At 70.4% G+C, this 57671-nt stretch carries 46 protein-coding genes (2 of these 46 cut by a window edge); 19 read left to right on the top strand and 27 right to left on the bottom strand.

Translation table 11 applies throughout. The features are described 5' to 3' along the window. Both ACIBLA_RS04040 and ACIBLA_RS04035 read right to left on the bottom strand, forming a co-directional pair. A protein-coding gene (locus ACIBLA_RS04040; protein ID WP_363245559.1) for a DUF5107 domain-containing protein crosses the window boundary here: on the bottom strand, positions 1-663 show its beginning. 1320 nt of this gene lie to the left of the window's left edge; 663 of the gene's 1983 nt are visible here — the first part of the coding sequence; the start codon lies at positions 661-663; its stop codon lies beyond the left edge, outside the window. 108 nt (positions 664-771) lie between these two features. Beyond that, positions 772-1668 (bottom strand): arginase family protein, encoded by an 897-nt coding sequence (locus ACIBLA_RS04035; RefSeq protein WP_363245560.1) that lies wholly within the window; start codon positions 1666-1668, stop codon positions 772-774. 99 nt (positions 1669-1767) lie between these two features. Between ACIBLA_RS04035 and ACIBLA_RS04030 the strand changes: the two genes are divergently transcribed. After that, positions 1768-2118, top strand: a complete 351-nt coding sequence (locus ACIBLA_RS04030; RefSeq protein WP_363245561.1) for a DUF6204 family protein — start codon at positions 1768-1770, stop codon at positions 2116-2118. Here ACIBLA_RS04030 and ACIBLA_RS04025 read toward each other — a convergent pair. The 9 genes from ACIBLA_RS04025 to ACIBLA_RS03985 form a co-directional block, all read right to left on the bottom strand. Beyond that, positions 2099-2677 carry a GNAT family protein gene (locus ACIBLA_RS04025; RefSeq protein WP_363245562.1) on the bottom strand — a complete coding sequence of 193 codons (579 nt, stop codon included), beginning with the start codon at positions 2675-2677 and terminating at the stop codon, positions 2099-2101. The two genes, ACIBLA_RS04030 and ACIBLA_RS04025, sit on opposite strands and share 20 nt — an antisense overlap. Before the next feature lie 231 nt (positions 2678-2908). Continuing rightward, positions 2909-3847 (bottom strand): LD-carboxypeptidase, encoded by a 939-nt coding sequence (locus ACIBLA_RS04020; protein WP_363245586.1) that lies wholly within the window; start codon positions 3845-3847, stop codon positions 2909-2911. Between the two features lie 11 nt (positions 3848-3858). Then, positions 3859-5874: a prolyl oligopeptidase family serine peptidase gene (locus tag ACIBLA_RS04015; RefSeq protein ID WP_363245563.1), complete on the bottom strand. Its 2016-nt coding sequence runs from the start codon at positions 5872-5874 to the stop codon at positions 3859-3861. An 11-nt stretch (positions 5875-5885) separates the two neighbouring features. Further along, positions 5886-7271 carry a M20/M25/M40 family metallo-hydrolase gene (locus ACIBLA_RS04010; RefSeq protein WP_363245564.1) on the bottom strand — a complete coding sequence of 462 codons (1386 nt, stop codon included), beginning with the start codon at positions 7269-7271 and terminating at the stop codon, positions 5886-5888. Then, positions 7264-8097, bottom strand: a complete 834-nt coding sequence (locus tag ACIBLA_RS04005) for a M55 family metallopeptidase (RefSeq protein ID WP_399197687.1) — start codon at positions 8095-8097, stop codon at positions 7264-7266. The genes ACIBLA_RS04010 and ACIBLA_RS04005 overlap by 8 nt, the downstream gene beginning before the upstream one ends. Positions 8098-8155: 58 nt before the next feature. Next, a complete protein-coding gene (locus ACIBLA_RS04000; protein WP_399197686.1) occupies positions 8156-8875 on the bottom strand; it encodes a class I SAM-dependent methyltransferase in 720 nt (239 codons plus the stop codon). Positions 8876-8921: 46 nt separating this feature from the next. Further along, a complete protein-coding gene (locus tag ACIBLA_RS03995) occupies positions 8922-11390 on the bottom strand; it encodes a SpoIIE family protein phosphatase (RefSeq protein WP_399197685.1) in 2469 nt (822 codons plus the stop codon). Positions 11391-11537: 147 nt separating this feature from the next. Continuing rightward, positions 11538-13973: an MFS transporter gene (locus tag ACIBLA_RS03990; protein ID WP_399197684.1), complete on the bottom strand. Its 2436-nt coding sequence runs from the start codon at positions 13971-13973 to the stop codon at positions 11538-11540. A 318-nt stretch (positions 13974-14291) separates the two neighbouring features. Continuing rightward, the gene (locus tag ACIBLA_RS03985) at positions 14292-14750 is read right to left on the bottom strand and encodes an SRPBCC family protein (RefSeq protein ID WP_363245587.1); all 459 of its coding nucleotides are present in this window, start codon (positions 14748-14750) and stop codon (positions 14292-14294) included. A gap of 131 nt (positions 14751-14881) precedes the next feature. Here ACIBLA_RS03985 and ACIBLA_RS03980 point away from each other — a divergent pair, with 131 nt between their 5' ends. The 4 genes from ACIBLA_RS03980 (at position 14882) to ACIBLA_RS03965 (ending at position 17689) form a co-directional block, all read left to right on the top strand. After that, the gene (locus ACIBLA_RS03980; RefSeq protein ID WP_399197683.1) at positions 14882-15919 is read left to right on the top strand and encodes an Rv2578c family radical SAM protein; all 1038 of its coding nucleotides are present in this window, start codon (positions 14882-14884) and stop codon (positions 15917-15919) included. Between the two features lie 22 nt (positions 15920-15941). Then, positions 15942-16460, top strand: coding sequence for an O-acetyl-ADP-ribose deacetylase (locus ACIBLA_RS03975; protein ID WP_363245571.1), 519 nt, complete (start codon positions 15942-15944; stop codon positions 16458-16460). A gap of 278 nt (positions 16461-16738) precedes the next feature. After that, entirely contained in the window at positions 16739-17143 is a 405-nt protein-coding gene (locus ACIBLA_RS03970; protein WP_363245572.1) for a RidA family protein, read from the top strand. A 3-nt stretch (positions 17144-17146) separates the two neighbouring features. Next, on the top strand, positions 17147-17689 hold the full coding sequence (locus ACIBLA_RS03965; protein ID WP_399197682.1) for a GNAT family N-acetyltransferase: 543 nt from the start codon (positions 17147-17149) through the stop codon (positions 17687-17689). Here ACIBLA_RS03965 and ACIBLA_RS03960 read toward each other — a convergent pair. Beyond that, positions 17673-18305, bottom strand: a complete 633-nt coding sequence (locus ACIBLA_RS03960) for an adenylosuccinate lyase (protein WP_363245574.1) — start codon at positions 18303-18305, stop codon at positions 17673-17675. The genes ACIBLA_RS03965 and ACIBLA_RS03960 overlap by 17 nt on opposite strands. Before the next feature lie 379 nt (positions 18306-18684). Here ACIBLA_RS03960 and ACIBLA_RS03955 point away from each other — a divergent pair, with 379 nt between their 5' ends. Both ACIBLA_RS03955 and ACIBLA_RS03950 read left to right on the top strand, forming a co-directional pair. Beyond that, the gene (locus ACIBLA_RS03955) at positions 18685-20472 is read left to right on the top strand and encodes a 3-hydroxybutyryl-CoA dehydrogenase (RefSeq protein WP_363245575.1); all 1788 of its coding nucleotides are present in this window, start codon (positions 18685-18687) and stop codon (positions 20470-20472) included. 73 nt (positions 20473-20545) lie between these two features. Continuing rightward, positions 20546-21397 carry a TetR family transcriptional regulator gene (locus ACIBLA_RS03950; RefSeq protein ID WP_399197681.1) on the top strand — a complete coding sequence of 284 codons (852 nt, stop codon included), beginning with the start codon at positions 20546-20548 and terminating at the stop codon, positions 21395-21397. Here the strand turns inward: ACIBLA_RS03950 and ACIBLA_RS03945 are convergent. Next, positions 21384-21566, bottom strand: coding sequence for a hypothetical protein (locus tag ACIBLA_RS03945; RefSeq protein WP_399197680.1), 183 nt, complete (start codon positions 21564-21566; stop codon positions 21384-21386). The genes ACIBLA_RS03950 and ACIBLA_RS03945 overlap by 14 nt on opposite strands. A gap of 491 nt (positions 21567-22057) precedes the next feature. Here ACIBLA_RS03945 and ccrA point away from each other — a divergent pair, with 491 nt between their 5' ends. The 7 genes from ccrA to pssA all read left to right on the top strand — a co-directional run bounded on the left by ccrA (position 22058) and on the right by pssA (position 29850). After that, on the top strand, positions 22058-23395 hold the full coding sequence (ccrA, locus tag ACIBLA_RS03940; protein ID WP_363245578.1) for a crotonyl-CoA carboxylase/reductase: 1338 nt from the start codon (positions 22058-22060) through the stop codon (positions 23393-23395). A 1-nt stretch (position 23396) separates the two neighbouring features. Next, positions 23397-25442 carry a protein meaA gene (locus ACIBLA_RS03935; protein ID WP_363245579.1) on the top strand — a complete coding sequence of 682 codons (2046 nt, stop codon included), beginning with the start codon at positions 23397-23399 and terminating at the stop codon, positions 25440-25442. Next, the gene (locus ACIBLA_RS03930) at positions 25439-26431 is read left to right on the top strand and encodes a CoA ester lyase (protein ID WP_363245580.1); all 993 of its coding nucleotides are present in this window, start codon (positions 25439-25441) and stop codon (positions 26429-26431) included. Before ACIBLA_RS03935 ends, ACIBLA_RS03930 begins: the two co-directional genes overlap by 4 nt. 3 nt (positions 26432-26434) lie before the next feature. Beyond that, a complete protein-coding gene (locus tag ACIBLA_RS03925; RefSeq protein WP_363245581.1) occupies positions 26435-26968 on the top strand; it encodes a MaoC family dehydratase in 534 nt (177 codons plus the stop codon). 5 nt (positions 26969-26973) lie between these two features. Continuing rightward, a complete protein-coding gene (locus ACIBLA_RS03920) occupies positions 26974-28179 on the top strand; it encodes an acyl-CoA dehydrogenase family protein (protein WP_399197679.1) in 1206 nt (401 codons plus the stop codon). Positions 28180-28349: 170 nt separating this feature from the next. Continuing rightward, a complete protein-coding gene (locus tag ACIBLA_RS03915) occupies positions 28350-29006 on the top strand; it encodes a phosphatidylserine decarboxylase (RefSeq protein ID WP_363245583.1) in 657 nt (218 codons plus the stop codon). Then, positions 28993-29850 (top strand): CDP-diacylglycerol--serine O-phosphatidyltransferase, encoded by an 858-nt coding sequence (gene pssA / locus ACIBLA_RS03910; RefSeq protein WP_363245584.1) that lies wholly within the window; start codon positions 28993-28995, stop codon positions 29848-29850. Before ACIBLA_RS03915 ends, pssA begins: the two co-directional genes overlap by 14 nt. A gap of 77 nt (positions 29851-29927) precedes the next feature. On the opposite strand, the gene ACIBLA_RS03905 is transcribed toward pssA, so the two are convergent. From ACIBLA_RS03905 to ACIBLA_RS03885, 5 genes are read right to left on the bottom strand one after another with little or no spacing between them, the layout of a single operon-like run. Next, entirely contained in the window at positions 29928-31211 is a 1284-nt protein-coding gene (locus tag ACIBLA_RS03905) for an ABC transporter substrate-binding protein (RefSeq protein WP_363242812.1), read from the bottom strand. Continuing rightward, positions 31208-32290, bottom strand: a complete 1083-nt coding sequence (locus ACIBLA_RS03900) for a branched-chain amino acid ABC transporter permease (protein ID WP_363242813.1) — start codon at positions 32288-32290, stop codon at positions 31208-31210. Before ACIBLA_RS03900 ends, ACIBLA_RS03905 begins: the two co-directional genes overlap by 4 nt. Then, a complete protein-coding gene (locus tag ACIBLA_RS03895; protein WP_363242814.1) occupies positions 32283-33173 on the bottom strand; it encodes a branched-chain amino acid ABC transporter permease in 891 nt (296 codons plus the stop codon). The genes ACIBLA_RS03900 and ACIBLA_RS03895 overlap by 8 nt, the downstream gene beginning before the upstream one ends. Then, entirely contained in the window at positions 33170-34048 is an 879-nt protein-coding gene (locus ACIBLA_RS03890) for an ABC transporter ATP-binding protein (protein WP_399197678.1), read from the bottom strand. The genes ACIBLA_RS03895 and ACIBLA_RS03890 overlap by 4 nt, the downstream gene beginning before the upstream one ends. Beyond that, a complete protein-coding gene (locus tag ACIBLA_RS03885) occupies positions 34045-34848 on the bottom strand; it encodes an ABC transporter ATP-binding protein (RefSeq protein ID WP_399197677.1) in 804 nt (267 codons plus the stop codon). The genes ACIBLA_RS03890 and ACIBLA_RS03885 overlap by 4 nt, the downstream gene beginning before the upstream one ends. Before the next feature lie 180 nt (positions 34849-35028). Between ACIBLA_RS03885 and ACIBLA_RS03880 the strand changes: the two genes are divergently transcribed. Then, positions 35029-36231, top strand: coding sequence for a helix-turn-helix domain-containing protein (locus ACIBLA_RS03880; RefSeq protein WP_363242817.1), 1203 nt, complete (start codon positions 35029-35031; stop codon positions 36229-36231). Between the two features lie 340 nt (positions 36232-36571). On the opposite strand, the gene ACIBLA_RS03875 is transcribed toward ACIBLA_RS03880, so the two are convergent. Further along, positions 36572-37726, bottom strand: coding sequence for a glycerate kinase (locus ACIBLA_RS03875; protein WP_399197676.1), 1155 nt, complete (start codon positions 37724-37726; stop codon positions 36572-36574). Positions 37727-37903: 177 nt separating this feature from the next. On the opposite strand from ACIBLA_RS03875, the gene ACIBLA_RS03870 reads away from it, so the two are divergent. The 3 genes from ACIBLA_RS03870 (at position 37904) to ACIBLA_RS03860 (ending at position 40675) form a co-directional block, all read left to right on the top strand. Continuing rightward, positions 37904-38419: an NUDIX hydrolase gene (locus tag ACIBLA_RS03870; protein ID WP_363242819.1), complete on the top strand. Its 516-nt coding sequence runs from the start codon at positions 37904-37906 to the stop codon at positions 38417-38419. A gap of 129 nt (positions 38420-38548) precedes the next feature. Beyond that, positions 38549-39889 carry a hypothetical protein gene (locus tag ACIBLA_RS03865; protein WP_399197675.1) on the top strand — a complete coding sequence of 447 codons (1341 nt, stop codon included), beginning with the start codon at positions 38549-38551 and terminating at the stop codon, positions 39887-39889. 60 nt (positions 39890-39949) lie between these two features. After that, positions 39950-40675, top strand: coding sequence for an SIR2 family NAD-dependent protein deacylase (locus tag ACIBLA_RS03860; protein ID WP_399197674.1), 726 nt, complete (start codon positions 39950-39952; stop codon positions 40673-40675). Positions 40676-40690: 15 nt separating this feature from the next. Here the strand turns inward: ACIBLA_RS03860 and ACIBLA_RS03855 are convergent, their stop codons facing one another. The 8 genes from ACIBLA_RS03855 to ACIBLA_RS03820 form a co-directional block, all read right to left on the bottom strand. Further along, positions 40691-41203: a methylated-DNA--[protein]-cysteine S-methyltransferase gene (locus ACIBLA_RS03855; RefSeq protein WP_363242822.1), complete on the bottom strand. Its 513-nt coding sequence runs from the start codon at positions 41201-41203 to the stop codon at positions 40691-40693. A 13-nt stretch (positions 41204-41216) separates the two neighbouring features. Beyond that, positions 41217-42701 carry an AlkA N-terminal domain-containing protein gene (locus tag ACIBLA_RS03850; protein WP_363242823.1) on the bottom strand — a complete coding sequence of 495 codons (1485 nt, stop codon included), beginning with the start codon at positions 42699-42701 and terminating at the stop codon, positions 41217-41219. Positions 42702-42784: 83 nt separating this feature from the next. Further along, positions 42785-43606: an alpha/beta hydrolase gene (locus tag ACIBLA_RS03845; RefSeq protein WP_363242824.1), complete on the bottom strand. Its 822-nt coding sequence runs from the start codon at positions 43604-43606 to the stop codon at positions 42785-42787. 175 nt (positions 43607-43781) lie between these two features. Then, the gene (locus ACIBLA_RS03840; protein ID WP_363242825.1) at positions 43782-45200 is read right to left on the bottom strand and encodes an NAD(P)/FAD-dependent oxidoreductase; all 1419 of its coding nucleotides are present in this window, start codon (positions 45198-45200) and stop codon (positions 43782-43784) included. Between the two features lie 97 nt (positions 45201-45297). After that, positions 45298-46164 (bottom strand): inositol monophosphatase family protein, encoded by an 867-nt coding sequence (locus ACIBLA_RS03835; protein ID WP_363242826.1) that lies wholly within the window; start codon positions 46162-46164, stop codon positions 45298-45300. 134 nt (positions 46165-46298) lie between these two features. Beyond that, on the bottom strand, positions 46299-48110 hold the full coding sequence (locus ACIBLA_RS03830) for a gamma-glutamyltransferase (RefSeq protein ID WP_363242827.1): 1812 nt from the start codon (positions 48108-48110) through the stop codon (positions 46299-46301). Positions 48111-49151: 1041 nt separating this feature from the next. Next, a complete protein-coding gene (locus tag ACIBLA_RS03825) occupies positions 49152-49583 on the bottom strand; it encodes a hypothetical protein (protein WP_363242828.1) in 432 nt (143 codons plus the stop codon). A gap of 89 nt (positions 49584-49672) precedes the next feature. After that, complete coding sequence (locus tag ACIBLA_RS03820) at positions 49673-50191, bottom strand: hypothetical protein (RefSeq protein WP_363242829.1); 519 nt, start codon at positions 50189-50191, stop codon at positions 49673-49675. Positions 50192-51533: 1342 nt separating this feature from the next. On the opposite strand from ACIBLA_RS03820, the gene ACIBLA_RS03815 reads away from it, so the two are divergent. Further along, positions 51534-57671, top strand: the 5' portion of a protein-coding gene (locus tag ACIBLA_RS03815) for a DNRLRE domain-containing protein (RefSeq protein ID WP_363242916.1). 1470 nt of this gene lie beyond the right edge of the window; the window shows 6138 of its 7608 coding nt (coding positions 1-6138); its start codon is at positions 51534-51536; the stop codon falls past the right edge of the window.

The raw sequence follows: 57671 nt of genomic DNA, 5'->3' as shown, positions 1-57671 counted from the left end.
GGTGTGCTCGTCCTCGGGAACGGCGATGTTGGACCACCAGTAGACGGGCGCGGGCCCCTGGTGCGGATTGCGTATCCGGACGCCGACATGGAGGAAGTCGGAGCCGTCCGGCAGCCAGAGGTCGACCTGGAACGGCAGGCCGCGCAGCGGCTCCCACTCCCAGAGCCGCACCATCTCGCCGCCGTCGGGCGCGGGGACGAGGGCGGCGTTCAGCGGCGCGCAGGAGAGCGTGGTGTGGCCGGTGGCGCCGATGTTCCACTCGATGCCGCCGGAGAACCAGGCGCCGTTGAGCGCGAAGTCGGCGGGCTGGAACACCGGGTTGCGGTACAGCAGTTCACGGCCGGTGGGCTTGTGGTGCAGGGAGTGGACGCGCCCGCCGAGGCCGGGCAGGACGGTGGCCCGCAGCCGGTCGTTCTCGATGACGATCGCGTCGAAGTCGGTGGCCACGCGGTCGCGTCCGTAGCCGTCCAGGATCCGGACGGGCAGCAGGGTGCGCAGGGGTTCGTACCCGATCTGCCGCGCCATGTCTCGGGGCAGGTCCCGCTTGGCGCGTTCGTCGATCGAGTGCGTCTCGTCGAGCGGCCGGAGCGCGGGCAGGGGGTTCTCCGGCCCCAACGGGGCGGCAGGCAGGGTCAGTACGGCACGACGCACGCTCGTGGCCACAGGCAAACCTCGCTTCGCTCGCGGGGGCCGCCGACGGCTCGGTTGGCCGGCGCGCACCCGATGACCATGGAACACGGTCGCGTGCGCGCCGAACAGAGCACCTTGAGATCAGTCTTGGGTGAAGGCCGCCACAACGATGTCCGCGAGCAGCGCCCCGGCGGTGCCGTCGGGGTCGAGATCGGGGTCGTAGATGGTCAGGTTGAGACCGACGCAGCGGTCCGAGCGCACCAGGACCCGCAGCAGCGCCTCCAGCTCGTCGGGGAGCAGTCCTCCGGCGTCCGGCGCGTCGACGGCCGGCATCACCTCGGGGTCGAGGACGTCCGCGTCGAGATGCACCCAGAAGCCGTCGGTGACGGGCGCCTCCAGAGTCTGGAGTACGGCGCCGGCGAGGTCGGCGGCGCCCCGTTCGCGGAACTCGCCGACGGTCACGGTGGGAATCCGCAGCCCGGCCAGCTCCTCGCGGTCCTCGTCGTAGTCGCGGATGCCGAACAGCCGTACGTCCTCGTCGCGGATGTACGGGCGCAGCCCCTCGATGTCGCTGAGGTCGCTCTGCCCGCGCCCGGTGGCGATGGCCAGTTCCTCGCCGCCCGCGGCGCCGACGGACGGGGAGTTCCCGAGGTGCCGGAAGTCGGCGGAGCCGTCGATCGCGGCGATGCCGTACCGCCCGAGCCGCCGCAGCGCGAGCGAGGCGCCGAGCTGGATGGAGCAGTCGCCGCCGAGGACGAGCGGGAATTCACCGGCTCGCACATGCCGCTCGATCCGGTCGGCGAGCCGGGGGGTGTACGCGGCGATGGCGGCGGCGTTGAACACGCCGTCGCCTTCCTTCCAGTCGCCCCGGTCGTAACGGGGCGGGACGACGACGCCGCCCTCGAACGCGCCGAGCCGCCGCACGATCCCCTGCTCGCGCATGGCGCCGGCGAGCTTGTAGCAGCCGGGCACGGTGCCGGGGGCGGGCGGGCGCAGGCCGAGGTTGGAGGGGGCGTCGATCACCACGATATTCCGCATGCGATCCATCCTCGGCGTCGTACGCTCGTTCTTCAATCAGGATCTTCGGGACTTCGGAACCTCGGGGCCTCGGGACTTCGGGAAGAAGGCGGCACGACCATGACCACGCAGCACACGTACCGGGTGATCGTGCGCGGGACCTTCTCGGAGCAGACGGACGCGGCGCGTGCGTGGCTGCTGGCCGAGGTCGACGAACACGGGCTGAGCCAGATGCGGTTCACGCCGGAGGGCTCGCTCACCTACGACCGGGTGCTCAAGCACTTCTCGTACCGCTTCGTGGTCGTGTCCGACGCGGCGGACGGGGAGGAGATGGCCGCGGCGCTGGCCGAGGACCGGGCGGAGGCGTCACTCAAGGCGCTCGGCGGGGAGGGTGTCGCTGTCGGTTTCGGGGAGCTTCGGTCGACCGTGACGGACATGGACACGATGAAGATCAACCGGAAGGGCCGCTGAGCCCTCCCGGCCGGGTGTCGCGGATCATGTCCGCGGTGATCGCCCAGCGTTCGTGGTCGCGCCAGGCCCCGTCGATGCGCAGGAAGTCCGGCGAGAAGCCCTCGTGGCGGAAGCCCGCGCGGCGGACGAGGGCGAGGGAGGCGGTGTTCGCGGGCTGGACGTTGGCCTCCAGCCGGTGCAGTCCGAGCGGGCCGAACGCGTGGCGCAGGACATGGCCGAGCCCTTCGCCCATCAGGCCCCGGCCGGCGGCGTGGGCGAACGCGCCGTATCCGACGGCTCCGCTGAGGAAGCCGCCGCGGACGATGTTGTTGATGTTGATGAACCCCGCGATCCGGCCGTCGGCCAGGTCGCAGACGAGGAAGCCGGCCCTGGTGGGGTCCTCGATGACGCCGGTGGCGTAGGCGGTGTACTCGTCGGGGGTCTGGGGTGGGAAAAGCCAGGGCCGGTGCAGTTCCCTGCTGTCGCGGGCGAGCGAGGCGAACTCGTTGGCGTCCTCGTACCGGTAGGGGCGTACGCGCGTGCGTGGCCCCTCGCCCACGGGGTCGGTGCTGTCGTGCATCGGGCCAGCGTAATCCGCCGAAAAGCCCTGGGGGGTGTCCGCGAAGTGGCGTCGTCCGCCCCGTAGGGCGGGGCGGACGCCGGCCGCGGAGCGGCTGATGGCACGTTGATACGTGCGATCGCAAGGCGGAGGACCGGCGTTGTCGATGGCCGGCCGTACTCGGGTGACCGGACAACGCAGCCGACGTGCGTGCCGGACGCCGTGAGCCGGACGGGACTCTGCGGACACGCCCTAGCTCAGGGCCGGTACCTCCGGCGTGAGTGTCGCCGTGTCGGCCGTCGCCTCCAGGATCGCCGGGACGCCCAGTGGGACCGTCAGGTTCGTCGGGCCGTGGCCGAAGCCCAGTTCCTCCACGATCGGGACGCCCAGACCGCCGAGGCGGTCGAGCATCAGGGCGCGCACCGTCTCGTACGGGACGCAGCCCTCCCAGGAGCCGAGCACGACCCCGGCGACCCCGTCCAGCCAGCCGGAGCGCAGGAGTTGGGTGAGGATCCGGTCCAGGCGGTACGGCTCCTCATCGATGTCCTCGATCAGCAGCAGCCCGCCCGCGGCGGACGGGCGGGTGTGCGGGGTGGCGAGGTCGGCGGCGAGCAGGCTGACGCAGCCGCCGAGCGTGATGCCGTGGGCCCGGCCGGGGACCAGGGTGCGTGCCGTGTCCAGGCCGATGGCCTGGACCGTCTCGGGTTCGAGGAGCGTCGCGCGCAGTGACTCCTGGGTGGCGGGGTCCTTGAGGAAGGTCAGGGCGGCGACCATGGGGCCGTGCAGCGTGGCGACGCCCGCGCGTACGGCGAACGCCTCGTGCAGCGCGGTGATGTCGCTGTAGCCGACGAAGGCCTTGGGGGCCGCCGCGCGCACGGCGTCCCAGTCGACGAGGTCGACCATGCGCTGGACGCCATAGCCGCCGCGTGCGCACAGGACGGCGGAGACCGTCGGGTCGCACCAGGCGTCCTGGAGGTCGCGGGCCCGCGCCTCGTCCGACCCCGCGAGATAGTCGAACTCCCGGTGCCTGTCCAGGACATGGGGCGCCACGACAGGGTCGAGGCCCCAGCCCCGCAGGATCTCCAGGCCCGCTTCAAGACGTTCGGCGGGCACCGGTCCGCTGGGGGCGACGACGGCGACCTTGGCGCCGGGGCGGAGCCGGGGCGGCCTGTGAAGGGGTACGAGGGGCACAGGGGTCACGGTCACGGCGTCAGCTCCAGCGGCGGGACGTCGGGGCGGCTGATCCCGAACGTCTGGGAGTAGAGGGACAGTTCGGCCTCCAGCGCGCGGACCATCGTGTCGGCCCTGCGGAAGCCGTGGCCCTCGCCCTCGAAGGTGATGTACGCGTGCGGGACGCCGCGCCCGGCCAGCCGGTCGAGGAAGCGTTCGCACTGGACGGGCGGGCAGATCACGTCGTCCAGGCCCTGGAGCAGCAGGAACGGCGCGGTGATCTTGTCGACGTGGTTGATCGGGGAGCGTTCGCGGTAGCGGTCCGGTACATCGGCGAAGGGGCCGACCAGCGACTCCAGATACCGCGATTCGAAGTCGTGCGTCCCGTCGGTGGCCCAGGTCGACAGGTCCAGGATCGGGTAGCTGACGGTGCCGCACGCGTAGACGTCGGTGCCGGTGAGCGAGGCGGCGCTGGTCCAGCCGCCCGCGCTGCCGCCCCGGATCGCGAGCCGCGCGGGGTCGGCGATGCCGTCGTCGGCGAGGGCGCGGGCGACGGCCGCGCAGTCCTCGACGTCGACAACTCCCCATTGTTCACACAGCCGTTCGCGGTAGGCGCGTCCGTAGCCGGTGGAGCCGCCGTAGTTGACGTCGGCCACGCCGATGCCGCGTGAGGTGAAGTAGGCGATCTCCAGGTCGAGTACGAGCGGGGAGCGGCTGGTGGGCCCGCCGTGGGCCCACACGACGTACGGCGGCAGTTCGCCCTCGGGCGCGCTGTGGCCGGGGTGGTGCGGCGGGTAGATGTGGGCGTGGATCTCGCGGCCGTCCGGGCCGGTGAACGTGAGCGCCCGCGGCTCGGGGTAGTACACGGGATCGACCGGGTCGTGGTGCGCCGAGCCGACGACGCGGGCCCGTCCCGTCGCCGTGTCCAGTTCCACGACCTCGTACGCGCTGCGCGGGCTCGCGCCGACGCCGATCACGCGGGTGCCCCGTACGGCGAGGGTGGCGGCCCATTCGGTCCATGGCCCCGCCACGTCGGCGAGTTGGCCGGTCTCGGGGTCGAGTACGCCGAGCGCGGTGGCACCCTTTCCGTGGATGACGGCGACCGTGCCGTCGGCCATGGGCAGGAACCACTGGAGGCCGGTCTTCCACAGCGGCCCGCCGAACTCCTCCTCGACGGCGGGGCTCAGCCGGGTGGGCGCTCCGACACCGGCCGGCGCCGACGCGTCGAGCCGCAGCCGGTGCAGCTGCCACCAGTCGCCGGGGTCGGAGACGTACAGGAGGGAGCCGTCGAACGCCCAGTCGGCCTGGGCGACGGCTTCACGCGGGCCCCCGGCGATCGCGCGGATCTGTGCGAAGGTGCCCGTCTCCGTCACGTCGGCGAGCAGCAACTGCGTGCCGTCCCAGGGCATTCGGGGATGGTCCCAGGCGATCCACGCGGCGTGCCGGCCGTCGGGCGACACTCGGGGTCCGGTGACGAAGTGGTGCCGGTCGTCGGAGAGTTCCCGCACGGCCTTACGGTCGTCGGCGGCAGAGCCGTCCAGCGGTACGGCGGCGACGACGCGGCGTACGTCGGTGGGTGACTCGCCGGTGAACTCCTCCAGGACGCACCAGACTTCGCCGCGGTCGAGGCGCAGCTGGGGGTCGGCCCAGCGCAGGGCGCCGGTCTGCCGGCCGGCCGGGGCGGGAGCCGGGGTGAGCGCGCGCGGGGGCCCGTCGCCGTCCGGTTCGTACGCGTAGAGCCGCTGGTCCGGGAAGTGCGCGAAGACGACGAGGGTGGAGCCGTCGGCCCGTACCGCCCCGTCCCAGGGCCTGCCGCCGTACTCGATGACCCGGCTGCGGACGTTCCACGGGGCGGGCAGGACCGACTCCTCGCGGCCGTCCGGCCGGGCGCGTACGAGTGCCCGCCGGCCGCCCTCGGCGGGGCGCGGCTCCGTCCACCACACCTCGTCGCCGACGGTGGTGACGTACTCCGGCCGCCCGTCGTGCGAGGCGGCGAGCGCGGCGTCGACCGGTGACGGCCACGAGCCGTACGGGGCGATCTGCTCCATGCCCAACTCCCCTACGCGGACTGCAGATAGTGGTCGAGTACGCGGACGCCGAAGTGCAGGGCGTCGACCGGGACCCGCTCGTCCACCCCGTGGAAGAGGGCCTGGTAGTCGAAGCCGACGGGCAGCTTGAGCGGCGAGAAGCCGTAGCCGGTGATGCCGAGGCGGGAGAACTGCTTGGCGTCGGTGCCGCCCGACATGCAGTACGGCACGACGTGCCCGTCCGGGTCGAACCGCTCGACGGCCGCGCGGAGTTTGGCGTACGTCGGGGAGTCGACCGGTGCCTGGAGCGCCACTTCGCGGTGGTGGAACTCCCAGTCGACGTCGGGTCCGGTCAACTGGTCCAGGGTGGCCAGGAATTCGTCCTCGGTGCCCGGCAGCATCCGCCCGTCGACCAGGGCGGTGGCGTGACCGGGGATCACATTGACCTTGTAACCGGCGTCCAGGACCGTCGGGTTGGTGCTGTTGCGTACGGTCGCCTCGACCAGCGCGGCGGCGGGGCCGAGCTTGGCGAGCAGGACGTCGGCGTCGAAGTCCGCCGCCTCGACGTCGGCGTCGAGGCCGTGCAGCGCCGCCAGTTCCCTGAGCGCGGCGCGGACGGTCGGGGTGAGCCTGAGCGGCCACGTGTGGTCGCCGATACGGGCGACGGCCGCGGCCAGCCTGCTGACCGCGTTGGCGTGGTTGACCTTGGAGCCGTGGCCGGCCCTGCCGTGCGCGGTGAGCTTGAGCCAGCCGGTGCCGCGCTCGCCCGCCCCGATGGGGTAGAGCGCCATGCCGGGCCCGGCGTGGAAGGTGTAGGCGCCGGATTCGCTGATGCCCTCCGTACAGCCCTCGAACAGCTCCGGGTGGTGGTCGGCGAGGAAGCCGGAGCCGTCGATCGCGCTGGCCTCCTCGTCGGCCGTGTAGGCGAGCACGATGTCGCGGCGCGGCCGGACTCCGGACCGGGCCCAGGCCCGGACGACGGCGAGGACCATCGCGTCCATGTTCTTCATGTCGACGGCCCCGCGGCCCCATACGACGCCGTCCTCGACCTCGCCGGAGAAGGGGTGCACGGACCAGTCGGCGGGCTCGGCGGGCACCACGTCCAGATGGCCGTGGACCAGGAGCGCTTCGGCCGTCGGGTCGGTGCCGGGAATGCGCGCGACGACGTTGGTCCGGCCGGGGGTCCGTTCGAGGAGCGTGGGCTCCAGTCCGGCCGCCGCCAGCCGCTCGGCGACGTACTCGGCGGCGGGGCGTTCCTCGCAGTCGCCGTTGCCGCGGTTGGTCGTGTCGATGCGGATCAGCTCCGAGGTGAACGTCACCACCTCGTCCAGCGCCACGGTGTCGATGACGTCCGTGCCGATGACCTCGGCGGCCTCGGCCCGGTCCACGGGCCCCTCTGCGGGCGTCCTGTCAGCCATACTGCTCCTCCACGGCGGCCGAGACGATCGTGGTGACCGCCTTGAACGTGCGAATGCCCTCATACATCGTCTCGCTGGTGTACGCGACACGCCGTTCGCCGCCGCTCACCACTCCGGGGACGACCGTGGCCGCCGCGGAGAGATGCTCGGCGTCGAACTCCAACTCGACGGTGAACGGGCCGCCGTCGACCGGTTCGTGCCGTACGGCCAGTGCCGTCGCCTCCGTGGCCGCCGCGCGGATGTCGGCGGCGGTACGGGCGGGGGTGCGGCAGACCGCGGCGTACCGCGAGACGTAGTCCTTCACGGCGACCTTGAGGGCCTCGGGCGCGTAACCGTCGGCGTCCAGGCAGGTCAGGTCGTCGCCGGTGACGAGGACCACGGGGACGCCGTACTCGGCGACGACATGGGCGTTGAGCAGGCCCTCGCTCGCGCGGGCGCCGTTGAGCCAGACGCCGGTGATGGAGTTGGCGAGATAGGTGTGCGCGAGAACGCCCTCGGTGCCCGCGCCCGTGTGGTAGCCGACGAAGGCGATCGCGTCGACGTCGCCGTGCTGGACCCCTTCGACCATGCTCAGCGTCTTGTGACGCCCGGTCAGCATCTGGGCCCGCTCGTCCAGCTCCTCCAGAAGCAGATTGCGCATGCTCCAGTGCGCCTCGTTGATCAGTACCTCGTCGGCGCCGCCGTCCAGGAAGCCGAGGACGGCGGCGTTCACGTCCGAGGTGAACAGGGTGCGGCAGCGCTCCCACTGCGGCGTACCCGGCAGGACGTCGCCCGGCCAGGTCACACCGGTGGCGCCCTCCATGTCGGCGCTGATGAGGATCTTCATGCAGCGAAACCGTACGCGTCGCCGGACCCGACGACCACCCCGGCCGGTGCCGGGCGCGTCAGGCGGGGGCCAGGACGAACCACCGGGCGGGCAGGTCGAGCCGGGTGCCGTCGGCCAGGTACTCCGTCTGCGGCAGCGTGGTGTCCCCGCTGTCGATGATCCGCAGGCCCGCCTCGCCCAGGACCCTGGGCACCTCGTCGTCGGCGGCCCCGGCCGGCTTCAGTCCGTGGTCGAAGACGCGCCGCAGTTTCGCGGGCGGCCCGCCGGGGGCCCCGGCGGCCTGCTGGAGCACCGTTTTCGAGCCCGAGGTCAGCTCCACGACGAACGCCCGGCCGCGCGTGCCCAGCAGCGCGGCCACCGCGCCGGCGACGGCGGACCGGTCCTTGGGTTCACTCTGGTGGATGACGGCGCGCATATAGACGTGGGCCTCGCCGACCCGCGCCGACAGCGCCCGGACCGCTACGTCGTCCACCAGACTGAGCTGTTCGAACTCGGCCACTTTGTCGGTGTCGGCGCGCTGTGCGTGCTCTATCGCCGCGTGCGAGAGGTCCACACCGACCGCGCGGGCGAAGCGGGTGGCGAGATAGCGGGTCTGGGTGCCGTTGCCGCAACCGAGGTCGATCACGGGCAGCGCGGGGTCGGCGTGCGGCAGGAGGATGTCGCAGTGCGGTACGGCGGCGAGGGAGGGGTCGGAGTCCCAGATCGCCTCGCCCGGCGCGTCGGAGGTCTCACGCCAGTAGCTTTCCCACGAGTCCCGGTAACGCTCCGACACACTCATCCGCGCCTCCCCGATTCCCGCCCGAATGGGGCGCCTTGATGATGCATCAGCTCCGCGTCACTCGCGAACCCCTTCCCACGAGAGCCTGTTCGAACCACACCGTCTTGCCGTGCGCCGAACTGCTGCTCCCCCAGCCGCGGGCCAGCCTGCTCACAACCCGCAGCCCCCGGCCGGATTCGTCGTCGGCCGTCGCGTCCAGCAGGCTCGCGGGAGCCGGCTCGTCGTCGGTGACCTCGCAGAGCAGGGCGCCGTTGCGGACCAGCCGCAGCCCGACATGGCGGATACGGGCATGCCGTACGGCGTTGGTGACCAACTCGCTGACCATCAGCTCCGCGCTCTCCACGGCCTGCGGCAGATTCCACTCGTACAGCTTGCCGCGCACCAGGCGCCGGGCCCGCGCGACCTCGCGGGGGTCGAGCGCGAGCTGCCACTCGGCGACGTCACCGTCCGGGATCCCGTTCAGCCGGGCCATCAGCAGCGCCACGTCGTCCTTGCGTCCGCCATGGGTGTTGAGTGCGCGGATGATGGTGTCGCAGGCGTGGTCCATGGACGCGGCGGGATGCGCGGCCGACTCGCAGAGCGCCGCGAGTCCGGCGCCGATGTCCTGGCCGCGCACCTCGACCAGGCCGTCGGTGCAGAGCACCAGGCGGTCGCCGGGGTCGACCCGTACCGTCGCGGTCTCGAACGGCACTCCGCCGACACCGATGGGCGCGCCGGTGGGCAGGTCGAGCAGTTCGCTGCGGCCGTCGGCGGCGCGCACCACGACGGGCGGGATATGTCCGGCGTTGGCGATCTGCAGCTCGGAGCGGATGGGGTCGTACACCGCGTAGAGGCAGGTCGCGAGATAGTTGTCGCCCAGGCGCTGTGCCAAGTCGTCGAGATTGCGGAGCAGTTGGGCGGGCGGCATCTCCATGGTCGCCATCGTCTGCACGGCCGTACGCAACTGGCCCATCATCGCGGCCGAGTTGAGGCCGTGGCCCATGACGTCGCCCACGACGAGCGCGGTGCGTGAGCCGGGCAGTTTGACGGAGTCGAACCAGTCGCCGCCGATCCGGCCGAGGCGGGTGCCGGGCAGATAGCGGGTGGCGATGTCGCAGCCCGCCATGCGCCGGGCGACCTGCGGCAGCATGCTGTCCTGGAGCGTTTCGGCGACGTTCTCCTGATACGTGTACATCCGGGCGTTGTCGAGTACGAGACCGGCCCTGGCGGCCAGTTCGGCGCCGGTGGTGCGGTCCATGTCGTCGAAGGGCTGCCGGCCCTGACGCCGCATCAGCACCATGAAGCCGAGCACGACGTCGCGCGCCTTGAGCGGCACGAGCAGCATGGACCGGTTGTTGATCAGCGGGCGCAGGTCACGCTTCTCGAACTGGGCGGAGATCCGGTCGCCGTCCTCCGCGCTGAGCTGCGGGATGAGGACGGGTTCGCCGGTGACCATGCACTGGAAGAACGGGGTGTGTTCAGGGAAGGCGATGGCCTCGCCGACCGGCACGGTGTCGTCCCAGCGGCCCGGTTCGTCGTTGTGCTCGACCCAGACGCGGTGCCAGACGGTGGTGACGTCGGGCCGCCCGTCGGGGAAGCCCTCGCCGGCCAGGACGGCGGCGCGCAGATGGGTGCCGGCGAAGTCGGCGAAGCGGGGCACGGCGGCGCTGGTGACCTCGCGGATGGTGCGCGCCAGGTCCAGGGAGGAGCCGATCAGGCCGCTGACCTCGTTCAGGAATTCCAGCCGCTCACGGACGGCCGCGTATTCCAGGTCGAGTTCCGGCGCGGGCGCGGGGTGGTGGTCGCCGAATGGGTCGGCGTGGCCCGGCGCGCCGGTCTCCGTCGTACCGTACGCGCGCCCCGCTCGTCCCGCCGGGCGGCGCGGCACTCCCCAGTCGGGAGTGACGGGAACCCTCTCGTGCTGGCTGAACTCCAGCACCGGATAGCCGAGTTCGAGGACCTGGTCGACGATGCGCTCCGACTCCGCGACGCTCATGTTCGGCAGGATGTACGGGAGTTGGCCCGCCAGCGACTCGGCGTCGGGAAATTCGGTGTGCAGCGAGAAACCCGGCGCTATCCGCTCCGTGTCGGCGCCGATGTCCGTCCGGAACTGCTCGACGTCCGCGGCGAGTACGAGATGGCGGCCGGGTCCCGGACCGGCCAGCGGATACGCCCACCACAGCACGTCGAGCCGGGGCCGCCCCGGCTCGGAGAGCTTCGCCCGACCCGAGGTGGGATAGGAGCTGCGCCCGTGCAGCTCCGGCCCCAGCTCGTCGTACGCCTCATACGGCTGGTACGTCTCGTAGCCGCCGTTGACCAGCCCGGTCCGGTCCTCGGTGAGCGCCCCGGAGACCGGCATCAGATCGCCCGCAGGCTGCCCGACCGCGGCTTCCTTGGAATGGCCGAAAAGCCGCCCTGCGCCGCTCGACCAGTGCGATACGAGGCCGTCTGCGTCCACGACGACCACGGCGAGCGGAATCCGGCCGGTCACGGCGTGCTGCCGTCGTGACCGAAGCGACGGAGTGCCACTGTCCATGGGTGGAAGGCTCCTTCCCCGCCGCCGGGATCTGCGGCTGTGCACCCACGGTACGGCTCCGAACACGCAATGCGCCGGGCAATGAACCAATCGGTCGTGCGCCCGCGTACGCCCCAAAGTTGACTGAAATTCAGTCAGCAGGACCGCTCAGTCCGCGTGCCCCAGCTGCAGGTCTCTCTCGGTGCGTCCGCCGCCCGCCATCCGCAGCACCGTCGCCACCGGCGGATAGCCCGCCGCGATGACCGTGTACTCCCCGGAGGACAGGTCGACGAACCGGAACGTCCCGTCCGCACCCGTCGTGAGCGTGTCGACGACATTGCCCGCCGCGTCGAGCAGGGTGACACGCGCGTCCTCGACGGGACGGCCGCCCCCGGCCCGTACGGTGCCGCGCAGCACCGCGCCGCCGGCCAGTTCGATGTCCTGCCGGGTCTCGCGGGAGGCCTGGACGCTGACGAGGAGCGCGGCGGGCCGGAAGGCGGGCGCGCTGGCGGCGAGCGTGTACTCCCCCGCCACCAACTCCGAGATGACATAGCCGCCTTCGCGCCCGCTGCGGGTCGAGGCGACGACATCGCCGCGTACGTCGGTGAGGGTGACGGCGGCGTCGCGCACGGGAGTGCCGTCGGCGGTCAGAACGGCCCCGGCGAGTCGCCCGGCGCCGCCGAGGACCACGTCCAGCTCGACAGGCCGCTCGCCCACGGTGACGGTGACGGCCTGCGGCTGGTGTCCGCCGGCCGCGGCGATCATCACGTACGAACCGGCCCCCGGCACGCTCAGCGCGTACCGCCCGTCCTCGCCGCTGGCCCCGCGCCCGATCTGGGTGCCCTGGACGTCGATGAGGGTGAGGGCGGCGCGCGGGACGGTGGTGCCGTCGTGGTGCTGCACGATGCCGCAGACGGGGACGCCCGGTGTGTAGGTGTGCGAGGGGGCGGTGCCGTTCCCGGCCGGGGAGCCGGAGGGGGCGGTGCGGGCGGCCGGGACGGCGGTGGACTCGGCGGCGGAGGCGTTCTGGGACACCAGTGGTTTCTCCTTGAGGAAGCAGGCGATGAGCAGGCCGAGCAGGAGCACCGGCACGAGGTAGAGGAAGATCCGCGGCATCGCGTCCGCGTACGCCTGGATGTAGCTGTCCCGCAGCGCGGGCGGCATCGCGTGCACCATCTGCGGCGTGATGGATTCGGCGCTCGCCGGCCCGGTGCCGGCCGGGACGCGGTCGGCGAGCGCGTCGGTGAGCCGGTCGGCGAAGAGCGTGCCGAAGATGGCGGCGCCGACGCTGCCGCCGATCTGGCGGAAGTAGGTGTTGGCGCTGGTGGCGGTGCCGAGGTCGGAGGGCTGGACGGAGTTCTGCACGGCGAGGATCAGCACCGGCATGACCAGGCCGACGCCGACGCCGAGCACGGCCTGCCAGAGGCTGTATTCGAGCCGGGAGGTGTCGGTCTCCAGTCGGGACAGCAGCCACATGCCGACGGCGGAGATCGCGGCGCCGAGGACGGGGTAGATCCGGTAGCGGCCCGTACGGCTGATGAGTTGGCCGGAGACGACCGAGGCGATGACGATGCCGCCCATCATCGGGATCATCAACAGGCCGGACTCGGTGGCCGACGCGCCGTCGACCATCTGGAGGAAGGTCGGCAGATAGCTGGCGGCGCCGAACAGCGCCACGCCGATCACCGCGCCGACGAGACCGGTGATGTTGAAGATCGAGTCGCGGAACAGCCGCAGCGGGATGATCGGTTCGGGCGCGAAGCGTTCGACGGCCACGAACAGGACGGTCGTCACCACGGAACCGGCGGCGAGTCCGAGGATGACGCGCGAGCCCCACTCGTACTCCGTACCGCCCCAACTGGTCAGCAGCACCAGGCAGGTCGACGCGGCGGCGAGCAGCACGGCTCCCATGATGTCGAGCCGGGCCTTGCGTCCGGGCTTGGGGAGCTTGAGTACGGCGGTGACGACGGCGAGTGTGACGAGGCCGAAGGGGACGTTGAAGTAGAAGCACCAGCGCCAGGAGACATGGTCGGTGAAGAAGCCGCCGAGCAGCGGTCCGGCGACCGAGGCGAGGCCGAACGCGCCGCCGATGAGGCCCATGTAGCGACCGCGTTCGCGGGGCGGCACGATGTCGGCCATGATCGCCTGGACGCCGATCATGAGTCCGCCCGCGCCGACGCCCTGGAGGGCGCGGAAGGCGATGAGTTCGTTCATCGTGCGGGACCAGCCGGCCAGGGCCGATCCGACGACGAAGACGACGATCGCGAACTGGAAGACGCCCTTGCGGCCGAAGAGGTCGCCGAGCTTGCCGTAGATCGGCAGGCCGATGGTGGAGGTCAGCAGGTACGCGGTGATCGCCCAGGACATCCGGTCGAGGCCCTGGAGTTCGCCGACGATCTTCGGCAGGGCGGTGGCGACGATCATCTGCTCCAGCGCGGCGAGAAGCAGCGCGAGCATCAGCCCGACAAAGACCAGGCGCACCTGGCGCGGGGAGAGTTCACCGCCCGGAGTGGCGGCGCCGGGGGCGGGTGGGGGCGGTCCGATCGGGGCCGGGGCGGGCACGGTGGCCTGCCCGTCGTCCTTCACCAGCGTGATCCCACCCACGAATTGCTCCCCTTCGTCGCGTCTGCGCGGCGTAATTCTTCACATTGCACGCAGAGCGGGAGCAAGCTGGGCGCTTCCCCGAACGAGGTCCGGCGCACGGAAGCATGGGGTGGTGAGGCACGCTCGGGGGCGCTCATCAGCGGCTTTCCCGTAACGCGTGGTGCGCGGGCGTACGTCACGCGTCACGGGGGAAACCACTCGAATCGGTGACCGGGGGGTCACTGCCCCTTGACCCCTGAACCGGCCCGGCCGCAAGGGACTTGACGGCGCGGAACGGCCCTCGGGGCGACCTTCGGGGCACCCCTGGGGCAGGGCCGTTCAGGACGCCTCGGAGGCCTTCTCCGTCTCGGCCGCGAGCTTCGCGAGCAGCTCGTCGTAGATACGGGCGAGCCCCTTGGGCGCGAACGTCCTCTCGAAGAAGCCGCCGATGCCGCCCGCGCCGTCCCAGACGGTGGTGACGACGGCCTTCGAGCGGCCTTCGCCGGCCGGGGTGACGACCCAGGTGGTGACCATCGAGGAGTTGCGGTCCTTCTCCACGAGCTGGCCGTCGGTGGGCTCGCTCACCTCAAGGAGACAGTCACGCACGCGCTTGCTGGTCGCCTGGAGCTTCCAGTGGACGAGCGTCCCCTCGCCGTCGCCGCCCTCGCGGACCTCGTACTCGCTGAAGTGCGCGGGCATCACCTTGGGGCGGGTGTCCTGGTAATCCGCCAGCGCGTCGAACACCGTCTCCGGGTCCGCCGCGATGATCCGCTCCGTCGTGGCTTCGACCTGCGCCATTGCTTCCTCCAGCATTCGGTTCTCCGGGCTGCCAAGCCAACCATCTCCAGAGGGCGCGCCCAAATCCGGGGTTGCATCGATCATGGGAACACATGTTCTATTCTGTGGTCAGTACAACTGAGGAGGCGCACATGCGCTGGGACAATTTGGCCGAGAACCCCACGTCGGCCCGCGACGCCGCGCTCTTCGGTACGGACGCGGTGACCACCAGGACCTTCGACACCCCCGAATTCCGCGGCATCACCTTTCACGAGATCCGCGCCCGTTCGATCGTGAACCGGGTGCCGGGTGCGTCCCGGATGCCCTTCGAGTGGACGGTCAATCCGTACCGGGGCTGCTCACACGCGTGCGTGTACTGCTTCGCCCGCAAGACCCACAGCTATCTGGACCTCGACACCGGCATCGGCTTCGACTCGCAGATCGTGGTCAAGATCAACGCGCCGGAGCTGCTGCGGCGCCAGCTCGCGTCGCGGCGCTGGCAGGGCGCGCACATCGCGATGGGCACGAACGTCGACTGCTACCAGCGGGCCGAGGGCCGCTACCGGCTGATGCCGGGCATCATCTCGGCGCTGCGCGACCACGCGAATCCCTTCTCGATCCTGACGAAGGGCACCCTGATCCTGCGCGACCTCGAACTGCTGCGGCAGGCCGCCCAGGTCACGGACGTCGGTGTGTCCGTCTCCGTCGGCTTCACCGACGAGCGCCTGTGGCGCACGGTCGAGCCGGGCACGCCCTCGCCGCAGCGCCGCCTCGACGCCGTCCGCACGCTGACGGACAACGGCATAGGCTGCGGGGTCCTGATGGCCCCCGTCATCCCCTTCCTCGGCGACAGCGCGGACCAACTGCGGGCCACGGTGCGGGCGATAGCCGCGTCCGGGGCGACGTCGGTGACCCCGCTGGTGCTGCATCTTCGGCCGGGGGCGCGCGAGTGGTTCATGCGGTGGCTGCTGGAGCACCACGCGTATCTGGTGCCGCGCTACGAGCGGCTGTACGCGGAGGGGGCGTACGCGCCGAAGTGGTACCAGCGCCGTATCACGCGCCAGGTCCACGAACTGGCGGACGAGTTCGGCATCGGCCCGGCGGGGCGGGCGGGGCGGCGCCGTGTCCTGGTCCCGGAGACGCCGGACACGGTTCCGGAGGCGGGGCCGACGCAGCTGACGCTGCTGTAGTCCGGGTGCGACAATCCGGGGCATGACTGTGATCGAGGTCGTGCGGGGTGACATCACACGCCAGGACACGGACGCCATCGTCAACGCGGCGAACGAGTCGCTGCGCGGCGGGGGCGGCGTGGACGGGGCGATCCACCGGGCCGCGGGCCCGCGACTGGCCGAGGCGGGCGCGTCGATCGCGCCGTGCGCACGGGGCGACGCGAAGGCGACGCCGGGCTTCGACCTCGATCCACCGATCCGGCACGTGATCCATACGGTGGGCCCGGTCTGGAAGGACGGCACCCACGGCGAGCCGGAGGTACTGGCCTCCTGCTACCGCCGCTGCCTGGAGGTGGCGGACGAACTGGGCGCCAGGAGCGTCGCGTTCCCGGCGATCTCCACGGGCATCTTCGGCTTCCCGCCGGACCGCGCGGCCCGCATCGCGGTCGACACGCTCCGCTCGACCCCGACGGCTGTGGAACGGGTCCGCCTGATGTCGTTCAACAGCGAGTCGCACGACGCGCTGACGGCGGCGGTCGGTAGGGAGCAGGAACTGTCCTGACCCTGCGGGTGGCACACACGCGCCCTGGGTTGCCACAGCCGCTCTGCCCGGCGCCCGGACGACGCCCGGACGACGCCGGTACGCAGCCGGGCCCTGACCGCCCCGAGGCGGTGCACCGGGCCGACGGCCCTACCGACGCGCCAACTCCGCGCCGCCGCAGGCCACAAGGCACGCCCGCCCGGCAAGGGCAGTTGGCGCGTCTCGCCCGCGGCGAAGGGGCGGTCGGTCGGTCGCTAAAAGTCCTCGATCGGCGGCGGGGGGTCCGACAGGATGGGGGAATGACTCGACTTACCCATGTGCACTCACCCGCCGGTGTCGCCCCCGGCAACGGCTACAGCCATGTCGTCTGGGGTACCGGGCGGTTCGTTGCCGTGGCCGGGCAGTGTGCGTTTGATGTGGACGGCAAGGTCGTCGGCGAGGGGGACGCCGGTGCGCAGGCGCGGCAGGTCTTCGAGAATCTGCGCCGCTGTCTCGCCGAGGCGGGCGCGTCGTTCGAGGATGTCGTGAAGCTGACGTACTTCGTGACGGACGTCGCGCACCTGCCCGCCATCCGCATCGCGCGCGACGAGGTGATCGACACCGCGCGGCCCCCGGCCAGCTCCGCCGTCCAGGTGGCCGCGCTGTTCCGGCCCGAACTGCTCGTCGAGATCGAGGCGTTCGCCGTCGTCGGCGAGGACGCCTGAGCCATGGGCGCACTCCTCGTCCGGGCGATGACCGCCGACGACTGCGACGCCGTCGCTGCTCTGCGGATCGGCGGATGGCGGTGGGCGTACGCCGGGATGATGCCGCAGGCGTACCTCGACGCGATGAGCGCCGAGGAGGACGCGGCCCGGCAGCGCCGCCGCCTCGCCGAAGGCGACGGCACGGTCGTGAACGTGGTGGCCGAGCGCGACGGCGCGGTGGTCGCATGGGGCTGCCTCGGGCCGTGCCGGGACGAGGACGTATCGGAAGGCGCCGGTGAGCTGTACGCGCTGTACGTACGGCCGGAGCAGGTCGCGACCGGTGTCGGCCGCCGCCTGCTGGACGTCGTGCTGGAGCGCGCCGCCGCCGACGGTTTCGCCCATCTCCTCCTCTGGGTCCTGAAGGAGAACGCCCGCGCCCGCCGCTTCTACGAAACGGCCGGTTTCGCACCCGACGGCGCCGAGGAGCCCTTCGACGCCGGCGGCGTCGCCGTACCCGAGGTGCGGTACGCGCGCCCCGTCACGCGCGACGTCACGCCAGCCGGCTGAGCGCCTCCGACGCCGCACCGGAGAGCCGCGGGTGCCCACGGGCCGCCCGCAGCAGGGGCAGCGCGCGCCGGTCACCGAGCCGCCCCAGGCCCTCGACGCACGCGAGCGCCACCCGCCAGTGGGCCTCGTCGGGTGCCAGCAGGCGCTCCAGGGTCGCGATCAGGGCCGGTACGGACTCCGGCGCCCGTAGCTCGGTGAGCAGCCGCACCGGCTGGAGCGCGTACGCCGTGCGCAGCACGTTCGTGGCGAGCGCGGCGGCGGCGCGCGGCGTACGGGGGTCCCGCAGCCGCGCCAGCGCGCGGGCGGCCGACACGCAGCGTTCGGGATCTCTGTGATTGAGCAGCAGTACCAGCGCCTCGAACGCCCTCCGGTCCCCGGCGCTGCCGAGCCGGAAGGCCGCGATCTCCCGTGCCCACAGGGGATGTTGGGGGGCGACGAGGACATCGGCCAGTTCCTCGTGGTTCTCGGTGACGATCAGCCGCCGGTACGTGGCCGAGTCACCGGACTCGCCGCGTACCCGGTCGGCGAGTGCGTGCAAGTCCTCGTCGGCCACGGCCCGTTCGGCGGTCACCCCGGCCGTATCCGCAGGTCCCGCCTGCCGTTCCAGGTCGCTCATGCCGGGCAGGGTATCCGCGCTGCGTGTCCGGCAAGACGCTCTCCGTGACCACCCGAAGCGGGAACGGCCGGATTCCGCCGGTGACGTACCGCACATCCTCCCAGGGCTGGCGCGCTCATTACCCACCGGTTAACCTCAAGTGAGCGGGAAATTCCCGCGGCTCCCGGTGGCCTGGTGACGCAGCCACCGTGAGTGCCCGTCGGTTCGGCACCGTACGGCGCGACTCCGGGACAGGGTCCGCCGGCTCTCACTACTGAACGCCATCGACACCGCCGCGCACTTGTGCGCGCGGCACACACAACACCCGTGCGGCCCACGCCAGTCGGCCGCCGCGTACGTGTCCCCCTCTTCAGTCGTCACTCACCCCTGGAGTCCCGTGATGGACATCCCTCTCTCCACCATCGCCGTCGTCGGTCTCGGCACGATGGGGACCGGTATCGCCGAGGTCCTCGCCCGCGCCGGCCGTGAGGTCATCGGCATCGACATCGACGAGAGCGCCACCGCGCAGGCGACCGCCGCGCTCGAAGCGTCCACCGCGCGCGCCGTGGAGCGCGGGCGGATCACCGCGGAGGAGCGGCGCGGCCTGCTCACCCGGTTCCGTACCTTCACCGACCTCCAGGCCGCCGCGGACGCCGATCTCGTCATCGAGGTGGTCCCGGAGTCGTACGAGATCAAGCAGCAGGTCTTCCGCGCGCTGGACGCGATCGTCGGGCCGACCACCATCCTGGCCACCGGCACGAACGCCCTGTCGGTGACCCGGCTCGCCGCCGACTCCGCGCACCCGGAGCGCGTGCTCGGGGTGCACTTCTTCAACCCGGCCCCGGCGATGAAGCTGGTCGAGGTCGTGTCGTCGGTGCTGACCGCGCCGGCGGCCGTCACCGCCGTCACCGCGCTGGCGCGCGAGCTGGGCAAGGAGCCCGTCGCCGTGGGCGACCGGCCGGGTTTCGTCGCCGACGGGCTCCTCTTCGGCTATCTGAACCAGGCCGCCGCGATGTACGAGGCCAAGTACGCCTCCCGCGAGGACATCGACGCCGCGATGCGGCTCGGCTGCGGACTGCCGATGGGCCCGCTGGCACTGCTCGACCTGATCGGCGTCGACACCGCCCGCACGGTCCTGGAGGCCATGTACGCGGCGTCGCGCGACCGGCTGCACGCCCCGGCGCCGGTCCTGCGCCAGCTCAGCGAGGCCGGGCTGACCGGCCGTAAGTCGGGGCGCGGCTTCTACACGTACGAGGCGCCGGGCAGTGGCACGGTGGTGCGCGACGCGCTGACCCCGCTGGACGTCAAGCCGGCCCCGGGCGAGCGGCCCGCCGTCCGCTCGGTCGGCGTCGCGGGATCGGGAACGATGGCGAGCGGTATCGCCGAGGTGTTCGCCAAGGCGGGTTACGTCGTGGTGCTCGCGGCCCGCAGCCAGGAGAAGGCGGAGGCGGCCAAGGCCCGCGTCGCCAAGTCCCTGGGCCGCTCCGTCGACAAGGGCCGGCTGACGGGTGAGGCGCGCGACGACGCCCTGGCGCGGATCACGCCGGCCGGTTCGCTCGACGCGTTCGACGACGTGGATCTCGCCGTCGAGGCCGTGGCCGAGGACCTGGAGGTCAAGCGGCAGCTGTTCGCGACGCTCGACAAGGTCTGCAAGCCGGGTGCCGTGCTGGCCACCACGACGTCGTCGCTGCCGGTCGTCGCCTGTGCCCGCGCCACGACGCGCCCGCAGGACGTCATCGGGATGCACTTCTTCAACCCGGCTCCGGCGATGAAGCTGGTGGAGGTGGTCCGTACGGTCCTGACGTCGGACGAGGTCCACGCGACGGTGCGCGAGGTGTGCGGGACGATCCGCAAGCACCCGGTGGACTGCGGCGACCGGGCGGGTTTCATCGTGAACGCGCTGCTGTTCCCGTATCTGAACAACGCCGTCAAGATGGTGCAGGAGCACTACGCGACGCTGGACGACATCGACGCGGCGATGAAGCTGGGCGGCGGCTATCCGATGGGGCCGTTCGAGCTGCTCGACGTGGTCGGTCTGGACGTCTCGCTGGCCATCGAGCGCGTGCTGCACCACGAGTTCCGCGATCCGGGGCTGGCCCCGGCACCGCTGCTGGAACACCTGGTGGCGGCGGGCTGCCTGGGCCGCAAGACGGGCCGCGGCTTCCGCGAGTACGCGGCCCGGCGCTAGAGGGTGTCCCGGGCCGGGTCAGGCGAGTGTCCCTCGGGCGCGCTCTCCTGCGGGAATGCAGTACGTTCGGGTCATGGCTCAGCCCGCTGACTCCGCCCGAACGCCCGCCCGTACGAACACGACGCCCAGCACGACGACGAGCACGACGACCAACGCGCCGGAGAGCGCGGCGGGTGGCCGTGCGGCGGCCCAACGGCTGAAGATGCGCCGGGAGCTGTCGGCGGCGGCCATGGAGTTGTTCTCGACCAAGGGGTACGAGGCGACGACCGTCGACGAGATCGCCGCGGCGGCGGGGGTCGCGCGCCGGACGTTCTTCCGGCACTTCCGTTCCAAGGAAGAGGCGATCTTCCCCGACCACGACGACACCCTGGTGCGCGCCGAGGCGGTCCTGAACGCGGCACCGGCGCACGAGCACCCGCTCGACACCGTGTGCCGTGGCATCAAGGAGGTCATGCGGATGTACGCGGCCTCACCGACCCTGTCCGTGGCGCGCTACCAGCTCACCCGCGAGGTGCCCACGCTGCGCGAGGCGGAGATCGCCTCGGTGGCCCGCTACGAACGGCTGTTCACCCGTTATCTGCTGGGCCATTTCGACGAGCACGAGCACCCCGACGGCAACGACGACCCGCTGCTCGCCGAGGTGGCAGCGTCCGCCGTCGTCACCGCGCACAACCACGTGCTGCGCCGCTGGCTGCGCGCCGACGGCCAGGGGGACGTGGAGACGCAGCTCGACCACGCCTTCGCGATCGTGCGCGACACGTTCGGCTCGGGCATCGGCGCGGGCCGGACGATGGGCACCGGCGCGGGCGGGAGGCCGGCGGCCACGGCGAGCACCAGCGGCGAGGTCCTGGTGGCGGTGGCCCGTACCGACGCGCCGCTGGACGAGGTCATGCGCACGATCAAGCAGGCGCTCAAGGACGCGTGAGCCGACCCCGGCCGCGCGACCGGCCCCGGTGGCGCCGCGCGCCCCGCGCCGGGTCGAACGGGGCGGCCAGTGCGCTGTCGGCCGCTCCGGTCACCAGCCCGGCGACGAGCCGGCCGGTGGCCGGGCCCAGCATCAGGCCGAGCATGTTGTGGCCGGTGGCCAGGACCACCCGAGGGCTGCCGGGGACGGGAGCCCGGCACGGCCATCGCCCTCTACTTGGCCTGCCTCGGGGACCTGCTCGACACCTGAGGCGACACACCTCGCCTGAGACCCATCACCGACGAGCAGCGACTTAAGCTGACATTTCATCCCACACAGCGGACCGATGGTGCTCATGCGTGCCTCACGGATGACAACTGAGAGAATTTCTTGGCACGCAGTGCCTTGTCCAATGACACGGCGTGCCATACCTTGTGAGAGTCCGGGCGGCCGGCGTACCGAGACCTCTCGTACGCCGGCTGTCCCCGCAAGCCACCCGGCCTGTGTGCCCGGACGCCTGCGTCACAGGCATTCCGCACGCCCACCCGGCGTCGCCGTGCACCACCACGCGCCGAACCGACGGCACACCTCCACCGCACCACGCGCACAGCGCGGCCCCACGTCCCATCCGCCAGGGACCTGTTCAGCGTTCCCGCAACACGCTTCGCCGGAGGCCACACCGTGAAGGACATCCTGGACGCCATCCAGTCGCCGGACAGCACGTCCGCCGACTTCGCCGCTCTGCCCCTGCCCGCTACGTATCGCGCGGTCACCGTGCACAAGGACGAGACCGAGATGTTCGCCGGTCTCGACTCCCGCGAGAAGGACCCGCGCAAATCGCTCCACCTGGACGATGTGCCGGTGCCCGAACTCGGCCCCGGCGAGGCCCTGGTGGCCGTCATGGCCAGCTCGGTCAACTACAACTCCGTCTGGACCTCGATCTTCGAGCCGATGTCGACCTTCGGCTTCCTGGAGCGCTACGGCAGGCTCAGCGAGCTGTCGAGCCGTCATGACCTGCCGTACCACGTCATCGGGTCCGACCTGGCCGGGGTCGTGCTGCGTACCGGACCCGGCGTCAACACCTGGCGGCCGGGCGACGAGGTCGTCGCGCACTGCCTCTCCGTCGAGCTGGAGAGCTCGGACGGGCACAACGACACGATGCTCGACCCCGAGCAGCGTATCTGGGGCTTCGAGACCAACTTCGGCGGCCTGGCCGAGATCGCGCTCGTCAAGTCCAACCAGCTGATGCCCAAAGCGGCGCATCTGAGCTGGGAGGAGGCGGCGGCCCCCGGTCTGGTCAACTCCACCGCCTACCGCCAGCTGGTGTCACGCAACGGCGCCGGGATGAAGCAGGGCGACAACGTGCTGATCTGGGGAGCGAGCGGCGGACTCGGCTCGTACGCCACCCAGTTCGCGCTCGCCGGCGGCGCCAACCCCGTCTGTGTCGTCTCCAGCGACCACAAGGCGGAGATCTGCCGGCGCATGGGCGCCGAGGCGATCATCGACCGCACCGCCGAGGACTACCGGTTCTGGGCGGACGAGCACCACCAGAACCCGCGCGAGTGGAAGCGGTTCGGCAAACGCATCCGCGAGCTGACCGGCGGTGAGGACGTCGACATCGTCTTCGAGCACCCCGGCCGGGAGACCTTCGGCGCCAGCGTGTACGTCACACGCAAGGGCGGCACGATCGTCACGTGCGCGTCGACGTCCGGCTACACCCACGAGTACGACAACCGCTACCTGTGGATGTCGCTGAAGCGGATCGTGGGCTCGCACTTCGCCAACTACCGCGAGGCGTGGGAGGCCAACCGCCTCGTGGCCAAGGGGAAGATCCACCCCACCCTGTCGAGGGTGTACACCCTGGAGGAGACCGGCCAGGCCGCGTACGACGTCCACAGCAACCGGCACCAGGGCAAGGTCGGGGTGCTCGCGCTGGCGCCCCGTGAGGGCCTGGGCGTCAGCGACACGGAAACACGCGCCCAGCACATCGACGCCATCAACCGCTTCCGGGACGTGTGACATGCCGGAGGAGCGATCCGGCGGCGGACGCCGGAAAGACCGGCCGTGGCTCATGCGGACGTACGCCGGCCATTCGACCGCCGAGGCGTCCAACGCGCTGTACCGCGGCAACCTCGCCAAGGGCCAGACCGGACTCTCGGTCGCCTTCGACCTGCCGACGCAGACGGGTTACGACCCCGACCATGTCCTCGCGCGCGGCGAGGTCGGCCGGGTCGGTGTGCCCGTCTCCCATCTCGGCGACATGCGGCGGCTGTTCCAGGACATCCCGCTCGACCGGATGAACACCTCGATGACCATCAACGCCACGGCCATGTGGCTGCTGGCGCTCTACCAGGTGGTCGCCGAGGAGCAGGGCGCGGACCGCGATCTGCTCCAGGGGACGACGCAGAACGACATCGTGAAGGAGTATCTGTCGCGCGGGACGCATGTCTTCCCGCCGGTGCCCTCGCTGCGGCTGACCACCGACATGATCACGTACACGGTGGCGCACATCCCCAGGTGGAACCCGATCAACATCTGCAGCTACCACCTCCAGGAGGCGGGAGCCACCCCGGTCCAGGAGATCGCGTACGCGATGTCGACGGCGATCGCCGTGCTGGACGCGGTACGGGACAGCGGGCAGGTGCCGGCGGAGCGGTTCGGCGATGTCGTCGCCCGTATCTCGTTCTTCGTGAACGCCGGGGTCCGCTTCATCGAGGAGATGTGCAAGATGCGCGCCTTCGGCCGCATCTGGGACCGGATCACCCGCGAGCGGTACGGCGTGGACGACGAGAAGCGGCGGCGCTTCCGTTACGGCGTGCAGGTCAACTCCCTCGGGCTGACCGAGGCGCAGCCGGAGAACAACGTCCAGCGGATCGTGCTGGAGATGCTGGGCGTGACGCTCTCCAAGGACGCGCGGGCCCGCGCCGTACAACTCCCAGCCTGGAACGAGGCGTTGGGGCTGCCCCGGCCGTGGGACCAGCAGTGGTCGCTGCGGATACAGCAGGTACTGGCCGTGGAGAGCGACCTGTTGGAGTACGAGGACATCTTCGCCGGGTCGCATGTCGTGGAGGCGAAGGTGGCGTCCCTCGTCGCGGACTCGCTGGCGGAGATGGACCGTATCGAGGAGATGGGCGGCGTGCTGGCGGCCGTCGAGTCCGGCTATCTGAAGTCGCGGCTGGTCTCCTCGCACGCCGAGCGCCGGGCCCGTATCGAGTCGGGCGAGGAGAAGATCGTCGGCGTCAACTGCTTCGAGCCGACCGAGCCGAGTCCGCTGACCGCCGATCTGGACGCCGCGATCATGACGGTCGATCCGGCGAACGAGGCGCGGGTGGTGGCCGCGCTGCACGAGTGGCGGGCGGGCCGGGACGAGGCACGGGCGGGCGAGTCGCTGGAAGCGCTGAAGCGGGCCGCGGGCGGTACCGACAATCTGATGACGGCGACCGTGGAGTGCGCGCGGGCCGGTGTGACGACCGGCGAGTGGGCCTGGGCGCTGCGGGACGTCTTCGGCGAGTTCCGCGCGCCGACGGGGGTGGGCGGGGCGCCGGTCGCGGTCACCGCCGAGGCGGGGACGCCGCTCGCCGCCGTACGGGAACGGGTGTCGCGTACCGCCGCCGAACTGGGCGCGGGGCGGCTGCGGCTGCTGGTGGGCAAGCCGGGTCTGGACGGGCACTCCAACGGGGCCGAGCAGATCGCCGTACGGGCGCGGGACGCCGGGTTCGAGGTGGTCTACCAGGGCATCAGACTGACGCCCGAACAGATCGTGAACGCCGCCGTCGCCGAGGACGTACACTGTGTCGGCCTGTCGATCCTGTCCGGCTCGCACGCGGCGCTGGTGCCGGACGTGCTGGGCCGGCTGCGGGAGGCGGGGGCCGGGGACATCCCGGTGATCGTCGGCGGGATCATCCCGAGCGCCGACGCCGAGACCCTGCGGGCGGCCGGAGTTGCCGCCGTCTTCACCCCGAAGGACTTCGGGATCACCGAGATCATCGGCCGTATCGTCGACGCGATCCGTCACGCGAACAAGCTCGAATCCCTGGACCCGGACTCCCTGGAGGTCTCCCCATGACCACGTCGGCCACGTCACCCGCGTCGGACACGCCCGCCGACCGGCTCCGTCCCCGTCGCTCCTGCCTCGCCGTCCCCGGCTCGAACCCGCGCTTCCTGGAGAAGGCCCAGGGGCTCCCCGCCGACCAGGTCTTCCTCGACCTGGAGGACGCCTGCGCGCCGCTCGCCAAGGAGGGCGCCCGGCACACCATCGTCGACGCGCTGAACAAGGGCGACTGGACGGGCAAGACACGGGTCGTACGCGTCAACGACTGGACGACGCACTGGACGTACCGCGACGTGATCACGGTCGTGGAGGGCGCCGGCCACAATCTGGACTGCGTCATGCTGCCCAAGGTCCAGGACGCCCAGCAGGTCGTGACGCTGGATCTGCTGCTCACCCAGATCGAGAAGACGATGGGCTTCGAGGTCGGCAGGATCGGTATCGAGGCACAGATCGAGAACGCCAAGGGCTTGGTGAACGTGGACGAGATCGCGGCCTCGTCGCCGCGTCTGGAGACCATCGTGTTCGGCCCGGCCGACTTCATGGCCTCGATCAACATGAAGACGCTGGTGGTCGGCCAACAGCCGCCCGGTTACGGCGCGGACGCCTACCACTACATCCTGATGCGGATCCTGATGGCGGCCCGTACGCACGACCTCCAGGCGATCGACGGGCCGTTCCTCCAGATCCGGGACGTGGACGCGTTCCGCGAGGTCGCCGGCCGCGCCGCGGCGCTGGGCTTCGACGGCAAGTGGGTGCTGCACCCCGGCCAGATCGACGCCGCGAACGAGATCTTCTCGCCGTCGCAGGAGGACTACGACCACGCGGAGCTGATCCTCGACGCCTACGACTACGCGACGTCCGAGGCGGGCGGCAAGAAGGGGTCGGCGATGCTCGGCGACGAGATGATCGACGAGGCGAGCCGCAAGATGGCGCTGGTCGTCTCCGGCAAGGGACGGGCGGCCGGGCTCCGGCGGACCTCGGTGTTCGAAGCTCCGGAGGCGTGAGAGATGCGATTCGGACGCACCTTTGAGGAGTTCGAGGTCGGCGACGTCTACAAGCACTGGCCGGGCAAGACGGTCACCGAGTACGACGACCATCTGTTCTGTCTGCTCACCATGAACCACCATCCGCTGCATCTCGACACGAACTACGCCGAGAAGACGACCGACTTCGGCAAGAACGTGGTGGTGGGGAATTACATCTACTCACTGCTGCTCGGTATGTCGGTCCCCGACGTCTCCGGCAAGGCGATCGCGAATCTGGAGGTCGAGTCGCTGCGGCACATCGCGCCGACCTTCCACGGCGACACGCTGTACGGCGAGACGACGGTCCTGGACAAGACGCCGTCGCGGTCCAAGGACGACCGCGGGGTGGTGTACGTGGAGACCACGGGCTACAAGCAGGACGGCACGGTCGTGTGCGTGTTCCGCCGCAAGGTGATGGTGCCGACCGCGACCTACATCGACAAGCGCGGCGGCGAACAGCCCGGCCGCCCCGAGCCGATCACCGCAAAGCCGACAAAGACGCCGAAGGAGAGCTGAGCCCCATGAGCCGTCTCGCCCAGACCGCGGACCTGACCGACATCCAGCGGGAAATCCTCTCCACCGTGAGGGACTTCGTCGACAAAGAGATCCTGCCGGTCGCCACGGAGCTGGAGCACCGCGACGAGTACCCGACCCGGATCGTCGAAGGGCTCAAGGAACTCGGCCTGTTCGGGCTGATGATCCCCGAGGAGTACGGGGGTCTGGGCGAGTCCCTGCTCACGTACGCGCTCTGCGTGGAGGAGATCGCCCGCGGCTGGATGTCCGTGTCGGGCATCATCAACACGCATTTCATCGTGGCGTACATGCTCAAGCAGCACGGCACCGAGGAGCAGAAGGACACCTTCCTGCCGCGTATGGCGGCCGGCGAGGTGCGTGGCGCGTTCTCGATGTCCGAGCCGGGGCTGGGCTCGGACGTGTCGGCCATCACGTCGAAGGGCGTGAAGGACGGCGACGACTATGTGCTGGACGGCCAGAAGATGTGGCTGACGAACGGTGGCACGGCCACGCTCGTCGCCGTCCTGTGCCGCAGTGACGAAGGCCACCCGGAGGGCACGGCCCCGCACAAGTCGATGACCACGTTCCTGGTCGAGAAGGAGCCCGGTTACGGTGAGGTACGCCCTGGTCTCACCATCCCCGGCAAGATCGACAAGATGGGCTACAAGGGCGTCGACACCACCGAGTTGATCATGGATGGGCTGCGCATTCCGGCCAATCGGGTCCTCGGCGGCACCACCGGCCGAGGGTTTTACCAAATGATGGACGGCGTGGAGGTCGGCCGCGTCAATGTCGCGGCGCGTGGCTGCGGCGTCGCACAACGCGCTTTCGAGCTGGGCGTCTCGTACGCCCAGCAGCGCCAGACATTCGGCAAACCGATTGCCCAGCACCAGGCGATTCAGTTCAAGCTGGCCGAAATGGCCACCAAGGTCGAAGCGGCGCATGCCATGATGGTGAACGCGGCACGCAAAAAGGACTCCGGGGAACGAAACGACCTGGAAGCGGGGATGGCGAAGTACCTCGCCTCCGAATACTGCAAGGAAGTCGTCGAGGACGCCTTCCGTATCCATGGCGGTTACGGCTTCTCCAAGGAGTACGAGATCGAGCGTCTCTACCGCGAGGCGCCGATGCTGCTGATCGGCGAGGGTACCGCCGAGATCCAGAAAATGATCATTGGTCGCCGACTGCTGGAGGAGTACCGATTCCAGGGTTGATCACGGCCTATGGTCCCATTTGACCGCCCACGACGTCACACCGTGTCATCGTCTTCCGGCCGCCGACTCGGCTTCTGCATTGCCCAGTTGCACCCGGCAACCGATACCATCGACGGAAAGCCGCCGTCCCCCCGTTGCCCGTGCGGCATCATCCGCTACGAAGGTCATTCATGCCCCACAGCCAAACCTCCGCATCACGCGCCCCCATTCCTAAGGGACGCCTCGCGCGCGGAGCATCGCCGTGGCTTCTGCCGACCGTCGCCACCGCGGCAGTGAGTCTTCTCCGCGCGCGCCGCTCGAAGCGCGCCGCCGTCGTCGCCGTGCCCGCCACCGCTCTCGCGGCGGGCATGCTGTGGTTCTTCCGCGACCCCGAGCGAGAGATCACACAGGGCCGGGTCATCTCACCGGCCGACGGTGTGGTGCAGAGCATCATGCCGTGGAAGGACGGGCGCACCCGCGTCGCGATCTTCATGAGCCCGCTGAATGTCCACGTCAACCGCGCCCCTCTCGCGGGCACGGTGACGTCCGTGGAGCACATCCCCGGCGGTTTCGTCCCCGCGTTCAACAAGGAGAGCGAGAACAACGAGCGCGTTGTCTGGCACTTCGACACCGAGCTGGGTGACATCGAGATGGTGCAGATCGCCGGTGCCGTGGCCCGGCGGATCGTCCCGTACGTACCGCAGGGGACCAAGCTGGAGCAAGGCGAGCGCATCGGCCTGATCCGTTTCGGCTCGCGCGTCGACATCTACCTTCCGGAAGGTGTCGACGTCGCTGTCGAGGTCGGTCAGGCCACGACCGCAGGGGTGACTCGAATTGACCGTGATTGATCCCGACACACAGGCCGGCTGGGCGACGGAGGCCGAGGAGGAAGAGGACGAAGCCGAAGACATGCCGCTGTCCATGCGGCTGTCGATAGCGGACACCCTCACCCTCGGCAACGCCACCTGCGGCTTCATGGCCGTGTACTTCACCACCACCGGCATCCTGATCCCGCATCTCACGGGCAGCGAAGAGAGCGGCATGGCGCGGCACTCCGCGGCCACCGCCGTGATCCTGATGCTCTGTGCCGCGGTCTTCGACCTCTTCGACGGACTCGTGGCGCGCAAGCTGCGCAGCTCCCCGATGGGCGCGGAGCTGGACAACCTCTCCGACCTGATCAGCTTCGGTCTGGCTCCCGCGTACTTCGTGCTCGTCTACGGCATGGTCGCCGACGACGCGCATCAGCGGGTGTCGGCGCTGGCGGCGATCGTCGTGCTTCTGGCGGTGGTCCTGCGGCTCGCGAGATTCTCCTGCGTCACGCTGAAGGACGGCATGTTCCAGGGCATGCCGAGCCCCTTCGGCGCGCTCACCGTCGTCTCGATCGTGCTGCTGGAGCTTCCCTTCGTACCGACGCTGCTCGCCATCATCGGTGTGGCGTGGCTGATGGTGAGCCGGGTCGAGTATCCGAAGCCACGAGGTGTCCTCGCGGTGGCGATGCTCAGCTGGATCGTCTCCGCGATGGCGTTGCTGGCGGCCTGGGCGTTCGACGCGCCGGGCGGGCAGCTGCTGCTTCAGACGGGCTGCGCGCTCCAGGTGGTGACGGGCGCGGTGATTCCGCTCTTCGCCACGGCGCGACGGGTGAACACGTTCCGTGACAACCGCCGTGAGGCGCGGGCGGCTCAGCTGCCGTAGCGGCATGCACACAGTGAAGGGCCCGGACGCCTGAGGCGTCCGGGCCCTTCACTGTGTGCTGTGGGTGCCGTGACCGGTCAGCCGCCGAAGGTGAACGACTCGGCCGGCTTGGCCACCTGCGCCTCCTGGACGACCTTCAGGCCGCCCGGCACCTTCGAGTCCGGCTTCATGATCACGGACTGGCGGGTGGAGGGGGCGTCCGGGTCCGAGAAGTCGTGGGTGATCCCGAAGCCGGTGGAGAAGGCGTCGAGCCCCAGCAGCGCCTTGTCGATGCCCTCGCGGGTGAGGTCCTTGTTCTCGCACGCCGTCTTCAGCAGCTCGCCGTAGAGCGAGGCGGCCGTCCAGCCGGACACGACGCCGTTGTCGAGACCGTCGTCCGGGTAGGCCGCCGCGTACTCCGTGGCCAGCTTCTTCGGCGCCGGTTCGGTCGACCCGATGGGCAGGGTGGAGGAGGCGATGTAGTAGTCCTTCATCAGCGCCGGGCCCGCCGCCGTGGCGAGCAGCTGCGGCGCGAACGCCGAGTTGTTGCCGACGACCGGCACATTGAACCCGCCGGCCGCCGCCACGCCCACCAGCGAGGCCGCCTGGCGGGGGCCCGCGCTGATGACGACGGCCTTGACCCCGGCCTTCTTGAGCGCGGCGACCTGGGCGGACATGTCGTTGTCGGTCGGCTTGATCTTCTGCTCGACGACCGTGAGACCCGCCTGCTCGGCCGCGTACTCGGAGCCGACGAGGGCGTTCTCACCGTAGTCACCCTCGAAGTAGACGTGGCCGATCTTGTCGCCCTTGGTGATGCGCTTGTTGGTGAGGAGGTAGTCGATCGCGTTGACGGTCTCGATGTCGTACGTGGCGCCGACCACACGTACGTACGGGCTGCCGAGCAGATTGGCGGACCAGGCCTGCGGCAGGACCAGTCCCTTGTCCTGGGTGTCGATGCGCTTCTCGACGGCGGCGACGAAGGGCGAGCCGATGAACTGGGCGAAGCCGAGCACGTCCGGCTCCAGCTCCGTGTAGGCGGCGACGGCCTTCTGCGGGTCGTAGCCGTGGTCGCGTACGGTCAGCTCGATCGTGCGGCCGCAGATGCCGCCCGCCTTGTTCGTCTGGTCCGCCCACAGCTGCTGGGCCTGGGTGACGCTCTTGCCGAGCGAGGCGTAGACGCCCGTCATGTCGGTGAGCACACCGAGCGAGATCGTCTTGTCGCTGACGCCCGGCCCGGTCTTCACTCCCCCAGCGGCCCCGTCGTTGGCCTTGCCGTCCCCCTCGGTGGCCTTGCCGCTGCACCCGGCCAGCGCGAGGGCGAGGACGACCAGCAGCGCCGCGCCGGTCCTCGGCGCGTTCGTGTGACGTGCGCGTCGCTTCATGACTTCTCCCGTGAGAACCGTCGAACCGTCGGAACTGACAGGCGGGTGAGTCCGCCGGGCAGGAAGAGCACCACCGCGACGATCGCGGCGCCGTACAGATAGCGCGACGCCTCGCCCGGTGTGACGCCGCCCGCACCCGGGTCGGCGACCAGCGGCAGTGAGTCGCTGTAGTGGGTGAGGAGCTGCGGCAGCAGGGCGACGAAGGCCGCGCCGACGAAGGCTCCCGCGACTGTTCCGAGACCGCCGATGACGATCATGGCGAGATATTCGAGGGCCAGGATCATGCCGAAGTAGTCGGGCACGGTCCGCTGGAAGATCAGCGCGATCAGTACGCCGGCCAGCCCCGCGTACATGGAGGACAGGACGAACACGGCGGCCCGGTACCGGGCGACGGGTACGCCCATGACACCGGCGGCGATGCGGTGGTCGCGGATCGCGTTCATGGCGCGGCCGGGCCTGCCGCGCAGCACGCCGCGCGCGAAGAGACCGCCGAGGAGGAGCGCGAACAGGCCCGCGTACCAGAGCTTCTCGGACGACCCGAAGGGGACGGCGGCGATCACGACCTCGGTGTCGTCGAAGTCGAAGCCGAAGAGGGAGAGGACGGGGACGTCGCGGCCGTTGAACCCGCCGGTCAGGCTCCCGGCGTTGAACAGGACGTGCTGCCCGATGAAGATCAGCGCGAGGGTCGCGATACCGAGATAGGCGCCGCGCAGCCGCCCGGCGATGGGGCTGAAGAGTCCGCCCGCGGCGCCCGCGAGGAGTACGGCGAGCAGGGCCGCGAGCCAGGTGGGCAGACCGAGTCCGGTGAGCTGCCGGCCGTTCTCCTCGCCGCTCTCGCCCGCGAGGACGCAGTAGCCGTAGGCGCCGACGGCGAGGAAGAAGGAGTGGCCCATGGAGAGTTGGCCGGTGGCGCCGGTGAGGAGGTTGAGCCCGATCGCGCCGATGGCGGCGGCCATGGCGAAGAGACCTGCCTGGAGCCAGAAGCGGTCGAGGTAGAAGGGGAGGGCGAGGAGCAGGAGGGAGCCGGCGAGCCAGGCGTAGGCGCGAAGGTGTGTGGGGGGCTGAGTCGTGTCAGACACGTGCCAGCTCCTTCGTACCGAAGAGTCCGGCGGGCCGGATGAGGAGCACGACGACCATCACGAGATACGGCGCGAGGTCGCCGAAGCCGCGGCCGAGGAAGGTCAGATCGCTCTGATAGCCGGTGGCGAAGGACTCCGTGACTCCGACGATGAGTCCCCCGGCGAGCGCTCCGGTCGTGGAGTCGAGACCGCCGAGTATCGCGGCGGGGAACGCCTTGAGCGCGGCGAGGGAGGTGGCGCGTTCGAGACCGGGGGTCGGGAAGACAGTGAGGAAGAGCGCGGCGACGGCGGCGAGCGAGCCCGCGACCGCCCAGGCGGAGAGCGAGACCCTGCCGAGGCGTACGCCCATGAGCGCGGCGGTCTGCGGATTCTCCGCCGCCGCGCGCATCGCGACGCCCCAGGTGGTGTAGCGGAAGGCGAGCAGGAACGCGGTGATCAGGAGCGCCGCCGCGACGAAGGCCGCGACGCGTGTCTGGGCGATGGTGATGTCGCCGACGGTGAAGAGTCTGTCGCCCCACGGGTCGCCGAGCGCGAGGACGTCGGTGCCGATGCGGCGGGTGAGTTCGGTGGTGAGGAGGATGTCGACGCCGATGGTGACGATGGCCAGGACGCTGTGGTCGGCGCCCCGGTAGCGCCGCATCACGGTGTACTCGACCGCCGATCCGACGACGGCGGCGCCCGCGATACCGACGGCGAGCGCGGGCCAGAAGCCGATGTCGTCGTGGAGTACGGCGGTGACGTAGCCGCCCGCGAGGAGGAGCGAGGCGTGGGCGAAGTTGACGACCTCGGTGGCTTTGAAGATGACGACGAAGCCGAGGGCGATGAGGGCGTACACGGAGCCCATCGAGAGCCCGCCGAGGAGGAGTTCGACGAAGGTGGTCATGACGCGGCCTCCTCGTTCGCGTTGCTCGTGTCGGGGGTCTCGCCCAAGTACGCGCGGACGACGGCGGGATCGCTCTGCACCTGCGCGGGCGTACCGCCGGCGATCCGGCGGCCGAAGTCGAGTACGGTCACGGCGTCGGCGAGCCGCATCACCACCCCCATGTCGTGTTCGACCAGCACGATCGAGATGCCGAGGCTGTCGCGCACACCGGCCACGACGGCGGCCGTACGGCGCCGCTCGTCGGCCGTCATACCGGCGACGGGTTCGTCCAGGAGCAGCACCGTGGGCTCCATGCACAGGGCGCGGCCCAGCTCCACGAGCTTCTGTTTGCCGTACGGGAGAGCTCCCGCCGGCCGGTCCAAGTCGTCGGCCAGGCCCACGAACTCGGCTATCTCGGCGACCCTGGCCCGGTGTTGGCGCTCCTCGCGGGCGGCGGACGGCAGCCGGAGCCCGGTGGCGACGAAGCCGGCGCGGGTGAGGCGGTGGCGGCCGAGCAGCATGCTGTCGGCGACGGTGGCGTGCGGTGGGAGGGCGAGGTTCTGGAAGGTGCGGGCGACGCCGAGGGCGGCGACGCGGTGCGGGGCGAGGCCGGTGAGTTCGGTGGCGCCGAGGCGGACGCTGCCGGAGGTGGCGCGGTAGACGCCGGACAGGACGTTGAAGCAGGTGGACTTGCCCGCGCCGTTGGGGCCGATGAGGGCGTGGACGCTGCCGGGTTCGACGGTGAAGGAGACGGAATCGAGGGCGGTGAGCCCGGCGAAGCGGACGGTGACCTCGGTGACGGTGAGGGGCGGTGGGGCGCTGGAGTCGTCCTGGGTGCCGGTGCGGCCGACCGTCCGTTCGGGATGTCCGTCCGCCGCCCGTCCGAAGTCCGTCACGCGGTCCACCTCCGCAGCACCGGCGCGGACTCCTGGGCCCGGCCCGCGTCCTCGGCGGCCGTCTCGTCCACGACCCCGAGATAGCGGCGGCGTACCTCGTCGGAGGCGGCCAGTTCGGCGGCGTCCCCTTCGAGCGTGACCTCGCCGACCTCCAGGACGTACGCGCGGGACGCCAGCCGCAGGGCCATGGACGCGTTCTGCTCGACCAACAGGACAGCTGTACCGGTGGAGTTGATCCGCTGGACGGTCTCGCCGATCCGGGTCGCCATCAGGGGGGCGAGCCCGAGCGAGGGTTCGTCGAGGAGGAGCAGCCGGGGGCGGGCCATCAGGCCCCGCGCGAGTGCGAGCATCTGCTGCTCACCGCCGGAGAGCAGTCCGGCGCGCTGGCCGGCACGGTCGGCGAGTACGGGAAAGAGTTCATGCACCTCGGCGCGGGAGGCCGCGTACTGCCTGCGGCCACCGCGCGCGCCGAGTGCGCCGGCCCGCAGATTGTCGGCGACCGTCATACGGGCGAACACCTGCCGCCCTTCGGGGACTTGGACGACTCCGGCCGCCACGACCCCGGCGGCGCTCAGCCCGCCGAGTGGCCGGCCGTCGAAGTGGACGGTGCCGGCGCCGACCGTACCCCGGTGGAAGCCGAGCGTGCGGGAAATGGCTCTCAGCAGCGTGGACTTGCCCGCGCCGTTGCCACCGAGCACCGCGGTGATCCCGCCGGACGGTACGTCGAGGGACACCTCGTGCAGGGCGCGTACCGGGCCGTAACCGACGGACAGGGCACGCACTTCGAGCGCGGCGGCCATGCATTCTCCTCTGCGTTCTGCGGATGTCGTGCTGCCGTGGAGGCACACCTCAGCACCGGGCCGGGGCACCGTCCACGGCGTACGGCCGAATCGCTGCCGATGACCAGCGGTGCGGTGGCCGGATTGTGCACGCGCACAAGGGCTGTCGCCGCGCGCCTCCCGGTGGCATCCTCACCAGCCATGGGTGGCCGCAGAGCGCGCACTGATCGCGAGTGGTCGGTCCTGGTGACCGCGTCCCGGATGCTCCTGGAGCGCGTACCGGCGCTGACCGACCAGCTGATGGACGAACTCACGCGCCACTCCGAGCAGTTCGACGCGGCAGTGCCGCGCGACGAGCACTGGCGGCAGATCAACGAGGCGATGCGGTACGGGATCGAGGCCATCGCGGCCCCGCGCTCGGCGCCGCGCCGGGACCTGGCGTACGCGGAACGGCTCGGGCGGCGGCGGGCGGAGCAGGGGCTGGCGCTGGACCTGGTGCTGCACGCGTACCGGCACGCCGGGTATCTGGTGTGGGACGAACTGCTGCGCATCGTCAGCGAGAAGGACCCCGACGACGTACCGATGCTCGTGCACACGGCGTCCCACATGTGGGCGGGGGTCGACCGGCAGGCGACGACGGTCGCGGAGGCGTACCGCAGCACGGAGCAGTCGATGCGCCGCCGGAGCGACGAACGCGTGCAGGCGCTGCTCGACGCGCTGCTGGAGGGCCGCTCGACGCCGGGACTCGCGGCCCGCGCGGCGGCCGGGCTCGACCTGCCGGAGCAGGGGCGTTACGCGGTGGTGGTCGTCCGGGTGGAGCGACGGGACGGGCGCGAGCCGTTCCAGCGGGTGGCGGTGGCGGACGGGATGCGGTTCTTCTGGCGGATGGGTACGGACTGCGAGATCGCGGTCGTCGCGCTCGACGGCGACGCGGGCCTCGCGGAGCTGGCGGCGGTGCTGTTACGGCCCTGCCGGGGCGGCCCCGGCGGCATCAGCCCGGTCGTGGACAGCCTGTCGGAGCTGGGCCGGGCGCGCCGGCTGGCCGAGACGGCGCTGCGTACGCTCCCGCCGGACGCACGGAGCATCGTCCGCCTGGACGAACGCCTCCCGACGGCGCTGGTGGTCAGCCAGCCGGAACTCGCGACCCGTCTGATCGCGGACGTGTTCGGCCCGCTGCTGGACCTGGACCCGGCGGACCGGGCGGTCCTGCTGGAGACGCTGGACGCCTGGCTGGAGTACGGCGGCTCGGCGGGCCGCGCGGCGACGCGGCTGTACTGCCACCGCAACACGGTCTTCAACCGCCTGCGCCGCCTGGAACAACTGACGTCGCGCTCCCTGTCACGCCCGAGGGACCTGATCGAAATGACACTGGCCCTGGACGCGTTCAGGCTGACGCCGGGGTGAGGGGCGGGAGTGGGGGGTGCGCTGTCCCCGACCGCGGGACGGTCCCGACCGGTCCCGACCGCTCCGGCGGTGCGGCGCCGCCGCTCGCGTGCGCCCCTCGCCCACGGGGCGACGGTCCGACCATGGGGCGCCCCCGCCGGTCCGGCGCCGCGAACTCCCCAACGGGGGGGGCCGTTCGCCGCCCGCCCACGGGGCAACCGCCGACCATGCCAGGCCCGGCGGCGCCAACTGCCCGGCGGAGAACGGCGTTTGGGGGGTCGGTCGCGGCGGGCCGCTGGGGACCCGTGTGGCGGTCACCCACGGGCCCGTCCCTCGGCGCCGTCGGGCCGGGCCCGTGGTGTCAGGACAGGAAGTCGCGTGCGATCTCCGCCGACATGCGTTCCAGCAGCGGACCCGCCTCCGTCATGCAGCGGGACGGGTCCGGCTCAAGGTCCGTCAGGGCGTATGCGCGGCGGATGCCCGCGCGGCCCAGGGCCTCCGGGGGGAGGGAGAGCCGGCCGCAGACCGCGATGACCTCGATGTGGCGCTCGCGGGCCGCCGCCGCGACACCCACCGGGGCCTTGCCGTGCAGTGTCTGCTCGTCCAGCGATCCCTCGCCGGTGATGACGAGCGTGGCGCGGGACAGCGCCGGGCCGAAGCCGAGTACGTCGAGCATCACCTCGATGCCGGGCCGGAAGCTCGCGCCGAGGCCGACGAGCGCGCCGTAGCCGATACCTCCCGCCGCCCCGGCGCCCGGCGAGAGCGCGGACTCGGCCGCCTTGGCGCCGATGGTCTCTTCGAGGACGCGCGCGTAGTGGGCCAGCGCCGCGTCGAGCGTTTCGACGTCCTCGGGGGTCGCGCCCTTCTGCGGCCCGTAGATCGCCGGGGCGCCCTTCGGGCCGGTCAGCGGGTTGTCGACGTCGCTGGCGAGGACGATGTCCGTACCCGCGATACGGGGGTCGAGCCCGGACAGGTCCACCGTCGCGAGGTCGCGCAGCCCGCCGCCACCCGGTCCGACCGGCTGCCCGTCCGCGTCCAGGAAGCGCCCGCCGAGCGCGGCCAGCATGCCCGCGCCGCCGTCCGTGGTGGCGCTGCCGCCGACGCCGAATACGATGGTGTGCGCGCCCGCGTCGAGCGCGGCGCGCAGCAGTTCACCGGAGCCGTACGTGCCGGCCGTGAGGGGGGCGAAGACACCGTCGGGCAGGTGCTGGAGGCCCGACGCCTCGGCCATCTCCACGACGGCCGTGCCGTCGCGCAGCGCGTACGCCGCGGTCAGTTCGTCGCCGAGCGGCCCGGTGACCCGTACCTCTCGCCGTTCGAACCCCGCCGCCACCGCCGCGGCGACCGTGCCGTCGCCCCCGTCTGCGACGGGCAGCGCCTCGACCGTCACGTCGGGCGCGACCAGCCGCAGCCCGGCCGTCACCCGCTCGGCGACCTCCACCGCCGTGAGCGAGCCCTTGAACTTGTCCGCCGCGACGAGCACGTGCGCGGCCTCGGTTACTGCTCCGTCCGTCACCTTGTCATCCCTTGCTTTCGAACAGGCAGTCGCGCCGCACCGACCCTATCCGGCCGGGCCGCTTCCTGCCCACGGGTCCCGCCCGGCGACCGGCACCGCAAAAAATTAGACAAACCTTCCATAGACATGGGAACGGTCTCAGCTCCTCGAAGGGGCCCTCTGATCTAGGCTTTCCGCGTGACCTCTCGCCACACTGACACCCACACCAACACCGACTACATCACCTATATCGCCGGGCTCCCCCGCGTGCTCTCCGGTGCCGCCGCGCTCTTCCGGGACGAGGAGGGGCGGGTGCTGATCGTCGAGCCCAACTACCGGCCCGGCTGGGCGCTGCCCGGCGGGACCGTCGAGTCCGAGGAGGGTGAGACGCCCCGTCAGGCGGCGCGGCGCGAGACGTTCGAAGAGATCGGGCTGGACGTCGAGTTGGGGCCGCTGCTCGCGGTCGACTGGGCCCAGGCACCGGACCGGCCGCCCATCGTCGCGTATCTGTACGACGGCGGGGTGCTGGACGAGGAGCGGCTCGGGGCGATCCGGCTCCAGCACGAGGAGTTGCTCTCCTGGCGGCTGGTGCACCGTGCCCAGGTTCCCGACCTGGTGATCGGCTCGCTCGGGGGCCGCATTCTCGCGGGGCTCGATGTGCTCGAAACCGGCACGGGGGCCGTGGAGTTGGAGAACGGCCGCAAGGTCGGATGATCCGCGTGTGCGCGGTGGTGACGGGTGCGGGCACACCTGTTCTCATATGTCATGTACGCGCCGCCCGGCGACAGGTGTACAAGCGCCCTGCATGATCCGAAATCCCAGGCCCCGGACACCGGAGGGAACATGCGACGTCAGATTCGCGGCTGGCTGACAGCCCTGCTCAGCACGGCGGTTGTGGCGGCGGGCGCCGGCACCGCGTCGGCCGGAACCGCCTCCGCCGGAACCGCGTCCGCCGAGACCGCGTCGGCGGAGGCCGTTCGCCCGCCCGCCACGTACCCCGAGCTTCCGACGACCGTGGACGGCGGCGCCTGGAAGTCGGGCCATGTCCAGGGCATGGCCGTCGACCGCCGCAAGGGCTTCGTCTACTTCTCGTTCACCAACCTCCTCGTCAAGACCGACCTCACCGGCAAGCCCGTCGGCTCGGTCTCCGGCTTCACCGGACACCTCGGGGACCTGGACTTCAACACCAAGGACGGCAAGGTCTACGGCTCCCTGGAGTACAAGGCGGCCAAGGCCTTCTACATCGCGATCTTCGACGGCGACCGCATCACCGAGATGGACATGGACGCCGAGACGACCGGCGTCGTCTCCACCGTCCATCTCAAGGAGGTCGTGGAGGACTACACCGCCGACATGGACGGCAACGGTGTCTTCGACGGCGACACCGCGAAGACCCCCGACCACCGCTACGGGTGCAGCGGTATCGACGGCGTCGCGTTCGGCCCCGCCTTCGACGACAAGCGCCGGGGCGGCGCCCCCGGCACCGCGAGTACGCAGCTGCTCACCGTCGCGTACGGCGTCTACGCCAACACCACCCGGCAGGACAACGACCACCAGGTGCTGCTCCAGTACGACATCCGGCGCTGGAAGAAGTACGAGCGCCCGCTCACCGAGACCGCCCCGCACACCAGCGGCCCCGGATCGCCCGACGGCAAGTACTTCAGCTACACCGGCAACACCACCTACGGCGTGCAGAACCTCGACTACGACGCGCACACCGGCAACTGGCTGCTGGCCGCGTACAAGGGCACCAAGACACAGTTCCCGAACTACTCGCTCTTCGTCCTGGACGGCTCCAAGCCCCCCGTCTCCGGCCCGATCAGCGGCCAGCCGCAGCCCGAGAGCGGGCGGCTGCTGCCGCTCCTGGCGCGCGGACTGCACCACCCGGCGTCCGGGACGTACGGCTGGGAGTCGTCCGGCCAGTACGGTCTGGTGTCGCTGGACGACGGCCGCTACTACCTCGCCGAAGCGGGCACGGTCGTGGAGGACGGCGTCACCAAGCAGACAGGCAAGGCGGTGCTGAACCGCTGGACCGGCCAAGTGCCGACGCCCTTCACCCCGGTCCCCACCGTCGCCGCCGACGGCACGACGACCGAACCCTCCGGCTACGCCGACCACGCGCCGCACCCCGGCCGGCTCGGCCACCTCCACCCGAAGCACGATCACGGTCACGGTCACCGCTGACGGCCACCGCTGACGGCCAATCGGGTCGCCCGTCCCGGCTCCGCTGCGTACCCTCGCGGCATGACTCTCGTCGCGATCCTCAGCGGCGCCGGGATCTCCACCGACTCCGGCATTCCCGACTACCGCGGCCCCAACGGCCTGTGGCGGCGCGATCCCGCCGCCGAGAAGCTCGTCACGTACGACACGTACATGGGCGACCCGGAGATCCGCCGCCGCTCGTGGCTGATGCGCCGGGACAGCCCGGCCTTCCGTGCCGAGCCGAACGTCGCGCACCGCGCCGTCGCCGAACTCGACCGGGCGGGCGGGGCCGCGGTCCGGGTGATCACCCAGAACGTCGACGGACTGCACCAGCTCGGCGGGATGCCCGCCCGCAAGGTGCTCGAACTCCACGGCACCGCACGGGCGGTGGTCTGCACCGGATGCGGGGCGCGCTCGACCATGGAGGAGGCGCTGGACCGGGTCGAGGCGGGCGAGGAGGATCCGCCGTGCACCGAGTGCGGGGCCATCCTCAAGTCGGCGACGGTGATGTTCGGCGAACGTCTCGACCCGGCGGTCCTCGGGCAGGCCATGACGATCGCCAAGGCGTGCGAGGTCTTCATCGCCGTCGGAACGACCCTCCAGGTGCAGCCCGCCGCCTCCCTGGCGGGCATCGCGGCCGAGCACGGCGCACGGCTCGTCGTGGTGAACGCCGACCCGACGCCCTACGACGAGCAGGCCGACGAGATCATCCGCGAGCCGATCGGCACGGCGCTGCCCGCTCTGCTGAAGCGGTTCCACGAGAGCTGACCCGCTGAGGGGGCGTCAGAACAGCGTGCCCGCAGGCGTCCTGCCCGCGCCCTCGAAGGCCAGCAGGCGCTGCTTGCGGTCCAGACCGCCGCCGTATCCGGTGAGGCTGCCCGTCGATCCGATCACCCGGTGGCAGGGCACGATGATGCCCACCGGGTTCTTGCCGTTGGCCAGTCCGACCGCGCGTGACGCCCCCGACTTGCCGAGCGCGTCGGCCAGTTGACCGTACGAGCGGGTCTCACCATAGGGGATCTTCAGCAGCTGCTCCCAGACGCTTCGCTGGAACGGGGTGCCGTGCAGCCGCAGCGGCAGGTCGAACTCGGTGCGCCCGCCCGCGAAGTACTCGTCGAGCTGGGCGATCACGGCGCCGAACGGGCGGGCTTCGGGGTCGTCCACCTTGCCGAAGGTCTCCTGCGGCGGGCGGTGCCGCTGCCCGGTCATGTAGAGGGCGCTCAGCACGCCGTCGGTGGCGACGAGGGTCAGCGGCCCGTACGGGCTGTCGACCACGGTGTGCGATGTGCTGGTCATGCGGTGAACTCCTTTATGCGGGAAGGACGTTGATGGGGTGGTCGTCGGTGGCCCAGAGGTACTGCACGGCGTACGCGCGCCAGGGCCGCCACGCGGCGGCGCGCGCCGTGAGCGCGGCGGGTGTCGACGGCAGGCCGAGCGACTGCGCGGCACGGCGCACACCGAGGTCGGTCGGCAGGAAGGCGTCCGGGTCGCCGAGTGCGCGCATCGCGATCGCCTCGACGGTCCACGGGCCGAAACCGGGCAGCTCCCCGAGCCCGGCCCTGGCCTCGTCCCAGTCGCTGTCCGTGCCGAGCGGCAGCGAGCCGTCGGCCAGTGCCGCGACCAGGGTCGTGAGCGTGGTGCGGCGGCTGCGCGGCAGCGCGAGCGATTCGGGGTCCAGCCCGGCCAGCGCGTCGGGCGTGGGGAAGAGATGGGTGAGTCCGCCCTCGGGATCGTCCACGGGGGTGCCGTACGCGGTGACGAGCCGGGCGGCGTGCGTGCGGGCGGCGGCGGTCGAGACCTGCTGGCCGAGCACCGCGCGTACGGCGAACTCGGCGGCGTCCACGGTGCCCGGCACCCGGCGTCCCGGCGCCTTGTCGACCAGCGGCGCGAGCAGCGGGTCGGTGCGCAGCTGCTCGTCCACGGCGACCGGGTCGGCGTCCAGGTCGAGCATCCGGCGGCAGCGGCTGATGGCGACGGTGAGGTCGCGCGGGTCGGTCAGCGCGAGCCGGCAGCCGATGTGGTCGGGCTTCGGCGTCAGGGCGACGATGCCGTGTCCGTACGGGAGGGAGAGCGTGCGACGGTACGCCCCGTCGCGCCACTCCTCGACGCCGGGGACGGCCGTCGCCGCCAGATGTCCGAAGAGGTTGTCGGGGTTGAGCGGTGCGCGGAAGGGCAGCCGCAGGCAGATCACGCCGGGCGTCCGGGGGCCGGGGGCGGCGTTGTCCGACCGCCGGGCCCCGCGCGCCCGCAGTTCGGTGGGGGCGAGCGCGAACACCTCGCGGACGGTGTCGTTGAAGGTGCGGATCGAGGAGAAACCGGCGGCGAAGGCGACCTGTGCCATCGGCAGCGCGGTCGTCTCGATGAGCAGCCGCGCCGTCTGGGCCCGCTGGGCGCGGGCGAGTGCGAGCGGGCCGGCGCCGAGTTCGGCGAGCAGTTGCCGTTCGATCTGCCGCTCCGAGTAGCCGAGCCGGGCGGCGAGGCCGGTGACGCCCTCGCGGTCGACGATCCCGTCCTGGATGAGGCGCACGGCGCGGGCGACGGAGTCGGCGCGGGCGTTCCACTCGGGCGATCCGGGGCTGGTGTCGGGCCGACAGCGCTTGCAGGCGCGGAATCCGGCCTGCTGGCAGGCGGCGGCGCTGGGGTGGAAGACCATGTTCTCGGCCTTGGGCGGCACCACCGGGCAGCTGGGACGGCAGTAGATTCCGGTGGTCAGGACAGCCGTGAAGAACCATCCGTCGAATCGCGCGTCCTTGGACCGGACGGCGCGCAGGCAGCGCTCGGTGTCGGTGTGCATGGGTCAAGCATCCGTCACGTGGGGTGGCGGGGCTGGCGAGAATCCGACATCAACCTCGCGCTGCCTGCACGCGCGCGTCTCTCTCAGCCGCTGATGAAAGCCAGCAGATCGGCGTTGAACTCCTGCTCGTAGTCGCCGTAAAGACCGTGCGGGCGGCCCGGATAGACCTTCAGCGTCGCGTCCTTGATCAGCTCGGCGGACTTGGGGCCCGCGGCCACGATGGGCACGATCTGGTCGGCGTCGCCGTGCAGGACGAGCGTGGGGATGTCGAAGCGCTTCAGGTCCTGCGTGAAGTCGGTCTCGGAGAACTGCTTCACGCAGTCGTACGCCGCCTTGAGGCCGACCTGCATGCTCCACAGCCAGAACGCGTCGCGCACGCCCTTCGACACGGCGGCGCCGGGGCGGTTGAAGCCGTAGAAGGGGTCGGTGAGGTCCGCGTAGAACTGCGAGCGGTCGGCGGCCACGCCCGCGCGGATGTCGTCGAACGCCTTGATGGGCAGCCCGTCGGGGTTGGCGTCCGTCCGCAGCATCAGCGGGGGCACCGCGCCGAGGAGCACCGCCTTGGCGAGCCGGGAGGTCCCGTGGCGGCCGATGTAGCGGGCGACCTCGCCGCCGCCGGTAGAGTGGCCGACGAGGACGGCGTCGCGGATGTCCAGCACGTCGAGGAGCTGCGCGAGGTCGTCGGCGTAGGTGTCCATGTCGTTGCCCTGCCAGGGCTGACCGGAGCGACCGTGGCCTCTGCGGTCGTGCGCGATGCCGCGGAAGCCGTGCTCCGCGACGAGACGGAGCTGGCCGTCCCAGGCGTCGGCGTTCAGGGGCCAGCCGTGGCTGAAGACGACGGGGCGGCCGGTGCCCCAGTCCTTGTAGTAGATCTCGGTGCCGTCGGTGGTGGTGAGAGTTCCCATGGCGGTCCTCACAGACGAGACGAGAGGTAGGCGTAGATGTGGACGCGAACGTAGACGTAGACGTAGCAAACGTGTACACATCGGACACCGTCAGCGTCTCAGGAATCGCCGGGTCCCGCCCGCCGCCGGGGAACACCCTGGTCGGAGGTGTCGGCCGTGTCCAGGACGCCGGCGGTCAGGCCGTGGCCCGCAGCTTGCGCCACACCGCCTTCGCCGCGTTCTGCCCCGACATGCCGTGCACGCCGGGCCCCGGCGGAGTGGCCGACGAGCAGATGAAGACCGCCGGGTGCTGGGTGCTGTACGGCGACAGCGAGAGCTTGGGCCGCACCAGCAGCCGCAGCCCGGCGACGGAGCCGGTGGCGATGTCCCCGCCCACGTAGTTGGCGTTACGGGCAGCGAGCTCCGGCGGACCCGCGGTCGCGCGCGCCAGGACGCGGTCCCGGAAGCCCGGTGCGAAGCGCTCGATCTGCCGCTCGACCGCGTCGGTCAGATCGCCGTCCCAGCCGTGCGGGACATGGCCGTACGCCCAGAAGACGTGCTTGCCCTCGGGGGCGCGCGACGCGTCGACCAGGCTGGGCTGGGCGGTGATCAGGAACGGTGTGGCCGGGGCGCTGCCGCCGTACGCCAGGTCCAGCGCGGTGCTGATCTCCCGTCGCGTGGGCCCCACTTGGACCGTGCCGGCCCGGCGCGCGGCCTCCGCCGTCCAGGGCACGGGGCCGTCCAGCGCGTAGTCGATCTTGAAGACGCTGGGGCCGTACCGGTACGAGTCGTACGCCCGGCCGAGGCCCGCGATACGGGCGAGCGCGGTCGGCGAGGTGTCGAAGACATACGCGCGGGCCGGCGGCAGGTCGTCGAGCCTCTTGACCTCGAAGCCGGTGTGGACCGTACCGCCGAGGTCGCGCAGATACGCGGCGAGGGCGTCCGAGATGGACTGGGAGCCGCCGCGCGGGAGCGGCCAGCCGTTCTCGTGCGCGGCGAGCGCGAACATCAGGCCCACCCCGCCGGTCGCGATCCCGCTCAGCGGCGCGATGACATGGGCGACGAGCCCGGCGAACAGCCCCTTGGCCTTCTCGTCGTGGAAGCGCCTCATCAGCAGATTCGCCGACGGGAGCCCGGCGAGGCCGAAGCGGGCGAGCGTGAGGGTGTCGTGCGGCAGGCCCCTGGGAGGCAGCGTCATGAAATCCCGCGCGAAGGTGTCCCACTTGCCGAGGAAGGGGGCGACGAGCCTGCGGTAGGCCCCGGCGTCGCGCGGCCCGAAGGAGGCGGCGGTCTCGGCGACGGAGCGGGACAGGACGGCGGCCGTGCCGTCGTCCCAGGGGTGGGCCATCGGCAACTCGGGGTGCAGCCACTGAAGACCGAAGCGCGCGAGAGGCATGTCGTTGAACGCGGGCGAACCCACGCCCAGAGGGTGCACGGCGGAGCAGGGGTCGTGCCGGAAGCCGGGCAGGGTGAGTTCCTCGGTCCGCGCTCCCCCGCCCACGGTGTCGCGGGCCTCGAACACGGCGACGGAGAATCCGCGCCGGGCCAGCTCGACCGCGGCGGTCAGCCCGTTGGGTCCCGCCCCCACGACGACGGCATCGAGCATCGACGGCACCTTCGGACTCCTTCGTCAGCCGACGGCCAGAGGAACCAGGATATTCCTGGCCTCTGACACCCTGTCGGCGGGGCGACGGATACGCCTGGGCCGACCGTCAGCTCCCCGAGACCGCTCCGGCCCCCGACGCCGTCCGCGGGCCCGCCAGCAGGCTCTCCCGCACCCGCCGCGCGGTCTCCGCGTCCCGCGCCGCCGTGAAGGGCAGCGCGTTGCCGCCGGTGACGCGGAAGGGCTCGCCGCTGAGCGTCAGCTGTGCGCCTCCCGCCTCGGTCACCAGCAGCAGGCCGGCCGCGTGGTCCCAGGCCAGCTCCCAGCTGAAGGCGATGGCGTCGAGAGCGCCGCGCGCGATGGCCAGATACTCCAGCCCCGCCGAGCCGCACGGCCGGGCGTCGATGTCGTCGGCGTCCTGGACCCCCAGCAGTGCCCGCTTCTCCTCGGGCGTCGTGAAGTCCGGGTGCGACATGGCGACTTCGAGCACCGCGCCGGGCACGGGCGTGCCGCAGTGCAGCGGGACACCGTTCAGCAGGGCGCCCCTGCCCCGTACGGCGGTGGCCATCTCGTCCGTCACGGGCGCGTACGTCCAGGACGCCAGCAGCTCGCCGCGCCGGGCGAGCGCGACGAGCGTGCAGAATCCGGGCTCGCCGCGGACGAACTGACGGGTGCCGTCGACGGGGTCGACGATCCAGACGGGCGCGTCGCCGCTCAGCGCCCCGTACACGGCGGGGTCGGCGTGGACCGCCTCCTCGCCCACCACCACCGAGCCGGGCAGCAGCGCCGTGAGCGAGGCGGTCAGATGGGTCTCGGCACCCCGGTCGGCGCTGGTCACCAGGTCGTGCGGGCCGGACTTCTCAACGATCTCGTGTGCGGCGAGCTGCCGGTAGCGCGGCACAATCTCAGCGGCGGCCGCGTCACGCACCGCCGCCTCGACGGCGGAAAGGTCACCGTTCAGGAAGTCATCGATCATTCCTCAAGAGAACCACAGGAGGGTGACAACGCAGGTGGGAGCTGAGATGACGACTCGGTGGCGGCTGAGCGTCCGGCCATCGCGCAGAACGTCCAGGCCCTGTCCGGGCGATCTCTGCCGGGCCCGGACAGGACCTAGCGACCCACCGCGTACCCCTGCATGCCGCGCGGATTCGCCGCGGCCGACAGGACGCCCGTGCGCGGGTCCCTGGCCACCGCGCAGAGCCGCCCCTCCGACCAGGGTTCGCCGACGGTGACGTCGTGGCCCCGGCGGCGCAGCCCTTCCACGACGGCCGCGTCCATGGACGGCTCCACGGTGACGCTGCCCGGTCGCATCCCGCGCGGGTAGAAGGAGCTGGGGAAGCTGTCGTTGTGCCAGTTGGGCGCGTCGATCGCGCCCTGGAGGTCGAGTCCGCCGCGTACGTTCGGGCGGAGCGCGACGGCCAGGAAGAAATGCAGCTGCCACTGGTCCTGCTGGTCGCCGCCGGGGGTGCCGAAGGCCATGACGGGTGTGCCGTCGCGCAGGGCCAGGGCGGGTGTGAGTGTGGTGCGGGGCCTGCGGCCCGGTGTGAGGGAGTTGGGCAGGCCGTGCTCCAGCCAGGCCATCTGGAGGCGGGTGCCGAGCGGGAAGCCGAGTTCGGGCACGACCGGGTTGGACTGGAGCCATCCGCCGCTGGGCGTCGCGGCGATCATGTTGCCCCAGCGGTCCACGACGTCGAGGTGGCAGGTGTCGCCGCGGGTCGCGCCGTCGCGGGCGACGGTCGGCTCGCCCGCGCCTGCCGCCGGGACGGCGAGCGCGTCGAAGGCGGTGTCACCGGAGGCGACGGCGGTGGCGTGGGCGCTGAGGACGGGGACGCGTCCGTCGGGGCTGCCGGGGCGCAGTTCGTAGGAGGCCTTGTCGCCGACCAGTGCGCGGCGCGCGGTGTTGTACGGCTCGGACAGGAGCGTGGCGAGCGGTACGTCCTCGGCGTCGCCGTACCAGGCCTCGCGGTCGGCCATGGCCAGCTTGCAGCCCTCTGTAAGGAGGTGGACGTATTCCTCGGAGCCGTACGCCGGAAGCTCGGGCGCGGGCGGCAGCAGGGCGAGTTGCTGGAGGAAGACCGGGCCCTGGCTCCAGCCGGCCGCCTTGCAGAGGGTCCAGCCGTTCCAGTCGTACGTCGCGGGCGCCTCGTACGTCGCGGACCAGCCGGCCAGGTCGGCGGCGGTGAGCGTGCCCGTGTGGTGGGAGCCGCTGGTGTCGAGGGTGGGGCGTTCGGACTGGCGTATCAGCGCCTCGGCGATGAAGCCGGTGCGCCAGATGGCGCGCGCGGCCTCGATCTGCGCGACGCGGTCGTCGCCGCCGGCCGCTTCGGCCTCGGCTGTCAGACGGCGCCAGGTGGCGGCCAGGGCGGGGTTGCGGAACAGCTCGCCGGGCGCCGGGGCCCGGCCGCCGGGGAGGTAGACGTCGGCGGAGGAGGTCCACTCGGTCTCGAACAGCTCGCGGACGCTCTCCACGGTCTCGCCGACCCGCTCGACGGGCGCGTGACCGTCCTCGGCGTAGCCGACGGCGTACCGCAGCACCTGCGCGAGGGTTTTGGTGCCGTGGTCGCGCAGCAGCAGCATCCAGGCGTCGAAGGCGCCGGGCACGGCCGCGGCGAGCGGTCCGGTGCCGGGGACGAGTTCGAGGCCGAGGGAGCGGTAGTGCTCGATCGTGGCCCCGGCGGGCGCGGGCCCCTGGCCGCAGAGCACCCGCACCTCGCCGTCGGCGGGGGCGAGGACGACCGGCAGATCACCGGCCGGACCGTTGAGGTGCGGCTCCACGACATGCAGGACGAACCCGGCGGCCACGGCGGCGTCGTAGGCGTTTCCGCCGTCCTCCAGGACGGCCATCGCGGACTGCGAGGCGAGCCAGTGGGTGGTGGACACCATGCCGAAGGTGCCCTGGAGGGTGGGCCGGGTGGTGAACATACGGTCTCTCACCTCGCTGTTTCCGCGCATCGGCCAGGCCGGTGGGCGCTCGGGATGGGTCCTGGGGGGAATCTGCGGAGTTTGCGCCAGGGGTCTCTTTCTCCCGCTCCCCCAGAAGGCTATCGATCGCTCTGCGCCCCTTCTTCCCCGCCTCCGGCATCAAGTGGGCGTAGTGGTCGAGAGTGATGGTCGGCGACGAGTGCCCCAGCCACTTGGCGAGGGTTACGACCGACTCTCCTGCCTCTAGGACGAGGGACGCATATGTGTGCCTCAACACACGGAACCCGTCCTTCGGCGCGGCTTGCCACTGCCACGGCTTCGTCCCCTTGGCCTGAGGCAGGATGACGCCTGCTCTGGCCAGAGCGGGCTTCCAGATCTCTGTATTCCATGTGTTGGCAGCGATCGCGTTCCCGTACTTCGTCGTCAGAACGAGGCTGAACTCCTTCCGCTCCTTGTCAGGTTCCGGGCCACCCCACGGCAAATCAACCTCATTACCGGGGTAGGTCCATGCGCGTGCTTCAGTAGCTCGTCTGCCACGGAACGCGGCATGTCTACGAAACGCGTCTTCCCGCCCTTCGGAAGCGTGAAGTACTTGCGGCCGTTGAGAATCTGCACCTGCCGCCGGACGTCAAGAGTTCCGCGCCTGTAATCGATGTCCTCCAGGCCGAGCCCGAAGACTTCTCCTTGGCGGAGGCCACAACAAAGCCCCAGAACCACCGCTATACGGTGCCTCTGACTGATCTCATCGCGCCGTCGCCTCGGGCCAGGCCTCACGACGCTCATCAGGCAACTTCGGCCAACGGACTCTGGGTATCCCCCTACTCGATACCGCTAACCTTTGCCATAGCACTGCGCTCTCGCTTTCCGGTGATCGGGTCCTTCTTCTTCTTGACCCATCGATCCTCGATGTAGCCAGCCAAGTACAAGTCTCCCCTGCTTTGATGGATGACTGCAGCGCACGCTGACGCTGAAGGACTGTCTATGAGAGGCCGCACGTGCGGCCAAAACGCACCCCGGAAACCACGCCTCGATCCGGCTCGGCTATCGAAGGACGGCCCATATTCGGGCGGCATGAACTGCGCGGGGCGGCGGTTCTGTTAGGAACTGGGCATGCGGCTGGGCCGATGCTGCGGAACAGCCTTCAGCGGGCTCAGGGCGGAAGTCGGGCTTCGAGGGCACCGCGCCGTTGTCGTCGGCCCCGGCGGGAGCGGCAGCGGTGGTGTCGGCGGCGGGTGCGGCCTTCGTCGTGGCGGCGCCCGCCGCGGTGGCGGAGGGGGTGGCCGAGCCGCTCGGGGACGCGGGCGCGGAGGGCGACGGGGCGGGGGCTTCCTTGCCGCCGGTCCCGGCACCGGCCTCTGCGGCTCCCGCTTTCGTTGGGGCGGTGGCGTCCGCCGCCGGGGTGTTCTGCGGGTCTGCTGTGCCGCATCCGGCGGTGAGCGCGAGGGCGCTCAGGACGGTCGAGGCGGCCAGCATCTGTCGTGACGCGGTGCGCAGGTGCGTGCTCCTTGAACTCGGAACCCGGGACTCGGGTGGACGGGCCGTAGCGGATGGGCGGCGGTGGTTCAGGGCTGTGGGAGTGGGGCGCTGCAGGTGGCGCGGCCGTATGTTCCGCTGGCGGTTGCGCGCTGGACATGCGCGCCGCGGACGGCGAGGGTGCAGGCGGCCTGGCCACCCTTTTCGTCGAGGACGATGGCCACGGTCGGGTTCTTGCCGAGGGGGACCCGCACGGTCTTCTTCCACGGCAGGGCGGCGTTCTTGACGATGGTTGCGGAGCCGGACTCGCTGCGGGCGAGGTAGGAGATCTCGATGGTGCCCTCACCTGTGACCTCGTACGTCACCTCGGCGGTGGGGACGGCGCGGGGCTTCGGTTTCTCGTCGGTGTTGAGGATGCCGTAGCCCACGAGGCTGCCGCAGGCGAGCAGCAGGGCGGCGGCGATGGCGATGCCTGCGCGGCTGCTCGTGTCCTTGTCCTTGCTCCCGTCCGCCGGTTCGGCGCCTGCCGTTTCCGTGCCCGCCGTCGTCTCGGTTTCCGGCTCCGCCGTTTCCGTTTCTGCGCTTTCCGTGGATTCCTTCGATGACATGAGCGTGCCCGGCTTTCGGTGAGTCGGCAGAAGTTCAACCGGGCGGTTATACACCACGCGCGGTGCGCCGCGCGAGCAATTAAACAAAAGGGGCGAAGCGACGGGGGGTGTTCGTGTTGCCCTGAATGTCCGTGGGCTTGACGTGGCGTCACTTCGCTGATTGATAATCCCCTGCCGCGCTCGTGAGCTGGTCCGATCCCTGCTCGCGTGCAGAGGAGCGGCACGGATTCAGGCTGCATCGGAAACCCCCGATGGGCTTATTCGGCGTGCCGCTTTTCCGTGTGCGGTCCCCTTCCGCATCCGGGGATTCGGCCCGCAGTGGGGAAAGGGCATTGGCGTGAAAGTTCCATACAGGAGATATATCTCCTGTTTCGTGGTGTCAGCGGTGGCGGGAACGCTGCTGCCGCAGGTCGCTTATGCGGCTCCGCCATCAGGGCCCGAAAAGGATGATGGCAAGGGCGTTGTCGACACCGTCAAGGGCTGGTTTTCGGACGACGACGAAGAAAAAGAACCGGCCAAGCCGCCGGTCGGCGGACAGCTGGAAATACCGAGCCGGGAGAAGCTGCAGAAGGGCAAGAAGCTTCCGAAGGCCAAGCGGGTCAAGGAGCTGACCGACCAGCGCACCGCGCAGGCCCGTTTCTGGGAGATGTCGGACGGCCGGGTGGAGGCCGAGCTGGCGGCGGTCCCCGTCTCGTACAGGGCCGGGAAGTCCTGGAAGCAGATCGATACCACGGTCCGTGCCACCACGACCAAGGGCTTCGACTTCGCCAACACCGCCAACTCCGGCCGCAGCTGGTTCGGTTCGGATTCGAAGAAGCTGCTGCGTTTCGAGGCGCCGGACGGCGGCACGGTCAGCCTGGGGCTTGGGGGCGCCAAGGAACTCCGTCCGACGGTCAAGGGCGACACGGTCACGTACAAGGACGCGGTAGCAGGCGCCGACCTCGAATACGAGGTGGGCCGCGGCCGGGTCAAGGAGAACATCGTCCTGCACGAGGCTCCGGACAGGCCCGTCTCGTACGTCTTCACCCTGGACACCGACGGGCTGCTCCCCAAAGCGCGCAAGGACGGGTCGATCGCCCTGTTCGGCGAGGCCCCGGGCACCCCGGTCCTGGTCATCCCGGCGCCGTACATGACGGACGCCAAGAAGGACAAGCTGTCGCCGACCGGTGGTACGTACTCCACCGACGTCACCCAGAAGCTGACCCGCTCCCGCGACGGCAAGAGCTGGAAGCTCACGCTCACGCCGGACGCCAAGTGGCTGGCGTCCAAGGAGCGGCAGTATCCGGTGGTGATCGACCCGACGATCACCGTCGCGCCGTCGCCGTCGGCGTCGCAGGACGTGATGGTCCTGTCGGATCAGCCGTCGGTGAACTTCAACTCCACGTGGAAGCTGTCGGCGGGCAAGACCGACACGGGCATCTCCCGGTCGCTGATCAAGTTCCCGCTGACCGAGATCCCGGCGGGGGTGAAGGTCGACGCGGCTCAGCTGAGCATGTATTTCGACCAGTCCCACACCACCAACGGCAACAACGTGGACCTGGAGGTCCGCCGGGCCACTGGCGCCTGGGACGAGGCGACGGCCACCTGGTCAAACACCAGCTCGCTGGCCGGCGAGCAGTCCGCCAGCACCGTGCAGCTCGACGACGGGGACGCGGGCACCGCCGCGGTCGGTGAGTGGCCCAAGGGCACCACGACCGGCGGCGCCGCGGTCAACGACGACTACGCGTACAACAAGAACACCGCGACCGGCGAGTCCTACACCTGGCAGCCGCGCATCGCGGACACGGCCGACTACCGCGTCGAGGTCCGCACCCCAGGCCTCGCGGACGCGACCGCGGCCGCCCCGTACACGGTGACCTCCGGTGAGGGCACCACGACGTACACGGTCAACCAGACCGGTGCCGCCGCCTGGAAGCAGCTGGGCACCAGCCAGCTCGACTTCTCCAAGGGCAACGCCGGCAAGATCGTCCTCGGTGACACCGGCGACTCCACGAAGCGGACCGCCGCGGACGCGGTCCGACTGGTGAACCCGGCCCAGATCCGCAAGGACATCGGCGAGTACAACCAGTGGCACAACTTCCGGGTCGCCGACACGGTGCAGAAGTGGGTCTCCGGCACCGCCACGAACCACGGCTTCGTCATCAAGGCCGTCGACGAGACCTCCACCGCGCCGACCGGCGGTCCGCGCTACGAAGCGGGCGACGGCAGCACGTACGGCGGCGAGACCTCGACGATCCCGCGCCTGACGGTGACCTACGGCAAGGTCGGCACCTCGCTGAACTCACCGACCGTGGTGCACTCCACCGGCCCCGAGCTGTCCTGGCCGAAGTACACCAACACCACCGGCAGCACGAGCGACGACATCGCCGAGTACCAGCTGCACCGCTCCACCCAGCAGGTGTTCACCCCGTCCGCGGCCACACTGATCGCCCCGATCGACGCAGCCGCGACGACGTACACGGACACCACGGCGGTACCGACCCCCGACACCAGCTCAGAGGAGATCGGCAAGTCGTACTACTACCAGCTCGCCGTCAAGACCAAGACGGGAGAGGTGCTCGGGTCCCCGACCCGTACCGTCGGCATCCCCAAGGCCGGCCGCACCATGAAGCTCGTCCAGGGCACCTCCGGGGTCACGGACACCACGCTCTCCTCCCAGCAGCCCACCACCAACCAGGACACCATCCAGTCCTTCGGTGTCGGGCAGAAGTGGCTGAGCGCCGGCAACAACTCCGGTACGTACGGCACGACCCGCACCGCGCTGAAGTTCTCCACCACCGACATCCCCACCAGCGCCACCGTGCTGGAGAGCAAGCTCTACATGTGGGGCGCTGAGACCACCAGCACCACCAACGGCGCGATCTACGAACTCCACGGCCTGAACAAGGCGTTCACCGAGACCACCGCCACCTGGAACAACGCCGCCACCGGCACCCCCTGGACCGCCCCCGGCGGCGACTTCTCCGCGACCGTCTCCGACACCGTCCCGCAGATCACCGACGAGGTCGGCCGCCACTGGTGGGACGCCACCAGCCTCACCCAGTCCTGGGTCGACATCCCCGCCAACAACAAGGGCGCCCTGGTCAAGCTCAAGGACGAGACCACCACAGGACCCCAGGAACGAACCCTGTTCCTGGCCTCGGAGGCCTCCGACTACCAGCTCGGCCCGCTGCTGCGCGTCATCTACGTCGACTCGACCACCGAGGACACGTACTACGCGCCGCAGACCCCCGCGCGGATGACCCCGAACTCCACCTACACCGTGGACATGACGGTCACCAACACCACCAGCGCGGCCTGGGCCGCCGGTGAGCGGGAACTCTCCTACACCTGGAAGCTGCCCGACGGCACGGATGCCACCAACGGCGGCAACCAGCTCAAGACCGCCATTCCGGCGCTGCTGCCGGGCAAGTCCGCAACAATCCAGGCACAGGTCAAGACCCCGATCAACTCCGACTCGGGCAGCAAGCGCACCGAGTACGTGCTCGGCTGGGACGTACGCAAGATCTCCGACGGCACCTGGCTGTCCGCCGGCACCGGCGGCATCCCGTCGCTGAAGCAGAACGTGGCGGTCGAGGACCCGACCTCCAACTCACTGGGCCTGGAAAAGTTCTACTCGTACGCCGGGAAGAACACCGGTGCCGGCTCGACGGTCATGAACAACCTGTCCTCGGGCAACAGCGTCTGGTCGTACAACGCCTTCACGAATCCCGGCCGGGGCCTGAACACGTTCGCGCGTTTCGCTTACAACTCGCAGGACACCTCCGACACGGTCGCGGGCCACGGCTGGTCGATGCAGGCCGCGGGCCCGATCCGCCTCGGTGCCCCGCTGGACTTCCATCCCACCCCGAACCCGACGGAGGTCCGTCTCCCGGACGGGGACGGCACCACGCACGTCTTCCGCTGGGACGCCACGAACAGTGTGTGGAAGGCGCCGGCGGGTGTGCACTACAAGCTCGCTGCCAAGGCGGGCCTGGACTGCAAGCCCTCGAAGGACCCGGTCCCTGACGCCTGGACGATGACCCGTCCGGACGGCACCCGGTTCCTGTTCGGCTGCGACGGCTACATGACGTCCGCGATCGACAAGAACGGCAACACGCAGACGTTCACGTACGAGGAGCGCAAGTCCAACAACAAGCCGACCAAGTTCCTCAAGTACGTCACAGACCCGGCGGGCCGCCAGTCGCTGACGGTCGAGTACTACGGCAAGGGCGACGCGTCCTACGAGTACATCAACGACTCGGGTGCGAAGGTCTCCGGCACCAACCTCAACAACTCCAAGATCTACGACCACGTGAAGTCCATGACGGACATCTCGGGGGCGGACCCCTCGGGCAGGAAGATCGAGTTCTACTACACCACCAAAGGCCTGCTCGGGCAGATCACCGACGGCGTCGGCTCCGTCCAGCCCAAGGACTTCACGTTCACCTACGACGCCACCCAGGGCAACAAGAACGTCAAGCTCGTCAAGGCCACCGACCCGCGCGGCAACAACACGTCGATGGCCTACAACGAGCCGTCGGCGGGCGACGACCCGAAGTACCACTGGTGGACGAAAACCGTCACCGACCGACTGAACGGTGCCACCGGGTTCACGTACGCGGTGAACGCCTCGAACGCGAAGTTCACCGACGCCAAGGTGACAGATGCTGAGAACCACGCCACGGACTACGTGACCGACGACTTCGGCCGCCCGGTACAGACGACGAATGCCAAGTCCCAGACCAGCAAGATGGCGTGGGACGCGGACAACAACGTCACGTACCTCGAGGAGGCCAACGGGGCGAAGACGGCGTTCTGCTACGACCAGAAGACCGGCTACCCACTGTGGCAGCGCGACGCAGAGAACAACAAGGACGGCATACCGGCCCAGTCCGAGTGCGCTCCTGCCGCTTTCCCGGCCAACTCGCAGCAGTACACATACCAGACGCGGCTCGACGGCTTCTCCGCGGACCTGGCCACCAAGACTACCCCCGAGGGCCGCAAGTGGCAGTTCGCGTACGACGAGTTCGGCAACCTGAAGACGGTCACTGACCCCAAGGGCGTAGCCACCGCGACTGTCGGCGACTACACGACGACCCACGAATACAACGGCCACGGCCAACTGACCAGGACGACAGACGCAAACGGCAACCCGACCAGCAACTCGGAATTCGGTCCCACCGGATACCCGGCGACGATCACTGATGCACTCGGCCGGGCGACATCCTTCGTCTACGACGAACGCGGTGAGGTCACACAGGTCACCGATGCCCTGGGCAAGAGGACGACTCAAACGTACGACACCTTCGGCCGTCCGCTGGTCAAGACCATGCCGAAGGATCAGAACGCCGGTGTCCTGATCACCACTCCCGCACCGGTCTACGACGCGAACGACAACCTCACGACGTCAACATCACCGAACGGCGCGGTCTCCACGGCGATGTACGACGATGCGGATCAGATCGTTACCGCTACTGCCCCGAAGGACAATTCCGCCCAGGAGTCCCGGAGGACGACCTACACGTACGACAAGGCCGGCAACCTCAGGACGACCACAGAGCCCAACGGCAATGTCGTCGGTGCCGCGGCGGGTTCGTACACCACGACCAACGCGTACGACGAGCTCAATCAGGTCGTCGAGGTCGTGAGCGCGGAGGGCGACAAGATCTCCTACGAATACGACAACGCCGGCAACAACACCGTGGTCGTCGACCCGGGGAAGAACGCGACAGCCGACACCTCCGACTACTCGTCCAAGACTCAGTTCGACCTCAATCACCGCGCAACGGCAGTCACGGACGGAGCCGGGAACATCACCCGGAAGTCCTACGACAAGGACTCTCTCCTGGTCTCCACCACCGACGCCGAGAACAACACCACGCTGATCTCATACGACGAGCGGGGTAAGCAGAAGGAGGTCAAAGTCCCGCACGAGGGCTCGTCCCCGGTCACCTACCGAACGACCAAGTACGAGTACGACCAGGTCGGCAACACCACCAAGGAGATCTCACCGCGCGGTGCCGACACCGCCGCGGCCGACGACTTCACCTCCGAGACCACGTTCGACGCACTGAACCGCCCGTCGAGGGAGTACCTGCCCTACGACCCGGCGGATGCCCGGTACAACAAGCGGGTGTACAGCGAGACGCTGTACGACGAAACGGGCCGCGTGGCGAAGACCTCGCTGCCGCCTTCGGAGGGCCAGACGGTCCGCAACGACACGGTGTTCAGCTACTTCGACAACGGCTGGACGAGGTCCTCGACCGATCCGTGGTCCATCGTCACCACCTACGACTACAACGAGCTGGGCAATCAGACAGCCCGCTCCGTCTCCTCCGCCGACGGTTCCGCGGTGCGTACGCAGGCGTGGTCGTACTACCCGGACGGAAAGCAGAAGTCGAAGACCGATGACGGAGTACCGGTCGGCAGTTCGGTCGTTCTGGTCGACAACTCCGACACGCAGAACACGTCCGCGACCGGGACATGGACCAAGGGCAGCCTCACCGGTCAGCAGGGCTACGACCATCAGGTCCGCGCCTCCGGCGCCGGCACCGATGCCTTCGCCTGGACCCTGAACATTCCCCGGGACGGCAGTTACACCGCATACGCCAAGTTCCCGAAGGTCACCGGGGCCGCGACCGCCGCCAAGTACACCGTCACCCACTCCGGTGGCACGACGGACAAGACGGTCGACCAGAACACAGACACCGGAAAGTGGGTGGCCCTCGGCTCGTACAGCTTCACCCAGGGAAACGCGGCGAAGCTCCAGTTGTTCCAGAACAGCGGCGGCGCGGTCGTCGCCGATGGAGTCAAGCTCGTCCGTGATCATTCGGCCGACAGCGACACGGAGAAAAAGTCCTTCGCGTACGCCTACGACGTCAACGGCAACATGACGTCGATCGACGACACTTCGTCCGGTGCCACGATTGATGCGTACACGGTCAGCTACACCGGACTGAGCCAGGTGGCGAAGGTGACCGAGGCCCTCGCGGGCCAGGAGAAGAAGACCACGTCCTTCACCTATGACAGCAACGGCCAGCCGGAGACCGTCACCCATCCCGATCAGTACTCCACGTACACCTACGACCTGAGGAACCTCGTCAAGACCGTCTCGGTGGGCAAGTCGCCCACGGACGCCTCGCCGAAGGTCAGTTCGTACACCTACACCGACCGTGGTCAGAAGCTCAAGGAGACGAAGGCCAACAGCAATACGGTCGAATACACCTACTTCCTCGACGGATCAGTGAAGGACCAGTCGGAGACGAAGGCCAACGGCACTCTGGTCTCGTCGCACTCCTACGCCTACGACGCCAACGGAAACAAGGCGCGGGATGTGGCGAAGAAGATGAACGCCGATGATCACTCGGCGTATCTCAGCTCCACCACCGATCACACCTACGATCCGGCGGACCGACTCGCTAAGTCAGTGAAGACGGGCAACGGTGCGGCGACGCAGGTCTACGTCCACGACGACAACGCCAACGTCGTCAGCCAGACC

This window comes from Streptomyces sp. NPDC050433, from assembly GCF_044458565.1.
Taxonomy (GTDB): Bacteria; Actinomycetota; Actinomycetes; order Streptomycetales; family Streptomycetaceae; genus Streptomyces.
The sequence above is the reverse complement of the archived record's forward strand: the minus strand, read 5'-3'. Positions and strand labels throughout refer to the sequence as shown.

Bases quoted from the DNA above. Each gene is read 5' to 3' on its own strand.
- ACIBLA_RS03855 (WP_363242822.1), bottom strand. From the start codon at position 41,203: ATGACCAGCACATCGCACACCGTGGTCGACAGCCCGTACGGGCCGCTG.
- ACIBLA_RS03825 (WP_363242828.1), bottom strand. From the start codon at position 49,583: ATGCTGGCCGCCTCGACCGTCCTGAGCGCCCTCGCGCTCACCGCCGGA.
- ACIBLA_RS04025 (WP_363245562.1), bottom strand. From the start codon at position 2,677: ATGCACGACAGCACCGACCCCGTGGGCGAGGGGCCACGCACGCGCGTA.
- ACIBLA_RS03935 (WP_363245579.1), top strand. From the start codon at position 23,397: ATGCCGGAGGAGCGATCCGGCGGCGGACGCCGGAAAGACCGGCCGTGG.
- ACIBLA_RS04030 (WP_363245561.1), top strand. From the start codon at position 1,768: ATGACCACGCAGCACACGTACCGGGTGATCGTGCGCGGGACCTTCTCG.
- ACIBLA_RS03960 (WP_363245574.1), bottom strand. From the start codon at position 18,305: ATGAGCGACCTGGAACGGCAGGCGGGACCTGCGGATACGGCCGGGGTG.
- ACIBLA_RS04010 (WP_363245564.1), bottom strand. From the start codon at position 7,271: ATGGCTGACAGGACGCCCGCAGAGGGGCCCGTGGACCGGGCCGAGGCC.
- ACIBLA_RS04015 (WP_363245563.1), bottom strand. From the start codon at position 5,874: ATGGAGCAGATCGCCCCGTACGGCTCGTGGCCGTCACCGGTCGACGCC.
- ACIBLA_RS03885 (WP_399197677.1), bottom strand. From the start codon at position 34,848: ATGGCCGCCGCGCTCGAAGTGCGTGCCCTGTCCGTCGGTTACGGCCCG.
- ACIBLA_RS03835 (WP_363242826.1), bottom strand. From the start codon at position 46,164: ATGATCGATGACTTCCTGAACGGTGACCTTTCCGCCGTCGAGGCGGCG.
- ACIBLA_RS03865 (WP_399197675.1), top strand. From the start codon at position 38,549: ATGCGACGTCAGATTCGCGGCTGGCTGACAGCCCTGCTCAGCACGGCG.
- ACIBLA_RS04035 (WP_363245560.1), bottom strand. From the start codon at position 1,668: ATGCGGAATATCGTGGTGATCGACGCCCCCTCCAACCTCGGCCTGCGC.
- ACIBLA_RS03895 (WP_363242814.1), bottom strand. From the start codon at position 33,173: ATGACCACCTTCGTCGAACTCCTCCTCGGCGGGCTCTCGATGGGCTCC.
- ACIBLA_RS03845 (WP_363242824.1), bottom strand. From the start codon at position 43,606: ATGGGAACTCTCACCACCACCGACGGCACCGAGATCTACTACAAGGAC.
- ACIBLA_RS03930 (WP_363245580.1), top strand. From the start codon at position 25,439: ATGACCACGTCGGCCACGTCACCCGCGTCGGACACGCCCGCCGACCGG.
- ACIBLA_RS03970 (WP_363245572.1), top strand. From the start codon at position 16,739: ATGACTCGACTTACCCATGTGCACTCACCCGCCGGTGTCGCCCCCGGC.
- ACIBLA_RS03920 (WP_399197679.1), top strand. From the start codon at position 26,974: ATGAGCCGTCTCGCCCAGACCGCGGACCTGACCGACATCCAGCGGGAA.
- ACIBLA_RS03915 (WP_363245583.1), top strand. From the start codon at position 28,350: ATGCCCCACAGCCAAACCTCCGCATCACGCGCCCCCATTCCTAAGGGA.
- ACIBLA_RS03980 (WP_399197683.1), top strand. From the start codon at position 14,882: ATGCGCTGGGACAATTTGGCCGAGAACCCCACGTCGGCCCGCGACGCC.
- ACIBLA_RS03880 (WP_363242817.1), top strand. From the start codon at position 35,029: ATGGGTGGCCGCAGAGCGCGCACTGATCGCGAGTGGTCGGTCCTGGTG.
- ACIBLA_RS03820 (WP_363242829.1), bottom strand. From the start codon at position 50,191: ATGTCATCGAAGGAATCCACGGAAAGCGCAGAAACGGAAACGGCGGAG.
- ACIBLA_RS03860 (WP_399197674.1), top strand. From the start codon at position 39,950: ATGACTCTCGTCGCGATCCTCAGCGGCGCCGGGATCTCCACCGACTCC.
- ACIBLA_RS03850 (WP_363242823.1), bottom strand. From the start codon at position 42,701: ATGCACACCGACACCGAGCGCTGCCTGCGCGCCGTCCGGTCCAAGGAC.
- ACIBLA_RS04005 (WP_399197687.1), bottom strand. From the start codon at position 8,097: ATGAAGATCCTCATCAGCGCCGACATGGAGGGCGCCACCGGTGTGACC.
- ACIBLA_RS03995 (WP_399197685.1), bottom strand. From the start codon at position 11,390: ATGGACAGTGGCACTCCGTCGCTTCGGTCACGACGGCAGCACGCCGTG.
- ACIBLA_RS03985 (WP_363245587.1), bottom strand. From the start codon at position 14,750: ATGGCGCAGGTCGAAGCCACGACGGAGCGGATCATCGCGGCGGACCCG.
- ACIBLA_RS03975 (WP_363245571.1), top strand. From the start codon at position 15,942: ATGACTGTGATCGAGGTCGTGCGGGGTGACATCACACGCCAGGACACG.
- ACIBLA_RS03955 (WP_363245575.1), top strand. From the start codon at position 18,685: ATGGACATCCCTCTCTCCACCATCGCCGTCGTCGGTCTCGGCACGATG.
- ACIBLA_RS03925 (WP_363245581.1), top strand. From the start codon at position 26,435: ATGCGATTCGGACGCACCTTTGAGGAGTTCGAGGTCGGCGACGTCTAC.
- ACIBLA_RS03965 (WP_399197682.1), top strand. From the start codon at position 17,147: ATGGGCGCACTCCTCGTCCGGGCGATGACCGCCGACGACTGCGACGCC.
- ACIBLA_RS03950 (WP_399197681.1), top strand. From the start codon at position 20,546: ATGGCTCAGCCCGCTGACTCCGCCCGAACGCCCGCCCGTACGAACACG.
- ACIBLA_RS03830 (WP_363242827.1), bottom strand. From the start codon at position 48,110: ATGTTCACCACCCGGCCCACCCTCCAGGGCACCTTCGGCATGGTGTCC.
- ACIBLA_RS03905 (WP_363242812.1), bottom strand. From the start codon at position 31,211: ATGAAGCGACGCGCACGTCACACGAACGCGCCGAGGACCGGCGCGGCG.
- ACIBLA_RS04000 (WP_399197686.1), bottom strand. From the start codon at position 8,875: ATGAGTGTGTCGGAGCGTTACCGGGACTCGTGGGAAAGCTACTGGCGT.